The 47925-nt window shown below is 73.6% G+C and carries 42 protein-coding genes and 1 riboswitch (1 of these 43 running past the window's edge); of the genes, 19 read left to right on the top strand and 23 right to left on the bottom strand.

The annotated features are described in order from the left end of the window. Nucleotides 1-336: 336 nt before the first annotated feature. The 4 genes from ACIBST_RS41350 to ACIBST_RS41335 are packed head-to-tail and all read right to left on the bottom strand — an operon-like array spanning nucleotide 337 to nucleotide 3064. Nucleotides 337-1134 (bottom strand): ABC transporter permease, encoded by a 798-nt coding sequence (locus tag ACIBST_RS41350; RefSeq protein WP_397178965.1) that lies wholly within the window; start codon nucleotides 1132-1134, stop codon nucleotides 337-339. Further along, nucleotides 1131-2099 carry an ABC transporter ATP-binding protein gene (locus tag ACIBST_RS41345; RefSeq protein WP_397178964.1) on the bottom strand — a complete coding sequence of 323 codons (969 nt, stop codon included), beginning with the start codon at nucleotides 2097-2099 and terminating at the stop codon, nucleotides 1131-1133. Before ACIBST_RS41345 ends, ACIBST_RS41350 begins: the two co-directional genes overlap by 4 nt. Further along, on the bottom strand, nucleotides 2096-2518 hold the full coding sequence (locus tag ACIBST_RS41340; protein ID WP_397178963.1) for a hypothetical protein: 423 nt from the start codon (nucleotides 2516-2518) through the stop codon (nucleotides 2096-2098). Before ACIBST_RS41340 ends, ACIBST_RS41345 begins: the two co-directional genes overlap by 4 nt. 3 nt (nucleotides 2519-2521) lie before the next feature. Next, complete coding sequence (locus ACIBST_RS41335; protein ID WP_397178962.1) at nucleotides 2522-3064, bottom strand: helix-turn-helix domain-containing protein; 543 nt, start codon at nucleotides 3062-3064, stop codon at nucleotides 2522-2524. A gap of 103 nt (nucleotides 3065-3167) precedes the next feature. Here ACIBST_RS41335 and ACIBST_RS41330 point away from each other — a divergent pair, with 103 nt between their 5' ends. From ACIBST_RS41330 to ACIBST_RS41320, 3 genes are all read left to right on the top strand, one after another. Further along, nucleotides 3168-4301 carry a sensor histidine kinase gene (locus ACIBST_RS41330; protein ID WP_397178961.1) on the top strand — a complete coding sequence of 378 codons (1134 nt, stop codon included), beginning with the start codon at nucleotides 3168-3170 and terminating at the stop codon, nucleotides 4299-4301. A gap of 113 nt (nucleotides 4302-4414) precedes the next feature. Then, entirely contained in the window at nucleotides 4415-5602 is a 1188-nt protein-coding gene (locus ACIBST_RS41325; RefSeq protein WP_397178960.1) for an ROK family protein, read from the top strand. 290 nt (nucleotides 5603-5892) lie between these two features. Continuing rightward, nucleotides 5893-10290: a ThuA domain-containing protein gene (locus ACIBST_RS41320; protein ID WP_397178959.1), complete on the top strand. Its 4398-nt coding sequence runs from the start codon at nucleotides 5893-5895 to the stop codon at nucleotides 10288-10290. Nucleotides 10291-10339: 49 nt separating this feature from the next. Here ACIBST_RS41320 and ACIBST_RS41315 read toward each other — a convergent pair whose 3' ends face one another. Both ACIBST_RS41315 and ACIBST_RS41310 read right to left on the bottom strand, forming a co-directional pair. Continuing rightward, a complete protein-coding gene (locus tag ACIBST_RS41315) occupies nucleotides 10340-11899 on the bottom strand; it encodes a DUF5722 domain-containing protein (RefSeq protein ID WP_397178958.1) in 1560 nt (519 codons plus the stop codon). Nucleotides 11900-11988: 89 nt separating this feature from the next. Then, nucleotides 11989-13026: a LacI family DNA-binding transcriptional regulator gene (locus ACIBST_RS41310; RefSeq protein ID WP_397178957.1), complete on the bottom strand. Its 1038-nt coding sequence runs from the start codon at nucleotides 13024-13026 to the stop codon at nucleotides 11989-11991. Nucleotides 13027-13209: 183 nt separating this feature from the next. Between ACIBST_RS41310 and ACIBST_RS41305 the strand changes: the two genes are divergently transcribed. Genes ACIBST_RS41305 through ACIBST_RS41285 form a run of 5 tightly spaced genes read left to right on the top strand, consistent with a single transcriptional unit; the run spans nucleotide 13210 to nucleotide 22745 of the window. Further along, nucleotides 13210-16419: a family 78 glycoside hydrolase catalytic domain gene (locus tag ACIBST_RS41305; RefSeq protein ID WP_397178956.1), complete on the top strand. Its 3210-nt coding sequence runs from the start codon at nucleotides 13210-13212 to the stop codon at nucleotides 16417-16419. A 5-nt stretch (nucleotides 16420-16424) separates the two neighbouring features. Beyond that, nucleotides 16425-17315, top strand: coding sequence for a sugar ABC transporter permease (locus ACIBST_RS41300; protein WP_358300366.1), 891 nt, complete (start codon nucleotides 16425-16427; stop codon nucleotides 17313-17315). After that, a complete protein-coding gene (locus ACIBST_RS41295) occupies nucleotides 17312-18136 on the top strand; it encodes a carbohydrate ABC transporter permease (protein ID WP_397178955.1) in 825 nt (274 codons plus the stop codon). Before ACIBST_RS41300 ends, ACIBST_RS41295 begins: the two co-directional genes overlap by 4 nt. A 49-nt stretch (nucleotides 18137-18185) precedes the next feature. Beyond that, nucleotides 18186-19637: an ABC transporter substrate-binding protein gene (locus ACIBST_RS41290; protein WP_397178954.1), complete on the top strand. Its 1452-nt coding sequence runs from the start codon at nucleotides 18186-18188 to the stop codon at nucleotides 19635-19637. A 12-nt stretch (nucleotides 19638-19649) separates the two neighbouring features. Beyond that, on the top strand, nucleotides 19650-22745 hold the full coding sequence (locus ACIBST_RS41285; protein ID WP_397178953.1) for a DUF5722 domain-containing protein: 3096 nt from the start codon (nucleotides 19650-19652) through the stop codon (nucleotides 22743-22745). A gap of 88 nt (nucleotides 22746-22833) precedes the next feature. Here the strand turns inward: ACIBST_RS41285 and ACIBST_RS41280 are convergent, their stop codons facing one another. Both ACIBST_RS41280 and ACIBST_RS41275 read right to left on the bottom strand, forming a co-directional pair. Continuing rightward, the gene (locus ACIBST_RS41280; RefSeq protein ID WP_397178952.1) at nucleotides 22834-23436 is read right to left on the bottom strand and encodes a histidine phosphatase family protein; all 603 of its coding nucleotides are present in this window, start codon (nucleotides 23434-23436) and stop codon (nucleotides 22834-22836) included. Nucleotides 23437-23489: 53 nt separating this feature from the next. Further along, nucleotides 23490-24710: a PEP/pyruvate-binding domain-containing protein gene (locus tag ACIBST_RS41275; RefSeq protein WP_397178951.1), complete on the bottom strand. Its 1221-nt coding sequence runs from the start codon at nucleotides 24708-24710 to the stop codon at nucleotides 23490-23492. A 59-nt stretch (nucleotides 24711-24769) separates the two neighbouring features. Here ACIBST_RS41275 and ACIBST_RS41270 point away from each other — a divergent pair, with 59 nt between their 5' ends. Beyond that, nucleotides 24770-25165, top strand: a complete 396-nt coding sequence (locus ACIBST_RS41270) for a DNA-binding protein (RefSeq protein ID WP_397178950.1) — start codon at nucleotides 24770-24772, stop codon at nucleotides 25163-25165. After that, nucleotides 25162-25797, top strand: coding sequence for a transcriptional regulator (locus ACIBST_RS41265; protein ID WP_397178949.1), 636 nt, complete (start codon nucleotides 25162-25164; stop codon nucleotides 25795-25797). Before ACIBST_RS41270 ends, ACIBST_RS41265 begins: the two co-directional genes overlap by 4 nt. Before the next feature lie 23 nt (nucleotides 25798-25820). Here the strand turns inward: ACIBST_RS41265 and ACIBST_RS41260 are convergent, their stop codons facing one another. The 5 genes from ACIBST_RS41260 to ACIBST_RS41240 all read right to left on the bottom strand — a co-directional run bounded on the left by ACIBST_RS41260 (nucleotide 25821) and on the right by ACIBST_RS41240 (nucleotide 29430). Next, the gene (locus tag ACIBST_RS41260) at nucleotides 25821-26261 is read right to left on the bottom strand and encodes a rhodanese-like domain-containing protein (RefSeq protein WP_397178948.1); all 441 of its coding nucleotides are present in this window, start codon (nucleotides 26259-26261) and stop codon (nucleotides 25821-25823) included. A gap of 53 nt (nucleotides 26262-26314) precedes the next feature. Beyond that, nucleotides 26315-27706 carry a rhodanese-like domain-containing protein gene (locus ACIBST_RS41255; RefSeq protein WP_397178947.1) on the bottom strand — a complete coding sequence of 464 codons (1392 nt, stop codon included), beginning with the start codon at nucleotides 27704-27706 and terminating at the stop codon, nucleotides 26315-26317. Between the two features lie 145 nt (nucleotides 27707-27851). After that, a complete protein-coding gene (locus tag ACIBST_RS41250) occupies nucleotides 27852-28121 on the bottom strand; it encodes a metal-sensitive transcriptional regulator (RefSeq protein WP_352328991.1) in 270 nt (89 codons plus the stop codon). Nucleotides 28122-28202: 81 nt separating this feature from the next. Next, the gene (locus ACIBST_RS41245; RefSeq protein WP_397178946.1) at nucleotides 28203-28931 is read right to left on the bottom strand and encodes a hypothetical protein; all 729 of its coding nucleotides are present in this window, start codon (nucleotides 28929-28931) and stop codon (nucleotides 28203-28205) included. Further along, a complete protein-coding gene (locus tag ACIBST_RS41240; RefSeq protein WP_397178945.1) occupies nucleotides 28918-29430 on the bottom strand; it encodes a SigE family RNA polymerase sigma factor in 513 nt (170 codons plus the stop codon). Before ACIBST_RS41240 ends, ACIBST_RS41245 begins: the two co-directional genes overlap by 14 nt. Nucleotides 29431-29544: 114 nt before the next feature. Between ACIBST_RS41240 and ACIBST_RS41235 the strand changes: the two genes are divergently transcribed. Next, nucleotides 29545-30480 (top strand): hypothetical protein, encoded by a 936-nt coding sequence (locus ACIBST_RS41235; protein WP_397178944.1) that lies wholly within the window; start codon nucleotides 29545-29547, stop codon nucleotides 30478-30480. Nucleotides 30481-30563: 83 nt separating this feature from the next. On the opposite strand, the gene ACIBST_RS41230 is transcribed toward ACIBST_RS41235, so the two are convergent. The 3 genes from ACIBST_RS41230 to ACIBST_RS41220 all read right to left on the bottom strand — a co-directional run bounded on the left by ACIBST_RS41230 (nucleotide 30564) and on the right by ACIBST_RS41220 (nucleotide 33935). Beyond that, nucleotides 30564-32801, bottom strand: a complete 2238-nt coding sequence (locus tag ACIBST_RS41230; RefSeq protein WP_397178943.1) for an Orn/Lys/Arg decarboxylase N-terminal domain-containing protein — start codon at nucleotides 32799-32801, stop codon at nucleotides 30564-30566. Between the two features lie 94 nt (nucleotides 32802-32895). Next, nucleotides 32896-33432 (bottom strand): 2'-5' RNA ligase family protein, encoded by a 537-nt coding sequence (locus tag ACIBST_RS41225; protein ID WP_397178942.1) that lies wholly within the window; start codon nucleotides 33430-33432, stop codon nucleotides 32896-32898. A 41-nt stretch (nucleotides 33433-33473) separates the two neighbouring features. Further along, nucleotides 33474-33935, bottom strand: coding sequence for a winged helix-turn-helix transcriptional regulator (locus ACIBST_RS41220; protein WP_397178941.1), 462 nt, complete (start codon nucleotides 33933-33935; stop codon nucleotides 33474-33476). Nucleotides 33936-34029: 94 nt separating this feature from the next. Here ACIBST_RS41220 and ACIBST_RS41215 point away from each other — a divergent pair, with 94 nt between their 5' ends. Continuing rightward, nucleotides 34030-34410: a PPOX class F420-dependent oxidoreductase gene (locus ACIBST_RS41215; RefSeq protein ID WP_397178940.1), complete on the top strand. Its 381-nt coding sequence runs from the start codon at nucleotides 34030-34032 to the stop codon at nucleotides 34408-34410. Here the strand turns inward: ACIBST_RS41215 and ACIBST_RS41210 are convergent. Next, complete coding sequence (locus tag ACIBST_RS41210; RefSeq protein ID WP_397178939.1) at nucleotides 34379-35410, bottom strand: hypothetical protein; 1032 nt, start codon at nucleotides 35408-35410, stop codon at nucleotides 34379-34381. The two genes, ACIBST_RS41215 and ACIBST_RS41210, sit on opposite strands and share 32 nt — an antisense overlap. A gap of 120 nt (nucleotides 35411-35530) precedes the next feature. Between ACIBST_RS41210 and ACIBST_RS41205 the strand changes: the two genes are divergently transcribed. After that, on the top strand, nucleotides 35531-36586 hold the full coding sequence (locus ACIBST_RS41205; protein WP_397178938.1) for a sensor histidine kinase: 1056 nt from the start codon (nucleotides 35531-35533) through the stop codon (nucleotides 36584-36586). Next, the gene (locus ACIBST_RS41200; RefSeq protein ID WP_397178937.1) at nucleotides 36583-37212 is read left to right on the top strand and encodes a response regulator; all 630 of its coding nucleotides are present in this window, start codon (nucleotides 36583-36585) and stop codon (nucleotides 37210-37212) included. Before ACIBST_RS41205 ends, ACIBST_RS41200 begins: the two co-directional genes overlap by 4 nt. A 31-nt stretch (nucleotides 37213-37243) precedes the next feature. On the opposite strand, the gene ACIBST_RS41195 is transcribed toward ACIBST_RS41200, so the two are convergent. Further along, entirely contained in the window at nucleotides 37244-38020 is a 777-nt protein-coding gene (locus ACIBST_RS41195) for a class I SAM-dependent methyltransferase (protein ID WP_397178936.1), read from the bottom strand. Between the two features lie 106 nt (nucleotides 38021-38126). Here ACIBST_RS41195 and ACIBST_RS41190 point away from each other — a divergent pair, with 106 nt between their 5' ends. After that, nucleotides 38127-38669, top strand: coding sequence for an RICIN domain-containing protein (locus tag ACIBST_RS41190; RefSeq protein ID WP_397178935.1), 543 nt, complete (start codon nucleotides 38127-38129; stop codon nucleotides 38667-38669). A 28-nt stretch (nucleotides 38670-38697) separates the two neighbouring features. Here ACIBST_RS41190 and ACIBST_RS41185 read toward each other — a convergent pair whose 3' ends face one another. After that, nucleotides 38698-39303 carry a TetR/AcrR family transcriptional regulator gene (locus ACIBST_RS41185; protein ID WP_397178934.1) on the bottom strand — a complete coding sequence of 202 codons (606 nt, stop codon included), beginning with the start codon at nucleotides 39301-39303 and terminating at the stop codon, nucleotides 38698-38700. A gap of 69 nt (nucleotides 39304-39372) precedes the next feature. Between ACIBST_RS41185 and ACIBST_RS41180 the strand changes: the two genes are divergently transcribed. Next, the gene (locus ACIBST_RS41180) at nucleotides 39373-40932 is read left to right on the top strand and encodes an FAD-dependent monooxygenase (RefSeq protein ID WP_397178933.1); all 1560 of its coding nucleotides are present in this window, start codon (nucleotides 39373-39375) and stop codon (nucleotides 40930-40932) included. A 29-nt stretch (nucleotides 40933-40961) separates the two neighbouring features. Here ACIBST_RS41180 and ACIBST_RS41175 read toward each other — a convergent pair whose 3' ends face one another. Together ACIBST_RS41175 and ACIBST_RS41170 are read right to left on the bottom strand one after the other, a co-directional pair. Further along, nucleotides 40962-41282, bottom strand: coding sequence for a DMT family transporter (locus ACIBST_RS41175; protein ID WP_397178932.1), 321 nt, complete (start codon nucleotides 41280-41282; stop codon nucleotides 40962-40964). Between the two features lie 2 nt (nucleotides 41283-41284). Next, a complete protein-coding gene (locus tag ACIBST_RS41170) occupies nucleotides 41285-41932 on the bottom strand; it encodes an FMN-dependent NADH-azoreductase (RefSeq protein WP_397178931.1) in 648 nt (215 codons plus the stop codon). Nucleotides 41933-42043: 111 nt separating this feature from the next. On the opposite strand from ACIBST_RS41170, the gene ACIBST_RS41165 reads away from it, so the two are divergent. Next, nucleotides 42044-42664, top strand: a complete 621-nt coding sequence (locus ACIBST_RS41165) for a TetR/AcrR family transcriptional regulator (RefSeq protein WP_397178930.1) — start codon at nucleotides 42044-42046, stop codon at nucleotides 42662-42664. Nucleotides 42665-42680: 16 nt separating this feature from the next. Here ACIBST_RS41165 and ACIBST_RS41160 read toward each other — a convergent pair whose 3' ends face one another. Together ACIBST_RS41160 and ACIBST_RS41155 are read right to left on the bottom strand one after the other, a co-directional pair. Continuing rightward, nucleotides 42681-43655: a hypothetical protein gene (locus ACIBST_RS41160; RefSeq protein WP_397178929.1), complete on the bottom strand. Its 975-nt coding sequence runs from the start codon at nucleotides 43653-43655 to the stop codon at nucleotides 42681-42683. A 100-nt stretch (nucleotides 43656-43755) separates the two neighbouring features. Next, a complete protein-coding gene (locus ACIBST_RS41155; RefSeq protein ID WP_397178928.1) occupies nucleotides 43756-44703 on the bottom strand; it encodes an alpha/beta hydrolase in 948 nt (315 codons plus the stop codon). Between the two features lie 208 nt (nucleotides 44704-44911). Then, nucleotides 44912-45117, top strand: a riboswitch (cobalamin riboswitch). A 128-nt stretch (nucleotides 45118-45245) separates the two neighbouring features. Between ACIBST_RS41155 and ACIBST_RS41150 the strand changes: the two genes are divergently transcribed. Beyond that, nucleotides 45246-47657, top strand: coding sequence for a ribonucleoside-diphosphate reductase subunit alpha (locus ACIBST_RS41150; RefSeq protein WP_397178927.1), 2412 nt, complete (start codon nucleotides 45246-45248; stop codon nucleotides 47655-47657). 17 nt (nucleotides 47658-47674) lie between these two features. After that, nucleotides 47675-47925: the 5' portion of a ribonucleotide-diphosphate reductase subunit beta gene (locus ACIBST_RS41145; protein ID WP_397178926.1), read on the top strand. 745 nt of this gene lie beyond the right edge of the window; 251 of the gene's 996 nt are visible here — the first part of the coding sequence; it begins with the start codon at nucleotides 47675-47677; the stop codon falls past the right edge of the window.

The following is a 47925-nucleotide window of genomic DNA, read 5'->3' as shown; positions in this document are numbered from 1 at the left end:
AGCTGCTGGCCATCTGGAACATCGCCGACACGGAGAACGCCTTCTACAACTGCGTCGACCTCCAGGTGGGCCCCGGCGGCCCGACGCCGACCCCCCCCCCCCCCCCCCCGCCCCCCCCCCCCCCCCCCCCCCCCCCCCCCCGGGGCTCCACCGGTTCCCGCGCCCGGGGCTCCACCGGTCCCCGCGTCCGGGGCTCCATGTCCTCCAGCATGGGGGCGTGCCCGGTCCCGGGCAGTAGCCCGACGGTCGCGCCGGGGACCGTCCGGTAGCCGGTAGCCGGCGGCCGAGGACGAACGCCATCTCCGGTCGTCCTGGCCGAAGATCACCAGCAGCGGGTCAGGCGACGTCCCGGCGCAGCGGACGCAGGACGGCGGCCGCGCTCGCCAGCGCCGCGTACGCCAGCAGGACCAGCGCCCCGGCGGCCGGTGACAGCAGCCGGACCGGCTCGCTGGACAGCTGGGCGGCCAGCGCGTCGGCCACGGCGGTGAAGTCGGTCAGCGCCGAGGTCGCGCCGCCGGGCAGCCACGGGTACAGCTCCCGCACGCCGGGGATCATGATCAGTGCCAGCTCGCCGCCGTACAGGTAGCCGATCACCACGCACAGCGCCGCGACCTGGTTGCGGATCAGCGCGCCGACGCCCACGCCGAGCACCACGTAGACCGCCATCGCCACGCCCAGCCGGGCCAGCAGCGCCACGATCGTCCCGGCGGGCAGGCCCAGCTCGGCGCCGCGGGCCGCGGCCACGCCGAACAGCGCCGCCCCGGCCGCGCCGGCCAGCACCAGCCCGTACGCCAGACCCGCCACCGCGTAGGCGACGAGCTTGGCCACCAGCACCCGCCACCGGTCCGGCGCGAACAGGAAGGTGAAGTTCACCGTGCGGTGCCGGTACTCCGACGTGACGGCGAGCGTCCCGACGGCGGCCGGCACGAAGGCGGTGAACCCGAGGAACCCCAGGACGGCCCGCACCCCCGCCTCGGTGTCCAGCCCCGGCATCGGCGGCTCGAAGTTCTCCGGCCCGACCACGGCCAGCAGCCCGATCAGCCCGCCCCCGAGCAGGACGGCCGTCAGCGGCAGGCCCCACCACATCCTGGTGGCCAGCAGCCGCCGGAACTCCGCACGCACGAACCCGCTCACGCCGCCGCCTCCCCACCCGCGCCCGCCGACTCCCGCACGCCCGCCGCCTCCTCGCCCGCGCCCGCCCGTTCCTGCACGCCCGGCGCCTGGCCGGTGAGGCCGAGGAAGAGCCGTTCCAGGGGCGGGCGTTCGGTGGTCAGGCCGTGGACCGGCAGCCCGCGGGCCGCGGCCAAGGCGGCGACCCGGACCGGATCGAGGCCGCGGACCCGCAGGTCGTGCGGGCCGGTCACGTCCACCTGCGCGGCCTCGGCGGCCAGCGCCGCGCGCAGGGCGGCGGCGTCGGGGGTGCGCACCAGCACGTCCGGCTCGGCGCCGCACAGCTCGCGCAGGGGGCCGGCGGCCAGCAGCCGCCCCCGCCCGATGACCACCACGTCGTCGGCGACCTGCTCCACCTCGGCCAGCACGTGGCTGGAGACCAGCACCGTCCGCCCCTGCGCGGCCATCCCGCGCAGGAACGAGCGCAGCCACGCCGCCCCCTCGGGGTCCAGGCCGTTGCCCGGCTCGTCCAGCAGCAGCACCCGGGGGTCGCCGAGCAGGGCGGTGGCCAGGTTGAGCCGCTGCCGCATCCCGGTGGACAGGGCGCCGGTCGCCCGCCCGGCGGCTCCGGCCAGGCCCACCAGGCCCAGCAGGTCGCCGACCCGGCGATCGGGATGGCCGCCCATCGCGGCGTAGACGCGCAGATGGTCGCGGACCGAGTGCCGGGGGTGGAAGGAGGCTGCGTCGAAGGTCGCGCCCACCACGGTGGTCGGGCGCGGCAGGTCACGGTAGCGGCGGCCGCCGATCGTCACGCCGCCGCTGGTGGGGGTGACGTGGCCGACCATCATGCGCATCGTCGTGGTCTTCCCGGCGCCGTTGAGGCCGAGGAACGCGGTGACCGCCCCGGGCCGGACCGTGAAGCTGAGGTCGTCGACGGCGGTCAGCGCGCCGTACCGCTTGGTCAGGCCGGTGACCTCGACGCCGGTCACGCGGCCGCCGCCCGTACCGCTGCCTGGACCGCTGCCTGGACCGCCGCCTGGACCGCTGCCTGGACCGCTGCCTGGATCGCGGCGGCGGCCCGGCCGGCGTCGGGGACCGAGAGGACCACCTCGTCGAACTCGCCGCCGGAGGCGGCGCGGTCGAGCAGCAGGTGCACCGCAGGCGTGTCGCCGGTCACCGACACGAGCTGCCGCCGCCCGCCGAACAGGCCCCACACGCCGATCTTGACGTGGCCCGCCACGCTCAGCCCCTTGCGCGCCCCGCGCGGGACGCGCAGCGGATCGCCCGCGACCCGCACCTCCCGCACGGACGCGAGCGGGCACGCGTACCGGCCGTGACCGGTGAGCAACCGCTCCCAGCGGCCGAGTTCGATCGTGACCAGACCCTCGTCGACGTACATCGTTGCCATGGTTCAGCCTTCCTTCAGGGGGAGCAGGACAGTCGCCAGCAAGCGCGGCGTACGCCCCTGTCCCGGCTCGTTCGCCAGCAGGGGGCGCAGCAGCTCGGCGAACCCCGTGGCGAAGGCGACGAACTCCTCGTCGTCCAGGTGCAGGACCACCTGCTGGTATCCGGCGCCGTCGGCGGCCAGATCGACGCGCTCGCGGTCGAGGTAGCGCGCGAACTCCGACAGCAGGCTGCCGGCGAACGCGGTGAACCACCGCGCGTGGTCCTCCGCCGACGCCGTGGCCAGGGCCTCGGGGGACGGCGTCAGGCCGCCCCCGGGCACCGCGTAGACCCGTTCGGTCGCTCCGCCGACCTTGTGCTCCTCGACGACCTCCAGCATCCCGGCCTTGGCCAGCGTCGCGATCTGCCGGTAGAGCGTCGCCTGCGGCACGTCGGGCAGCAGGGCCGCCAGCTCCGAGGGCGTACGGCGGCCCCCGGCGGCGGCGCGCAGGATGCGGATGCGCACGGGATGCAGCGCCAGCTCGGCCCAGCGCTCTGTCGAGGTCGTCACGCTTCACACGTTATCACTATCGAGAATGAGAATGACAACAACATGGCATTTCCGCATGTCAGCGGCCTTACGGGGGTATGTGGCGCCTGAGGGGGACCCGGTGATGGGAGCGACGGTCGGATACCAGGCGGCGTTCGAGGCGCTGCCGTGTCCCTGCATGCTGCTCACCCGGGGCCAGGTCGTGCTCGCCGTCAACGACGCCTACCTGCGGATGACCGGCCAGGACCGGGCGGAGGTCGTCGGCCGCGCCCTGCTCGGCGCGGCCCCGGTGCTGGGCGGCCTGAGCGAGCCGGGCGCGGCGAAGGTGCGCGCCTCGCTGGAGCGGGTGGCCGCCACCGCCGCCGGCGACGTCGTGCCGCTGCTGCGCGACGACTGGGATCCGCCCGGCCGGCGCCACTGGCGCCTGGCGAACGCCCCGGTGCTCGACCCGTCGGGCGAGGTGACGGAGATCGTCGTCGTGTTCGAGGACGTCACCGGGTCGCTCGAACCCCGGCCCGCCGCCCGGGTCTCCGGCCCCCTGAAGGGCGACGCGCTGCTGCACCAGGCCTACCGCCAGGAGCAGCAGAAGGTCTCCATGCTGCACGAGACGATCGAGCACCAGCAGCGGTTCGTCTTCGACGCCGCCCACGACCTGCGCAACCCGATCACCGGCCTGCTGACCGAGCTGGAGGAGGCCCTGTCCGACCCCGGCGCCGACCTCCGCCGGACCCTGCGCAGCCTGCACCGGGACGCCGAGCGGCTCAACGACATCGTCGGCGACCTGCTCGCCCTGGCCCGCCTCTACACCGCCCCGCCGCCCGGCGCCGACCTCGTCGATCTGGCCCGCCTGGTGGTGGAGGAGCTGGACGCGCATCCGCCGAGCGCGTCCGTCCTGACCCGGCTGGAGGAGGGCGTGGTGGTCCGCGCCTCGCGGGTGCGGCTGGCCCGGCTGCTGTCCAACCTGGTCGCCAACGCCGAGCGCCACACCACCAGCAGGATCGAGTTCGTGGTCGCCGCCGCGCCGCCGTACGCCGTCCTGGAGGTCATCGACGACGGGCCCGGCATCCCGTCCGAGGAGCGCGAGCGCATCTTCCACCGGCTGTACCGGCAGGAGCAGGCGCGCTCGCTGGACGCCGGCGGCTCGGGCTTCGGCCTGCCGATCGCCCGCGAGATCGCCCACGCCTACGGAGGCGACCTCTTCGTGGCCGACCACCCGGGCGGCGCCCGCTTCGTCCTGAGGCTCCCGCTGGCGACGTGATCGGCTCCGGGATCGACGCCCTTATGTCGATGCTCAGCCATAAGTCGTGCGCCGGTCGGCGAAGATAGACTTGGGCTCCTCTGAAGTGGCTGCCGTCATCGGCGGAGAGGCTGGTGTTGACTCTGGACACGCTCAACGGCGCGACGGCGGGGGCCGGCGCGCTGCTCTCCCTGCTGCGGGACGGGCCTCCGCGCACCCGGACCGAGCTGGTGCAGCTCACCGGGCTGGCCCGGTCCACCGTGTCCCTGCGCCTCGACGCCCTGCTCCGCCACCGCTGGGTGCTGCCCGCCGACGACGTCGTCTCCTCGGGCGGGCGGCCCGCGGCCATGTTCGCCTTCAACCGCACCGCCCGGCTCGTCCTGGCCGCCGACCTGGGCGTCACGCACGAGCGGGTGGCGATCACCGACCTCGGCGGCGCGGTGCTGGCCGAGCGCACCGCCGACGCGCCGATCGACCAGGGCCCCGAGGCGACGCTCGGGCGGCTCGCGCGCACGTTCGCCGACCTGCTCGACGAGAGCGGCCGCGACCTGGCCGACGTGTGCGGGGCGGGCATCGGCCTGCCGGGCCCGGTCGAGTACCCGACGGGCCGCCCGGTCAACCCGCCCCTCATGCCGGGCTGGGACCGGTTCCCGGTGCCCGAGTGGCTGGGGGAGCGGCTGGGCGTGCCGGTCTTCGTGGACAACGACGTCAACATCATGGCGCTCGGCGAGCAGCGCGCCGGACGGCAGGCGACCGGCCAGCTCGTCTTCGTCAAGATCGGCACCGGCATCGGCTGCGGCGTGATCTCCGACGGCCGCCTCCACCGGGGCGCGCAGGGCGCGGCCGGCGACATCGGCCACATCCGGGTCGCCACCGCCGACGACGCCGTGCTGTGCCACTGCGGCAACGTGGGCTGCCTGGAGGCCCTGGCCGGCGGGGCCGCGCTGGCCGCCCGCATCTCGGCCACCGGCGTGCCCGCCGCGGGCGGCCGGGACGTCGTCGCGCTGCTGCGCGCCGGCAACCGCGACGCCGCCCAGCTCGTCCGCCAGGCCGGGCGCGAGATCGGCGACGTGCTGGCCACGATCGTCAACTTCTTCAACCCGGCCGCCATCGTGATCGGCGGCGACCTGGCCGACGCCGGTGAGCACCTGCTGGCGGGGGTGCGCGAGGCCATCTACAAGCGCTCGCTGCCGCTGGCCACCCAGCACCTGCGCATCCAGGTCAGCGAGCTGGGCGACCGGGCGGGCGTCATCGGGGCGGCCGTCATGGTGCTGGAGCACGTCCTGGCCCCGGAGGCGGTCGACAGCGCCCTGGCCGGCTGACCGCGTCCGCGAAAGCGCCCGCCTGCCCGCGGCAGGCGGGGCGCTTCGCCGTTCCGGCCACGGACCGAAACCGTTTCGTCTGGGACTTAACGGACTTTCGTTGACAATCATCAAAAGTCAGATCTACTGTCGCGATCTACGAAGGTTCTTCGATCGTCCGCCAATGGAACCCTCCCTCCCGGTCCACCCCCCACGGAAAGGGAACCTCCGCGATGCCTCCCAGGACGCCCCCCGGCAGACCCACCCGTGCCGCCCGATGGACGGCGCGGGTCAGCGCCGTCCTCCTGGCCATGTCGAGCGCCGTCGTGCTCACCGTGGCCGCCTCGCCCGCCCCGCCCGCCCGCGCCCACGCCGCCATCGACCCCGCCGACTACCAGCGCGTCGAGCTGGCCAAGGGCGTGGCCGAGATGGGCGAGCCGATGACCATGGCCGTGCTGCCCGACCTGTCGGTGCTGCACACGGCCCGCGACGGGACGCTGCGCCGCACCGACGCCCAGGGACAGACCACCGTGATCGGGACGCTGCCCGTCTACACCCACGACGAGGAGGGCCTCCAGGGCGTAGCCGTGGACCCCGGCTTCACCGCCAACCGGACCATCTACCTCTACTACGCCCCGCGCCTGAGCACGCCGTCCGGCGACGCCCCCGCGACCGGCGCCGACTGGTCGGCCTGGCAGGGCGTCAACCGCCTGGCCCGGTTCACCCTCAAGCCCGACTGGACGCTCGACACGGCCTCGCAGCGGACCGTCCTCGACGTGGCCGCCGACCGCGGCATGTGCTGCCACGTCGGCGGCGACATGGACTTCGACGCCCAGGGCAACCTCTACCTGTCCACCGGCGACGACTCCAACCCCTTCGACTCGGCCGGCTACGCCCCCATCGACGAGCGCCCCGACCGCAACCCCGTCTACGACGCCCAGCGCAGCGCCGGCAACACCAACGACCTGCGCGGCAAGATCCTGCGCATCAAGGTCAACCCCGCCGACGGCACCTACACGATCCCCGCGGGCAACCTCTTCCCGCCGGGCACCGCGCGGACCAGGCCCGAGATCTACGCCATGGGCTTCCGCAACCCGTTCAGGATGACCGTGGACAAGGCCACCGGCGTGGTCTACGTCGGCGACTACGGCCCCGACGCCGGCAGCACCGACCCGGCCCGCGGGCCCGCCGGGCAGGTCGAGTTCGACCGCGTCACCGGCCCCGGCAACTACGGCTGGCCGTACTGCACCGGGACCAACACGCTGGCCGAGACCTACAACGACTACACCTTCCCCTCGGGCCCGTCGGGCCAGAAGTACGACTGCGCCGCCGGCGGCCCGGCCAACGACTCGCCGCGCAACACCGGCCTGGCCAAGCTCCCGCCCGCCAAGCCCGCCTGGATCAGGTACGGCGGCGACGCCGGCTCGCCGCCCGAGTTCGGCAGCGGCTCGGAGTCGCCGATGGGCGGCCCGATCTACCGCTACGACGCCGCCCTGAACTCCGCCGTCAAGTTCCCCCAGGACCTCGACGGGCACTTCTTCGCCGGCGAGTTCGGCCGCAAGTGGATCAAGGCCGTCGACGTGGCCGCCGACGGCACGCGCGGCGAGATCGCCGCCTTCCCATGGACCGGCACGCAGGTGATGGACCTGGCCTTCGGGCCCGACGGCGCGCTCTACGTCCTGGACTACGGCTCGGGCTACTTCGGCGGCGACGCCAACTCCGCCCTCTACCGCGTCGAGTACATCAAGGACCGGAACCGCTCGCCGGTCGCGGTCGCCAAGGCCGACAAGACCTCCGGCAAGCTCCCGCTCACCGTGGCCTTCTCCAGCGCCGGCTCCGCCGACCCCGAGGGCGGCGCGCTCACCTACGCCTGGGACTTCGGCGACGGCACCACCTCCACCGCCCCGAACCCGACCAAGACCTACACCACCGAGGGCAGGTTCACCGCCACGCTCACCGTGCGCGACCCCCAGGGCAACGCCGGAACCGCCGGCGTGGTCATCACGGCCGGCAACACCGCCCCCGCCGTGACCATCGGCACGCCCGCCCCCGGGACGCTGTTCACCTGGGGCGACACCGTGCCCTTCACCATCGGGGTGACCGACCCCGAGGACGCGCAGATCGACTGCGCCAAGGTGCGGATGACGTACGTCCTCGGCCACGACAGCCACGGCCACCAGATCACCTCGAAGAACGGCTGCGCGGGCGAGCTGACCATCCCGGCCGACGGCGAGCACGACGACGCGGCCAACATCTTCGCCGTCTTCGACGCCGAGTACACCGACCAGGGCGGCCTGACCACCCACACCCAGCACGTCCTGCAACCACGCCACCGCCAGGCCGAGCACTACGCGACGATGTCCGGCGTCTCGCAGATCTCCAAGGCCGCCGCGCACGGCGGCAGGACGGTCGGCGACGTGCACAACGGCGACTGGATCGCCTTCACCCCCTACCGCCTCGACGACGCCAGGACCTTCCGGGCGCGGGTCTCCTCGGGCGGCGTCGGCGGCTCCATCGAGGTGCGCACGGGCTCGCCCACCGGGCCGCTGCTCGGCAAGGCCGCCGTCCCGGTGACGGGCGGCTGGGAGACATTCACCGACGTGCAGGCCCCGCTGTCCGGCGCGACCGCCGCGTCCACCACGCTCTACCTGGTCTTCACCGGAGGCGCCGGGGCGCTGTTCGACCTCGACGACTTCACCCTGGCCGAGGAGGCGATGGCGGTCGGCCCGATCCGCGCCGCCGACGGCAGGTGCGTGGACGTCGCCGGCGCCGGCACCGCCGACGGCACCAAGGTGCAGCTCTACACCTGCAACGGCACGAACGCCCAGAACTGGACCGTCGACGGCCAGACCGTCAAGGCGCTCGGCAAGTGCCTCGACGTGGCCGGCGCCAACAGCGCCGACGGCACCAAGGTGCAGATCTGGACCTGCAACGGCACGGGCGCGCAGAAGTGGACCGCCGAGGGCGGCGCGCTCAAGGCGCTCGGCAAGTGCCTCGACGCCACCGACCCGGCCCAGCTCGTCATCAGGACGTGCAACGGCGGCACGGCCCAGAGGTTCACCACGGCGACCCCCGCCGCCGGCGGCCCCGCCGTCCTGGTCTTCTCCCGTACGGCGGGGTTCCGGCACGACTCGATCGCGGCGGGCGTCCAGGCGATCAGGGATCTCGGGTTCGGCGTGACCGCCACCGAGGACCCGGCCGCCTTCACCGCGGCGAACCTGGCCGCGTACAAGGCGGTCGTCTTCCTCAACACCACCGGTGACGTGCTCGACGCCGCGCAGCAGACGGCGTTCGAGGCGTACGTCAGGGCGGGCGGCGGCTACGCCGGCATCCACGCGGCCGCCGACACCGAGTACGACTGGCCCTGGTACGGCGGCCTCGTCGGCGCCTGGTTCGCCGCCCACCCGGCGGTGCAGAAGGCGACGGTCAAGGTCGAGGACCGCGCCCACCCGGCGACCGCCCACCTGGACGCCACCTGGCCGCGGACGGACGAATGGTACGACTACCGGACCAACGCCAGGACCGGCGCCCACGTGCTGGCCACCCTGGACGAGTCGACGTACTCGGGCGGCACGATGGGCGCCGACCACCCGATCGCCTGGTGCAAGCCGTACGACGGGGGGCGGTCCTTCTACACCGGCGGCGGGCACACCGCGGAGTCCTTCGCCGAGCCCGCCTTCCGGCAGCACCTGCGCGGCGGCCTGGCCTACGCCACCGGCCAGGCCAAGGCCGACTGCCGCCCCGAGACCGGCTACACCACCCTCTACAACGGCTCGACCACCGGCTGGGAGCAGGCCGGGCCGGGCGGGTTCGCCAACGCCGGCGGCACGCTGACCTCGCAGGGCGGCATGGGCCTGCTCTGGTACAAGGCCAAGGAGTACACCACCTCCTACTCGCTCAAGCTGGACTGGAAGCTGGCCGGTGACGACAACTCCGGCGTCTTCGTCGGCTTCCCGCCCTCGTCCGACCCGTCCTCGGCGGTGAACAACGGCTACGAGATCCAGATCGACGCCACCGACTCCCCGGACCGGACCACCGGCTCGGTCTACGGCTTCAAGGCCGCCGACCTCGCCGCCCGCGACGCCGCGCTGAACCCGCCGGGGGAGTGGAACACCTACGAGATCCGGGTCGAGGGCGAGCGCCTGCGGGTCTTCCTCAACGGCGTGCAGATCAACGACTTCACCAACACCGACCCGGCCCGCTCGCTGAAGAACGGGCACATCGGCATCCAGAACCACAGCGACGCCGACCAGGCGTCCTTCCGCAACATCCGGATCAAGGAGCTCGGCCCGCCGGCCGGGGACTCCGTCGTCCAGGCCGAGACCTGGGCGCAGGCGTCCGGCGTGGCCACCTACCCGCACGCGCCCGCGCACGGCGGCACCGTGCTCGGCTACGTCAACCCGGGCGACTGGGCGGCCTACGACGTGGACCTCACCGGGGTCACCGGGTTCCGGGCGCGGGTGGCCTCGCCGGGGCCGTCCGGCGGCTTCGAGCTCCGTACCGGCTCGCCGACGGGGCCGGTGCTCGGCGCCGTCACCGTGCCGAACACCGGCGGCTGGGAGTCCTACGCCGACGTCTCCACGGCGCTGACCGGCGTGCCCTCCGGCACGACCCGGCTGTACCTGACGTTCACCGGCGCGAACTTCGACGTCGACGACTTCACCCTGGTCCGCGCCGCGGCCAGGACTCCGGCGAAGCGGACCCGGTAGCCGCCGGGCCGGTGGCCGTCACGCGGACGGCCACCGGCCCGGGACGGGGTCAGGACAGCGCGTAGCCGAGGACCTGCTCGTGGATCAGGCCCTCGCAGCCCGCCTGGTCGGTGACCAGGTGGTCGCCGCTCGCGGCCCGGCACCGGTGCAGCGCGACCGATCCGGGCACCTGGCTGGTGTAGACGTGCCCGACCGGGCCCATCGGGAACTGGCCCTCGCAGCCGGGGTCGCGGGTGAGCATGGTGTGCGCGCCGACCTTGCACTCGTACAGGGGCACGGTGCCGGCCGCCTGGTTGCGCAGCAGCTTCCACACGCGCTCCTGGGTGAAGCCGGGCGGCAGCAGCCGGGAGCTGGCCACGTGCCCCTTGCTCGCCTGGTAGCCGCGCCGGAGCTGGGTGTGGGGCAGCAGCTCGAAGCCGCACGACAACTGCGGGGGCGACAGGTCGTTCCGGTTGGCCAGCGCCCACGTCGACCACGCCGGCTTGGCCGAGCCGTCGGTACGGCGCAGCCCCACGCCGAGGCCGGCGGCCGTCTCGTCCGGATGGTCGCTCATGCGGTGCCAGACGTAGCTCTCGATGCCCGGCGTGCCGAGGACGTTGCGGAAGGAGTTGCACAACTGCGACGCCTGCGCGGCCTCCGACGAGGGCGACAACGAGTTCACGCCGCTCTCGGTGAGCTGCACCTGCCAGGCCGACGGCGTGTTCGGGAACTGCTGGCGCAGCCAGCCGACCAGCACGCCGATGTTGCCGTAGGTGACCTTCGGGAAGTCGTCGGCGGAGAACTGCGGCGCCAGCAGGTTCGGCGGGTAGGGGTGGTAGGCGACCCGCCAGGCCCGGTTGCCGGCCCGCGCGGCCAGGCCCTTGAGCACGGTCATGCCCGACAGCATCGCGTCGGAGGCGGCCGGCTGGTCGTAGGCGGTGCCGAAGTGGTGGTCGAGCGAGGTGAGCACCTTCGCCGTGGGCTGCTGGGCCATGACGGCGTCGTAGGCGGCGTTGTAGTTCGCGGCGATCGCGTCCAGCCAGGCGGTCGTGCCGCAGGCCGTGCCCTGGCCGCAGCCGATGTCGAACCAGGTGTTGCTGTTGACCTCGTTCATGACGACGAAGTCGGCGATGCGGCCGTTGCCGTGCTGCCCGTCGTAGCGCTGGGCCAGCATGCCGGCGAAGCGGCCGTAGTCGGCGGGGTCGTCGGGGACGCAGAACTTCTCGAACCCGGGGGCGGCGGGCGTGCAGGGACGGGCCCCGCGCGCCCAGGCCGGGGTGCCGTAGACGACGGCGGTGACGACGAGACCGCGGCCGGTCCAGTCCCTGATGGCGGCGTCGACGGCCGAGCCGACGGTGAAGCAGCGCCCGCCGAACTCCTGCGCGCCCGCCGCGCACGGCGGCGTCCGCACGCTGGGCTCCCAGTCGGCCCAGATGAGGTTCATGGCGACGCCGCCGGCGTTGTTGCCGGCGATCTCGTTCTTGTCGGGCCAGAAGTCCGGTTGCAGGCCCTTGATGCGGTAGTCGGACCTGACCGGGTACGGCAGAGCGGCGGCAGCGGTGGCGGCGGCGGCCGGAGCGGCCGGGAGGAGCAGTAAGAGGACGGCGGCGATACGGGCAACCCAACCCATGGGACCTCCTGGATTTAAACGTCTCAACAATGAGGCCCAGAAGGCGGCCAGGCAAGACCCGATTTCCTGCGGCGAACCGGCTTGAAACGTCACTGAGGAACGGTCGAGGCCCTGACCATGAGCTCCGGCTGGAAGACGATCTCCTGGTGCCAGTGGTTGGCGTCGCCCCGGGCGTCGGTGAGCAGCAGCTCCGCGGCCGCCTGGCCGAGCTGGTGCTTGGGCTGGCGGACCGAGGTCAGCGACGGCGACAGCAGCTCGGCGAACTCGACGTCGTCGTAGCCCAGGACCGCCATGTCGTGCGGGACGCGCACGCCGCGCCGCTCCAGCCCGCGCAGCGCGCCCAGCGCCACCGTGTCGTTGACGCAGAACAGCGCCGTCGGCCCCTTGCGCGCGGGCAGCCGCTCCAGCGCCGCCTCGCCCTCGCGCGGCGTCAGCGCGGGCAGCGTGACCTCGGTGATCACCTCGTCGGGGTCGAGCCCGGCGGCCCGCACCGCCCTGGCCAGCCCCTCGCGCCGGTCGGCGCACTGGCGCACGATCGGCGGCCCGTTGAGGAAGGCGATGCGCCGGTGGCCGAGCGCGAGCAGGTGGGCGCCGGCCAGCTCGCCGCCCCTGACGTTGTCGACCGCCACCGCGCAGAGCTGGGCGTCGGCGCCCGGCCGGTCGAGCAGCACCATGCCGATGCCGCGCCTGCGCAGCTCCACCAGGTGGGAGATGTCGGGCCCGGCGGGCGTGATGAGGATGCCGGGCACCCGGTGCTGCTCCAGGATCTGCAGGTAGTGGGCCTCCTTCTCGGCCGAGTCGCCGGAGCTGCACAGCACCAGCAGCAGCTGCTCCTGCGACAGCCGGGTCTCGATGCCCGGCAGCACCTCGCTGAAGAACGGGTTGCCGATGTCGCGCACCATCACGCCCACCGAGCGGCCGGAGCCGCCGCGCAGCTGCCGGGCCGGCGCGCTGGGCACGAAGCCGAGCGCCTTGATGGAGGCGCGCACCCGGCGCAAGGTGCGCTCGGCCACCAGCTCGGGCCGGTTGAGCACGTTGGAGACCGTTCCCACGGACACGCCGGCATGAGCCGCGACGTCGACCATGCTGAGCCGGCGGCGCTCGGCCGGCTTGTGGATGTCGGTCACCGGTGGGCAGCCCTTCTGGTCACCTGGCAGAGAGAGCCAGTCTACTGGTTGAAATGTTTCAGCCAAACGACCCTTCGCTGCACGTCTGGAACCGGGGCATTGACGGATGTACCTCACGGTGCCTACGGTGCGCATTGCTTGAAATGTTTCAACTAGCCGGGAGCTCTCTTGTCGCATCTCGCCGTGACCGACCTGCGTGTCGAAGGACTGGCCGAACCACTGGGCCTCGACGTGGACGCGCCGGAGTTCTCCTGGCGGGTCACCGGGGCCGGGCGTGGACGGGCGCAGAGCGCGTACCGGCTGGCCGTGGCCCGGGAGGGCGATCCGGCCGGCGAAGGGGCCGAAGTCGTCTGGGACAGCGGCGTGGTGACCTCGTCCGCGACCTTCGACGTCCCGTACGGCGGCGCCGCGCTGCGGCCGAGGACGCGCTACCAGTGGCGGGTCAAGGCGGCTGACGAGCACGGCGAATGGTCCGGGTGGAGCCCCGCGCACTGGTTCGAGACCGGGCTCGGCGAGGCCGGCGGCTGGATGGCCGGCTGGATCGGCACCCCCATGGTGCCCGGCTCCGAGCGGCTGCCGTCGCTGGAGAACGTGCCGCGCATCTGGGTCGCCGGCCCGCTCGGCCCGTCCGGGTCGCCGGCCGGGGCGTTCCGGACGCGGTTCTCGGTGCCGGGCGGGGCCAGGCCGCTGTCGGCATGGCTGGTGATCGGCGACGGCGGCGGGACCGCGGCGGCCGGGGCGGCCGGGACGGCTGGGGCTGCCGGGGCTGCCGGGGCGGTCGAGGCGGTCGAGGCGTACGTCAACGGGGTGCCGGTCGCGGGGGAGCGGCGGGCGGGCGCGTTCGTGGCCGACGCCGGCGACCTGGTGACCTCGGGCGAGAACGTGCTCGCGATCAAAGCCGCCGGGCCGGGGCTGTGCGTGCGGCTGGAGGTCGTGGTCGAAGGGAGGCCCGCGCTGCCGCAGCTCGTCCCGGTGGCGGGCGAGAGCACGGTGACCGTCACCTCCGGCGGCCGGTGGCGGGCCGAGGACCGGCCGGGCGAGGGCTTCGAGCAGCCCGGCTTCGACGACTCCGGCTGGCGGCTGGCCGAGGAGGTGGGGCTGCACGGCGACCCGCCGCTGGGCCGCGAGCCGGTCGGCGACCGGCCCAGCCCGTACCTGCGGCGCGAGTTCGGCGTGCCGTCGCCGGTGCGCCGGGCCAGGCTGTACGCCACCGCGCTCGGCGTCTACGAGATCCACCTCAACGGCGCCCGGGTCGGCGCCGACCACCTGGCCCCCGGCTGGACCGACTACCGCCACCGCGTCACGTACCAGACCTACGACGTGACGGCGCTGGTGTCGGAGGGACGCAACGCGATCGGCGCGGTCCTCGCCGACGGCTGGTACGCCGGCAACATCAGCTGGTTCGGCTCCTTCCAGTACGGCCGCCGCCTGGCCTTCCGCGCCGAGCTGGAGATCCTGCACGAGGACGGCACCCGCACCAGGCTGCGCACCGACACCGACTGGCGGGCCGGCTCCGGCGCGATCCGCTACGCCGACCTGCAGAACGGCGAGCGGCAGGACCTGGCGGCCGAGCCGCTCGGCTGGACGGCCGCCGGGTTCGACGACTCCGGCTGGGCGCCCGCGGTGCCGGTGAGCCCGCCGGCCGGCCGGGTGACCGCCTCCGTCGCGCCGCCGATCCGCGTGCACGAGGAGGTGGCGCCGGTGCGCGTGTGGGAGCACCGGCCCGGCGTGTGGATCGCCGACTTCGGCCAGAACCTGGTCGGCTGGGTCCGGCTCACCGGCCGCGCCGGCCGCGACCGCCCGGTGGTGCTGCGGCACGCCGAGGTCCTCGACCACGAGGGCGGCCTGCACCTGGCCAACCTGCGCTCGGCCCGCGCCACGGACGAGTTCCTGCCGCGCGGCGAGCAGGCCGAGACGTTCGAGCCGAGGTTCACCTTCCACGGCTTCCGGTACGCCGAGGTGTCGGGCCTGCGTGCGGCCCCCGAGTCGATCACCGCCAGGGTGGCCCACGCCGCGATGGAGCCGGCCGGCGAGTTCACCTGCTCCGACGAGCGGCTCGACCGGTTGCAGCGCAACATCGTGTGGGGGCAGCGCGGCAATTTCCTGGCCGTCCCCACCGACTGCCCGCAGCGGGACGAGCGGCTCGGCTGGACCGGCGACATCTGGGCCTTCGCCCCGACCGCCCTGTTCAACTACGACGCCGCCGCGTTCCTGCGGAGCTGGCTGACCGACGTCGTCGACGCCCAGGGCCAGGACGGCGCGGTCCCCCACGTGGTCCCCGACGTGCTGTCGGGCCGCGGCCTATCGCCGAACCCCAAGGAGGCCGGCTCGCCCGGCTGGGGCGACGCGCTGGTGATGCTGCCGTGGGCGCTGCACCGGCTGCGCGGCGACGCCCGTGTGGTCGCCGCCTGCTTCGAGCCGATGCTGCGCTGGCTGGCCTACCTGGACCGGCGCTCCGAGAACGGCATCTTCCCCGACGAGGGGTTCGGCGACTGGCTGTCGATCGGCGCCGAGACCCCCAAGCGGCTCGTAGGCACGGCGATCTTCGCGCTGTCGGCCCGGCAGCTCGCCGGGCTGGCCGCCGCGCTCGGCCGCGACGCCGACGAGCGGTTCTGCCTGGAGCTGTACGAACGGGTGCGCCGGGCCTTCCGCGCGGCCTTCGTCGAGGGCCCAGGCGTGGTGGCGAGCGGCACGCAGACCGCGTACGTGCTGGCCGTCACCGCCGGGCTGCTGGAGGAGCACGAGCTGCCCAGGGCCGCGGCCCGGCTGGCCGGCGACGTCGAGGCGCGCGGCGGCCACCTGTCGACCGGGTTCCTCGGCACGCCGTACCTGCTGGACGCGCTCACCTCGACCGGGCGGCTGGACGTGGCCTACCGGCTGCTGACGCAGGACACCTTCCCGTCCTGGCTCTACCCGGTCGTGCACGGCGACGCGACGACCATGTGGGAGCGCTGGGACTCCTGGAGCCACCACCGCGGGCTCCAGGACCCCGGCATGAACTCCTTCAACCACTACGCCTACGGCGCCGTCGGCGACTGGATGTACCGGACGGTCGGCGGCCTGGCCCCCGGCTCGCCCGGCTACGCCGACATCGTCGTGCGGCCCCGCCCCGGCGGCGGGATCGGCTGGGCGCGGACCGCCCACCGCACCCGGCACGGCCAGGTGGAGATCTCCTGGCGGCTGACGGACGGCCGCCTGGCCCTGGACGTCGTCGTGCCGCCCAACACCCGCGCCGAGGTGCACGTGCCCGCGCCGCCGGAACGGGTGACCGAGGGCGGCCGGCCGGCGGCCGAGGCGGAGGGCGTGACCTTCGACCGCCTCGACAAGGGGGCCGCGGTCTACCGGGTCGGCGCGGGCTCGTACGCGTTCCGCACCACCGCTGAGAGGCATTGACGATCGTGACCAGCACAAAAGCGCGCCGCCGGATCCCGTGGGGCGTCTACCTCGTCCTCCTTCCCACCTTCGCCCTGCTCGCGGCGTTCGCCTACTACCCGGCGCTCAACGGCATGCTGCACTCGCTGTACGAGTGGCGGCCGGGCTTCGGCTCGCCGTTCGTCGGCCTGGACAACTACCTCACGATGCTCGGCGACGACCTGTGGTGGGCCTCCTTCCGCAACGCCGGGATCATCTTCGTCTGGGCCGTCACGCTCATGTGGGTGTTCCCGCTGCTGGCCGCCGAACTGGTGATGTCGCTGTCCAGCGAGCGGCTGCGGTTCGTCTTCCGCACCCTGCTCATCCTGCCGCTGGCCTTCCCGGCCGTGGTCAACGTGCTGCTGTGGCAGTTCATGTACGACCCGCGCGACGGCGTCGTCAACAGCCTGCTGCGCGCGCTCGGCCTGGACGGGCTGGCGGGCAACTGGATCGGCGACCCGGCCACGGCGCTGGCCGCGCTGATGACGATCGGCTTCCCGTGGGTGGCCGGCCTGCCGTTCCTGGTCTTCCTGTCGGCATTGCAGAACGTGCCGGCCGAGATCTATCAGGCCGCCGAGGTGGACGGCGCCGGCCGGCTGCGCCGCTTCTGGAGCATCGACCTGCCGATGATGTTCCGCGACGTCAAGCTGCTGCTGGTGCTGGCGGTGATCTCGGTGCTCCAGTACGGCATGCAGGCCCACATCATGACCAAGGGCGGCCCCGACAACGCCACGCAGGTGCCCGTGCTGCGCATGCTCGACGCCGCGTTCGTGGACACGAGCTGGGGGTACGCGGCCGCGCTCGGCACGGTGCTGTTCGCGCTGACCCTCGGGGTGAGCCTGGTCGCGCTGGCGCTCGGCAGGAGGTCGGGATCGTGAGCCGGACCCGCAGGACCGACCTGGTGGCCGGCGGCCTGCTGGCGGTGCTGGCCTTCGCCGGGCTGTTCCCGTACCTGTTCATGCTCGCCGCGTCGGTCAAGGACAACGAGCAGTTCTTCGGCAGCTACTGGTCGCCGGCCTGGCCGGTGCACCTGGACAACTACGCGGCGGCCTGGGAGCAGGTCAGCCCGTACCTGTTCACGTCGTTCGTGGTGGCGGCGCTGGCCATCGCCGGCACGATGCTGCTGGCCCCGGCGGCGGCCTTCGTGTTCGCCCGCTACCGCTTCCCGGGGCGCAACGCGCTGTTCGGGCTGGTCGCGGCGCTGCTCATGGTGCCCTCGATCACCAGCCTGATCCCGCTGTTCGTGCTGATGCGCGACCTCGGCATCCTGGACAGCCGGCTGGTGCTGATCATCCCGCACGTCACCGCGAACACGGTCTTCGGGATCGTCGTCATGCGCACGTACATGGCGCAGATCCCCGAGGAGATCTTCGAGGCGGCGCGGGTGGACGGGGCGGGCGGCGTCCGGCTGTTCGTGGCCTTCATGCTGCCGCTGGCCCGGCCGGTCATCGGCACGGTGGCGCTGATGACGGTGCTGGGCGTGTGGAACGACTACTTCTGGCCGCTGCTCACCGTGCAGACCGACGCCTACCGGACGATCCCCGCGGGGCTGGCCTTCTTCGCCAACCAGAATGCGCAGCAGTGGGGGCCGCTGTTCGCCGGCTACGTCCTGGCCAGCCTGCCGCTGGTGGTGCTGTTCACATTCCTGTCCAAGTGGTTCCTGGCGGGCATCCAGGGCGGCATCGTGTCCGGCAAGTGAGCCGGTCCCGCGATTGAAACGTATCAATAAAGGAAGGACCCCTACCCCGATGAGAACACCCCCCAAGAGCGGGCTCGCGGCCCCGGCCGCGATGGCCGCGCTGCTCGCGCTGACAGGCTGCGGCCTGCTCGGCACCGGCGGCACGTCCGCCCAGGACGGCGGCGGCAAGGTGACGATCACACTGGCCGGCCCCAATCAGTGGAACGCCAGCGGCAGCAGCTTCGGACCGGCCTGGGAGGCGCTGGTCGACGCCTTCGAGAAGCGCGAGCCCGGCATCGAGGTCAGGACGCAGGTGCTGCCCCTCGACGGCTTCATGCAGACGATCACCACCCAGCTCGCCGCCGGCACCGCGCCCGAACTGGTCTTCAACCAGCCGCCGCACAAGGCCCACGAGGTGCACGCGCTCGACGCCGAGCTGCAGAAGCCCAACCCGTACGTGCCGGGCAACCAGCGCTGGATCGACGTGTTCAGGAAGGAGTACTACGGCCCCGCCGTCTCCAAGGCGCTGAGCAAGGAGAGCGGCAAGCTGGAGTACATCCCCTTCAACCTGGTCGCCATCGGCCTGTTCTACAACAAGGACGCCTTCGCCAAGGCGGGCGTCGACCAGCCCCCCGCCACCTGGGAGGACTTCAGGAGCGCCTGCGGGAAGCTCAAGGCGGCCGGCTTCGACCCCGTCGCCCTCGACAAGGGCGGCCTGGCCGCCGGCTGGACGTGGGAGGCCGTCAGCACCCAGCTCATCGACAAGTACCACGACGACTGGAACTTCTTCGACGCCACCGGCAAGCCGGGCAAGGCGCCGACCGTGACGGAGAAGTCGATGAGCAAAGCCATCAAGCAGGGCACGCTCACCACCAGGACGCCCGAGGTCGCCGAGTCCCTGAAGATCTACAAGGAGTTCTTCGACTGCGGCACGCCCAACTGGACGGGCGTCGCCGACGGCGGCGCGACCGTGGGTTACCGCGACTTCGTCTCGGGCAAGGCCGCCATGTCGTGGGGCACGGACTTCGCCGTCGAGGCGCTGAAGGCGGACGCCAAGTTCGCCCTCGGCACGATGCCGTTCCCGACCATCACCAGGGCCAGCACGCCGCTGTCGTCGGAGGCCCCGGCCCGCTACGGCGCCTCGATCGGCGGCACCAGCTACATGATCCCCTCCACCGTCAAGGGCGAGAAGTACGCGGCGGCGGTCAAGTTCCTGCAGTACATGAGCTCGCCGGCGATCAAGCCCTGGCTGGACGCGACCGGCGGCCTGCCCGCCGTCGAGGGCGTCGAGCCGTCGGCCGAGACCGCCGGGCTGCTGGAGGGCGAGTGGGGCAAGCCGTTCCGGGTGACGGCCCTGCCGGGCGGCCCGGAGGGGACCTCCTTCCGCGACGTCTTCGACGGCTACCTCCTCGGCCGGCGCTCCCTGGAGGAGGAGCTGGCCGACCTGGACAAGTGGTGGAAGCGCGGCATCGAGGCCGGCATCAAGAAGAACGCCTGGGGCGACGAGGACTGGGCCAGGTAGGAGGAGATGACCATGCGATTGTTGATCGCCCTGGCGCTGGCCGTCCCGATGCTGGCCGTCCCGGCGCAGGCCCTGCCCGCGCGCGCGGCGGCGGCCGGCGGGGTGAGCGGCGTCGAGGTCGGCGGGGACACGATCACCGTCACCGGCCTCGCCCCCGGCCCGGCCGAGCTGTACGCGCTGGACACCTGGCAGGACTCGCCCGCGGGCGAGCGGCCGGTCGCCTCCGTCGAGGCGGGCCCGTTCCGCGTCGAGGTGCCCCGGATGGACGGTGACCAGGACCGGCTCTACGACAAGTTCCTGGCGGTGGGCGCGGACGGCCCGCTGGGAGAGGTGCACTACGCCGACAAGCTGAGCTTCGCGTCGGCCAACCAAACCCCTTATCCCGAAATGTCGGGCAAAAAGGGGTTACAGGTGCAGATGACCGACGACGCCGAGGAGATCGGCGTCCAGCACGCCGGCATCAACCTGGCCCTCGACTCGGTCATGACGGCCGGGCCGGGCGCCCCGGGCAACACCATCGAGTTCGTCTCGCAAGGCAAGACGTACTACTTCGACCGCGGCGCCGTCGCCGGGCTCGACGCCCAGGTCAAGCCGCTGTCGGACAACGGCGTCCTGGTCAACATGATCGTGCTGGTCTACAACAGCGGCGCGGCCAACTCCGCCGCGCGCACGCTCATCCACCCCGACGCCGAGCTGGGCAAGGGCACGGTGTACGCGTTCAACACCAAGACGGCCGAGGGCGAGGCGCACTTCACCGCCGCGATGGAGTTCTTCGCCCAGCGCTACAGCCGGCCCGACGGCCGCTACGGCCGGGCGTGGGGCTGGATCGTCGGCAACGAGATCGACGCCCAGCAGTTCTGGTACAACATGGGCCGCCAGGACCGCGACGTCTTCCTCGACCAGTACGCCCGCGCCATGCGGCTGACCTGGCAGGCCGTGCGCAAGGCCGACGCCGCCGCCCGCGTCTACACCTCGCTGACGCACTTCTGGACGGGCGCGGCCAACGACGACCCGAAGTACACCTACAAGGGCCGCGACGTGGTGGACGGCCTCAACGCCCTCACCAAGCGCCAGGGCGACTTCGACTGGAACATCGCCTACCACCCCTACCCGGAGAACCTGTTCAACCCGGCGTTCTGGAACGACAAGACCGCCACGGACGGCTTCGACACCCTGCGGATCACGTTCAAGAACATCGAGCTGCTGCCGCGCTACCTCGCCCAGGACGACCTCACCTACAACGGGCAACGGCGGCGGGTGATCCTGTCCGAACAGGGCCTGAACTCCCAGGACTACTCCGCCAAGGAGCTGGAGCTGCAGGCCGCGGCCTACGCCTACGCCTACTACAAGATCGCCTTCGCCGACGGCATCGACTCCTTCATCCTGCACCGGCACGTCGACCACAAGCAGGAGGGCGGCCTGCGGCTCGGCCTGTGGACGTGGGACGAGGAGCACGGCGCGCCCTCCAACGCCGGGGAGCGCAAGCCCCTGCACGAGGTGTTCGCCGCCATCGACACCGACCGGTCGCTGGAGGCGACCGAGTTCGCCAAGAAGATCATCGGCATCTCCGACTGGAAGGACGTCATCCCCGGCTTCGACCCGGGCAAGCTGGCCGTCCGCAAGCCGCCCGCGGTGGCGGGCACGCAGCTCGACGCCCGGCCGGTGGCCGAGCGGGTGATCTCCGGCTTCGAGACCGGCGCCGACGGCTGGCGGCCCTCGGACAACGCCGCCGCCGTGGAGCGGGTGGCCGTGGACGGCGGGCACGCGCTGCGCGTGCGCTTCGACCGCGACCTGCCCGGCTGGTCGCGGTACGCCAAGTCGTACAAGGGCGCCGACGTGCTGTTCGGCAAGCCGCTCGACGCCTCGCGCACGCCGTCGCTGTCGCTGTCGGTCCGGGTGCCGCCCGAGGCCGACGACGGCTTCAAGCCGGGCAACGTCTTCACCGCCAAGGTCCGCGTCTACGGGCGCGGCGGCGCGGTCGCGGAGGGCGCCGGCACGATCGACCCCGAGCTCGGCTGGAACCGGCTCACGCTGGACCTGTCCCGCTGGGCCCCGCGCGCCGCGATCTCCCGGGTCAAGGTGTGGGTACGCGGCTCGGCCGGCTCCGACTGGGCGGGCTCGTACGACATCGACCGGCTGAGCGTGGCCGCGGCGGCGCTGCCCGGCCTGGCCCGGCGCAACGTCGAGGTGAGCGCGTCCACCGCCGAGCGCGGCCGGCTCGGCTCCAAGGTCACCTTCACCGTCACCAACCGGGACGTGCTGCCGATGGCCGGCCGGGTCACCCTGTCCGCCTGCGACGGCGTGGCCGTCGATCCGCCCGCGCTGCCGGTGACCGGCCTGCGCACGGGCGCGAGCCGCACGACGGAGACCACGCTGACGGCCTACGCGCCCGCGAACCAGGAGTACCCGGTCGTGTGCGCGTCCTACCTGGGGCACACGGACCGGGTGACGTTCCGGCTGCCGCCGCAGGCCGCGTACGTGCCGCCCGCCCCCGACGCCTTCGCCAACCAGGAGCTGGCCGACGGGTTCGACCGGGCCGGCGACTACCAGACCCACCGGGTCCTGCCGGAGGACAAGGAGGTGCCGCAGGTGACGTACGCGGGCGGCGCGCTGTCGGCCGGGCATCCGTCGGCGTCCTGGTTCGGGCTGATGTCGTCAGGCGTCTCGCCGCGCAACCCGGCGTTCGCCACCGCGATCACGATCAGGAAGTTCCAGGGCGACTCCACCGACATGGACACCGTCTACACGGGCCTGGTCAAGGACGGCAGGACGGACGTGGCGGCGTTCTACGTCAACAGCCACAGGTTCGCCGGGTTCGAGGTGCGCGGCCCGCAGGTGCCGGGCGGGCTCGCGGTCTTCGGCGTCAAGCAGGGCGTCACCATCCCCGACGGCGGCCGCTTCGCGCTGTCGCTGGTGGGCGAGCGGGCCGCCATGTACGCCGACACCGGCTCCGGCTGGGAGCTGGTGACCGCGGCCACGCTGGAACACCTGCCGGCGTTGTCGGAGCCGCAGGTCAGGGCCGGTTACCGCTACGGCTTCGGCGTGCGCGGCGACCCCGGCCCCAGCCCGCTGGTGCTCGACGCGGTGGAGGGACGCAGCATCTCCTGACGCAGCATCTCCTGACGCGGCATCTCCTGACGCGGCATCACCCGACGCCACCTCCCCGCGCCACCTCCTGACGCCTCCCGGCCCCCGCTCACGGCCACATGTCCCGTGGGAAGCCGGTCCAGCGCAGGCCGGCCGGGAGGTGGCTCAGGTCGTTGAACATCACCATCGTGGGCGGCAGGCCGGTGCGGTACTCGATGATCGTCAGCCCGGTGTTGGCGCTGTTCAGGCCGAGCCACCGGGGCGGCGGCGCGTCCAGCGCGTGCCGGACCAGCCAGGCGATCTGATCGGCGTGCGTCACCAGCACCTCGTGCACGTCGGACGCGGGGTCGTCGGGGACCCTCGCGAACCGGGCGACCAGGGCGTCGGCGAGCGCGCGCCCCGAGGCCGCCTCCGCCCGGTCGAAGCCGTCGAAGTAGCCGGCCCAGGAAGCGGGCGTCTCGGCGGGGGCGGGGACGTAGGGCACATGGTCCACCAGCTCGGCGGCCTCGGCCACCGGGACGTCCGGCAGGCGCCGGGCGAGCTCCCGTGCGCTCTCGGCGGCCCGCGGCAGCGGGGAGTGCCACACCGCGCCGATCGGCATCCGGGCCAGCCGTTCGCCCAGCAGGGCCGACTGCCGCCGCCCGTCGTCGGTGAGCTGCCCGAACGCGTCGGCCGCGCCGTGGCGGGCCAGGTAGAGGCGTCGTAGCGACATGGGTGCGCGGGGAGCGGCCGGTCGGAGACCGCTCCCCTCTCCTTTCCCAGGGTTCAGGTGGCGGTGACGGTACCGGCGGTGCCGTCGACGGTGACGAGCGCGCCGTCCCGGAGCCTGCTGGTCACGTCCGGGACGCCGAGGACGGCGGGGATGGCGTGCTCGCGGGCCACGATCGCGGCGTGGGAGAGCACGCCGCCGGTCTCGGTGACGACGCCGGCGGCGATGCGCAGCAGCGGCGTCCACGCCGGGTCGGTGAACGGGCAGACCAGCACGTCGCCCGGGCGCACGCGGGCGAAGTCGCCGGGCCCGCGCACGATCCGCGCGGTGCCGGTCACGGCTCCGCGGCTGCCCGGCGTCCCGGCGAGCACCCCGGCCGGCACGTCCGCCGCCGGGGCGGGCGGGCCGGCGGCCGGGGGAGCGGCGGTGACCGGGCGGGCCTGCAGGATCCAGACGCGGCCGCCCGCGACGGCCCACTCGACGTCCTGCGGCCCGCCGCGCAGGGCCGCGATCCGCGCGCCCAGCCCGGCGAGCTGCACGGCGGTCGCGTCGTCGATCGCCGCCCGCCCCCGGTCGCCGTCGGGCACGTCCCGCACGACGAGCCGCGCGCCGTCCCGGTCGAGCCGGGTGCGCTTGTCGGCCACGGCGCGCACGACCGATCCGTCCGCGCCGACCCGGTAGGAGTCGGGCGTGACCGTGCCGCCGACGACGCTGGGCCCGAGCCCCCACGACGCCTCGATCCCGGTGGGCTCGCCCGGCCCGCCGGGGGTGAACATGACCCCGGACGCCTCGGCGTCCAGGTGGCGCTGGACGATCACGGCCATCGCCGGGCCGTCGCCGGACCGGCCCTCGGCGGCGGCGCGCGGCGAGAACAGCGACGCCCAGCAGGCGCGCACGGCCTCGGCCACCCCGCCCGCGCCTCGCACGGCGAGGAAGCTCTCGTACCGGCCGGCCGCCGAGCTCAGGCCGGTGTCCTCGTCGGCCGCCGACGACCGCACGGCCACGGGCGGGTCGCCGAGCGCGCCGAGCCCCCGGGCCAGCGCCGCGGCGAGCCCGGCGTCGACCGCGAGCCCTTCGACCGTCCGCCGCGCCGCGGCCAGGCCGTCCGGTCCGGCCGTGCGCCGCCCGAGCTCCAGGCCCCTGACCGCGGCCTGGTAGGCGGCGAACGGCACCACGAAGCCGTCGGGAACCGGCAGCCCCGCCCGCAGCAGCTCGCCGAGCGCGCCGCCCTTGCCTCCGCAGGTGTCGGCCGCGGCCATGCCGAGGGGTACGATCATCCGCCCCGCCCTTCAACAAAATGTTGACGATGTCCCGGCGATTGTGAATCATGTCCCGCATGCAACGCAACCACGACCCCGCCCACCCCCCGAACGCGGACCAGCTCCAGGCGCAGCGCGAGAAGGAGGCCCGCCGGCGGCTCATGGCCATGGGCGCCGACCTGCTCGACCCGCGCCCGTGGCAACCTCCGCCCGTCCCGCCCTCGGCGGTCGACCTGACGCGCTTCGCCGTCTGGCGCAACGCCGGCCTGGAGCAGCAGGACGTCCTGGCCGCGCTGGCCCTGCTGCCCGCCGCGCGCGCCGAGGTCGAGGCGATCGAGTCCGCCCTGCTGTTCACCGCCCGCAGCACCGGGCTGACCTGGGCGCAGATGGCGGAGGCGATGGGGTTCAACTCGCCGCAGGCCTGCCAGCAGCACTACACCCGCCTGACCGCCCGTCAGGAGGCCGGCTCATGACCCGGCAGTCCGCGCCCGGCCTGCTGGCGCTGCACGCCGTACGGGTCACCGGGTTCGCCGACACCCCGGTGCTCGCCCGCCGGTACGCGCTCGGCGTGGCCGAGACGGAGGAGGAGCTGCTCGACGCCGAGGCGCGCGGCTGGGTGAGCCGGTCGGAGTTCGCCGGCACCGGCGGCTGGTCGCTCACCGAGACGGGCCGGGCCGAGGACGAGCGGCGCCTGGCCGCCGAGCTCGACCGGGCGGGCGGCGCCGAGGAGGTCCGCGACGTCTACCGCGAGTTCCTCCCGCTGAACGCCCTGCTGCTCAAGGCGTGCACCGACTGGCAGCTACGCCCGGACGGCCGCGACCGGCTCGCCGCCAACGACCACTCCGACCCCGCCTGGGACGCCCGGATCCTGCACGAGCTCACCGTCGTCGGCCGCGCCCTCCAGCCGCTGGCCGACCGGCTGACCGGCGTCCTGGCCCGGTTCGGCGGGTACGACGAGCGCTTCGCCGCGGCCCTGGCCCGCGCCCGCAACGGGGAGGGCGCCTGGGTCGACCGCACCGACGTCGACTCCTGCCACCGCGTCTGGTTCGAGCTGCACGAGGACCTGATCTCCACCCTCGGCCTCGACCGCCACGGCCACTCCTGACGCCCGGCGCGCGTCCCGTCAGGTCATCCCCGGCCGCCGGCCAGGGAGTCGAGGACGGCGGCCAGGTCGGTGCGCGGCCCCCGGTTGTAGGGCAGCCGGGACAGCAGCATGCCCATGGCGCAGGTGTCCGACACGGCGGCGAAGGTCAGCCCGGCGCCGATGCCGGCCGCGATCCACTTGGCCCGCGGAACGGCCGCGATCCACTTGGCCCGCGGGAGACGCGCGCCGGCCAGCACCGCGCCCTCGTCCAGGCGGGGGCGCAGGGTGGCGTGGTGCGCGCGCAGCAGGTCGAGCGGCACGTTGCGGGAGCCCGGGATGTGCACGGCGGCGAACTCGCCGGGGGTGCGCACGTCGATGATCTGGGGCGGGTCGCCGCCGTCCAGCAGCCGTCGCAGGGCGGCGGCGTCCACGGTGGCGTTCACGGTGGCGTTCACGGTGGCGGGCGGGGTGTCAGGGGTGGTCATGCGATGGTCCTTGCCGAGGGTGCGGGACCGGTCGGGTCAGGCGTCGGTGATGGTCAGGCGTCGGTGATGGTCAGGCCCGCTTCGGCGGCCGCCGCGTAGGCGTCGTCGATGTGCACCACGCGGCGTCCGGCGCGGGCGAGCAGGCTGGTGGCGGCGGCCGCCCGGTAGCCGGAGCCGCAGTGCGTCCACACCGTGCCGGCCGGGACGTCGGCCAGGCGGTGCGGCAGGTCGGGCAGCGGGATGTGAGTGGCGCCCGCGACGTGACCGGCCCGCCATTCGTTGGTCATGCGCACGTCCAGCACGACGTCCGGGGCGGGCAGGTGCGCGGGCGCGCGCCCGGCGTGGACGGCGGCCAGGTCGGCGAACGTGGCCACCGCCAGCTCGCCCAGCCGCTCGTCGTCGCCGCCGGCCCACTGGCCGGGGTCGCCGGTCGCGGCGGCGGCCGGACGGTCGACGCCGATGCGGGCCAGTTCGCGCTGGGCGGCGGCGACCTGCCCGGCGTCCTCGCCCAGCAGGGTGATCGGCGCGCCCCACGGAGCCATCCAGGCGAGCCAGGTGGACATGGGGCCGTCGAGGCCGAAGCTGAGCGTGCCGGTCAGGTGGCGGCTGGCGAACGCCTTGCGGGAGCGCAGGTCCACCACCCATTCACCGGCCGCGATCCGCCTGCTGAGCTCCGCGGGGTCGGCGGCCCGTACGGGGGTGAGGTCGATCGGGCCGCCGCCCTCGGAGTTGCGCGGGCCCATGTGGGCGTAGTACGCGGGGTAGGCGTCGAGCCCGGCGAGGGTCTGGGCGACGAAGTCGTCGGCCTCCAGGCGCAGCGCCGGGTTGGCCTGCCGCTCGCGGCCGATCGTGGAGGCCGGGGCGTCGGCCTGCGTGGCCGAGCAGAAGCTGCCGAACCCGTGGGTGGGCCACACGTGGGCGCCGTCGGGCAGCAGGTCGGCCAGGTGGTGCGCCGAGGTGTGCTGGCGGTGGGCCAGGTCGTGGGCGTGCTCGGCGCCGAGCAGGTCGGTGCGGCCGGTGGTGCCGAAGAGCAGGGAGCCGCCGGTGAAGACGCCTTCGGGGCCGTCCGGGCCGGTCAGGATGTACGACAGGTGATGGAAGGTGTGGCCGGGCGTGGCCACCGCCTGGACGCTCATGTCGCCGGACAGCGCGACCTCGTCGCCGTCGGCGATCGGCCGGCGGTCGAACTCCACGGTCTCGTCGGCGGCGACCAGGTAGGCGGCGCCGGTCACCCGGGCCAGGGCCAGGCCGCCCGAGACGTAGTCGTTGTGCAGGTGGGTCTCGGCCACGTGAGTGATGCGGACGCCGAGACGTCCGGCCAGGGCGAGGATCCGGTCGATGTCCCGCTGCGGGTCGACGACCAGGGCCACCTGTCCGTCGTGGGCGAGGTAGCTGCGGTCGCCCAGGGAAGAGGTCTCCACCACCTCGATGTGGATCGTGCTCATCTTCTTCGCCGCCTTCGTGTCGTCGCAGGTCGTGGTCCGGTCACGGACCGTCCTACCCATTGATACCCCGGGGGGTATAGGGCAGGCAAAAAAACGGGCATGCTCCGGCGTACGGTTCGTTCGTCGCCTTCGGATGCCCGTGGGGTCAGGACAGGGCCAGGAAGAGCTTCTCCAGCCGCTCCGGCGTGATGGCCGGCTCCTCGCCGCGCTCGCGCGCCGCCTGGCACTGTTGCAGGCCGGTGGAGATGATCTTGAATCCGGCCCGGTCCAGGGCCTTGGACACCGCCGCGAGCTGGGTCAGCACCCGCTCGCAGTCGTCACCGTTCTCGATCATGGCGATCACCCCGCCGAGCTGGCCGTGGGCCCGCTTGAGCCGGGTGAGCGCCTCGGCCAGGACGGCCGCGTTCATGTCCATTCGCTCCACCTCCACCGCCAATATACCCCCCGAGGTATGGTGCCGCGCACGTTCGCGCGGGCGCGGTGGAGGCGGAGGCGGTCACGGGTTGGGGGTGAGCCCTTCGGCGATCCTCTTCAGCTCGGCGGACACGGCCCCGGCGTCGCGGAACTCCTTGGCGTACGTCGGGCTGAACATGATCTCGGCCCACTGGCGGTCGCCCATGCGGAGGAAGAGGGTGGGCGTGCCCTTCATGCCGTCCTCACCGACGTTCTGGACGACCAGGTAGCCGCCGCGGTCGCCGATGGTCACCTCCTCGCCGTCCTCCTCGTCGCGGTAGGCCGCGATCCGGTCGCCGATCTCCTGGACGGCCCCCTCCTCGTACATGTAGATCTGCACCCGGTAGGAGCCCGGGTCGTCGCCCTCGTAGAAGTAGGCGGTGGTGTACTTGTCGCCGAAGTCCACCGACCAGCCGGACCACTTCAGCCGCTCGGGCAGGTATCCCACCCTGACGTGCCCGAACGTCTTCCCGTCGCCCAGGTCGCCGAGGCTCGGCGGTTCCGGCCGCGGGGGCGGGGTGTCGTCGATGGCGGGCGGCTCCGGCGTCACGGAGATCGTGACCTGGCCGCCCGTCGCGGTCGTCGTGCTCATGCCCAGGTACGCCACGGGCGCGGCCACGACCGCCACCGACGCCGACAACGCCGCGATCCGGCCTCTCACCCGCCTGCGCCTGGACCCGCGCACCACCCGGTCCACCAGGTCGGGCGCGGCGTGCAGCCGGGCCGTCTCCTCCGTCATGAGCCGGAGGAGCTCCTCCTCAAGCGTGGGCATTCCTGATCACTCCTTCCACTGTCTCCCGTCCGAGGGCCGAACGGAGTTTGGCCGCCGCCTTCGACGCCTGGCTCTTGACCGTGCCGACCGAGCAGCCGAGCACTTCGGCGGTCTGCGCCTCGCTGAGGTCCTCCCAGTACCGCAGGACGATCACCGCCCGCTGCCGGGGCGGCAGGGCGCGCAGCGCGTCCATGAGCACGCGGCGCAGGTCGGTGTCCGTCGCCCGGTCCGGCAGGTCCGGCGGGCTGTGCATCGGGATGATCCGCAGGATCGCCCGGCGGCGGGCCCGGTTGATGGCGGCGTTGACGATGACGCGGCGCACGTACGGCTCGGGGCTGTCGTGGCGGACCCGGTCCCAGTTCCGATAGGTGCGCTCCAGCGCGGTCTGCAGCAGGTCCTCGGCCTCCGCCTCGTCGCCGCAGGCGAGGTAGGCGACCCGTAGCAGGCTCGTGGCGCGTGCGGCCACGAATGCGCCGAAGTCGTGTTCCGTGGCGCTCACGGCTGTCTGTCCGATTTCACGCTTCCTAATACGCCTGGGCGCCGAGGGGGGTTGCCCGCGAGAGCGGAGAAGGCGCCGGGCAACCCTCCGGGGGGCTCAGGCGTATGGAGGGTCATGACTTCGTATTCATGGACCGCGGCGGCGACGTCCCGCCGCCTGATCGCCCGCCTGATCGCCGCGGGCGCCGGGCTGGCGGCGGGCGCCGCCCTGGGCGCGCCGGCGCCCGCCGCGGCGGCCCCGCCGGAGGGCGCGTACTGGCACGTCAAGGAGCTGCTCACCATGCCGCAGCTGGGGCGGTTCGGCACCAGGGCGCATCCGTACTCGCTGGTCAACAGGCAGATCACGGAACGGTGGACCACCCCCGACGGCAGGGCCTGGTACGCCTACCGCGAGCTCGGGGCGACGCCGCCGACCCCGGCCGACAAGAAGGCCTGGCAGCGTGACGGCTCACCCGCCAAGTGGAGCGAGTCGATCGACGGGAAGACCGTGCGGCTGTCCACCGAGCCGTCCAAGGGCCACGTGGGGAGCGTGCGGGAATCGGTCACGTTCGAGCTGGCCGGGCAGTCGCTGACCTACGACGAGGTCCAGCGCCTGCCCGCCGACCCGGCCCGGCTCAAGGACTGGATCACCCGGGCCGGCCGGGTCAGCCGCGTCCCCGAGAGCGCCCTGCCCGGCTGGGTGGCCGGGACGCTGCCCCGGATCCTGCACGTGCTGCCCGCGCCGAGAGAGGTCCGCGACGCCGCCTACCGGGCGCTGCTCACCATGCCGGGCGTGCGCGCGGACGGCACCGCCAAGGACGAGCTGGGCAGGCCGGGCGCCGTCGTCCTGATCGACACGATGATCGACACGGTGAACGGGACGGGGAACGGGACGGACAAGGCGGCGGTGCGCACGACGGACCGGCTGATCGTCGACACCGGCAGGATGGCGCTGCTGGCGGAGGAGCACACGGCCGGGCGTTCCGGGAAGGGGCCCGGGAAGTCCTACGTCACGACGCTGGCCGAGGTGGGCTGGACCGACGCCCAGCCCGCCGTACCGGCCCTGCCCTGAACCGGCCCCGGCCCTCAGAGCAGGGCCCTGCTCTGAGGGCCCTGCTCTGAGGGCCCTGCTCTGACGGCCTGCGGGGGCGGGCGTCAGTCGCGGAGGACCTCAACCCAGTAGCGGCCCTCGCCGTCGCGGTGGGCGCCGTGGATGTCGGTGGCCAGGTCGGGGAAGGCCCGGTCGAAGTCCTCCAGGGCCCGCAGGTAGCTCATCAGCGGGCCGTCGGCCGCGCCGGTCGCCTCGCCGGGCATCAGCATGGGGATGCCGGGCGGGGTGACCACCACGGTCGCCGCCACCACCCGCCCGGCCAGCCGGGCCAGCGGGACCCGCTCGGTACGGGAGCGGATCATGGCCTGGTAGACGTCGGCGGGCGTGGAGACCGGCTCGGGCAGCGCGGTGAAGACCTGGTCGAGCAGCGCGCCCACGCCCGAGTCGCGCAGCTTGGCGTGCACCTCGCCGCAGAACGCCCGCAACGACACGCCGGACGGCCCGAACCCGGGCAGCACGTCCGCCAGCGCCCTGTCGTCGTCGTAGGCGTTCTTGAAGTCGGTGAGCGCGTCGATCAGCGTGCCCCACTTGCCCTTGGTGATGCCCATCGAGAACAGCACCAGCAGGGTGTGGTCGCCGGTCTTCTCCACCACGATGCCGCGCCGCTGCAGGTAGGCGGCCACCACCTTGGCCGGGATGCCCCACTCCAGCGTGCCCTCGGCCGCGTCCGCGCCGGGGCAGGTGATCGTCACCTTGACCGGGTCGAGCAGGGCGTAGTCGTCGCGCATGCCGTCGAAGCCGTGCCAGGCGGCGCCGGGCTCCAGCGCCCAGCAGCGCGGCTCCGAGCACAGCAGCGCCGGGTCGGCGTCGGCGAAGGGCACGGCCCGGCCGGTGTGCGGGTCGGGCACCGAGGGCGGCTGCCAGAGGCCGAAGAACCAGGCGGGCCGGTGGCCGTCGTCGCGGATGCGGGCGGCCAGGCGGGTCATCGCCTGCCGGAACCGGACCGCCTCGACGATCGCCTCGCCGGTCAGGAACGCCCCTGAGGGGCCGTCCATCATCGCCGCGGCCACGTCGAGGGAGGCGATCATCGGGTACAGCGGCGAGGTCGAGGCGTGCATCAGGTACGTCTCGTTGAAGGCGTCGTAGTCGACCGGCGCCCGCGGAGAGGGACGGACGTGCAACATGGCGGCCTGCGACAACGCGGCCAGCAACTTGTGCGTGGACTGCGTGGCGAACACCGTGGGACGCCCCGGGCCGGGCAGCGTGCGCTCGTCGACCGACATGGCGTACCGGCGGGAGTAGAGCGGGTGGAACCGGCCGTAGGCGAACCACGCCTCGTCGAAGTGCAGCCGCGGCACGGTGGCGCCCAGCAGCTCGGCGACCCGGACCGCGTCGTAGCAGACGCCGTCGTAGGTGGAGTTGGTGACGACCGCGTACGCGGGGTCGCCCGCCGCGAGCGGATGACCGGCCACCCGCGCCCGGACGGCGGACGCCTCCAGCGCGGCGGCCGGGATCGGCCCGGCCAGCCCCAGCCCGTTGCGCTCGGGAACCAGGTAGACCGGCCGCGCGCCGCTGATCGCCAGCGCGTGCTGGATCGACTTGTGGCAGTTGCGGTCGACCAGCACGGTGTCGCCGCGGGCGATCGCGTGGTGCCCGACGATGCGGTTGGCGGTGGAGTTGCCGTTGACCACGAAGAACGTGCGCTCGGCGCCGAAGACGCGGGCCGCGTTGTGCTCGGCCTCGCCGATCGGGCCGGTGTGGTCGAGCGGCGAGCCCAGCTCCCCGACGGAGATCGACAGGTCGGTGCGCAGCAGCCGCTCGCCGTAGAAGTCGAAGAACGCCCGGCCCACGGGCGACTTCAGGAACGCCACGCCGCCCGCGTGCGCCGGGGTGTGCCAGGAGTAGGGGTGGTGGTCCTCCAGGTGCAGCAGCGCGCGGAAGAACGGCGGCAGGATCTGGTCGGCGTACTGGTCGGCGGCGTGCGCGATGCGCCCGGCGATGAACTGCGGGGTGTCCTCCAGCGGGAAGACGTAGCCCTGGATGACCTCGTACACCCACAGCGGCAGCTCCTGGTCCTGGGTGATCAGGAAGACCGGCAGGCCGCGGAAGCGCTTGGCCACCGCGGCCAGCAGGTCTTCGGCGCCGGGCGCGTCCCAGGCCGCCAGGATCGCCGTGAGCGAGGCGTCGGACCCGACCACCGCCAGGGCGTCGGCCGTGCGGCGGGTCCAGCGCACCTGGAGGCCGAGTTCGCCCATCTCGGCGCACACCCGGCGGATCTGCTCGGCGAGCGCCGAGTCGGCGTCGGGGTGTTCGGTGACGGCGGCCAGAACCGTTCGCTCCATACGGCACTCCATGATCGATCAGGGACGGGGGTCTCCCGATCGTAACGCCAAGGAATGACAAAGACACGGTAAGTGACGAAAGCGTGCCGGGCGCTCAGCGGCGCCGCCCGAGCTCGAAGGTCCGGTCCGGGTGCCAGCGGCGGCCGTCGCTGACCAGCAGGCGCACCTCGCGGACCCGGGCGGCCAGCGGCAGCCCCGCGGCCAGCTCGGCCTCCACGTGGTCGAGGAGCTCCGGTTCCTGCTGGTCGGCGACCGTGAGATGGGGGACGATCGAGGCGAACCGCCCCCCGTAGGGCGGGGCCTCGGGCCACCGGGCGGCGACCGCCTCCGTCAGCTCACGGAACGGCCGTTCGGGGGCGGGGGAGAGGTAGAGCACCCCCGGGAACCTGCCGCATCGGGTGAACCGCACGTCGAAGGCCGGATGCGCGCCGATCAGCCGGTCGAGCGCCTCCTCGTCGAGACGGTCGCGATCGAGGAACGGGTAGAGGATCGTCACGTGCGCGGGGACGCCGTCGGCGGCGACGGCGTCCAGCCGGGAGCGCCAGGTGCCGACCAGCGGCTCGGCTTCGGGGATCGCGACCACCAGGGCCGTTGCGCGGGCTCGGTACGGGCCCGGTTCCGTGGGAGGCATGGCTCAGGCTCCCAGACCGCCCGTGGCGCCGGCCACCGATTTCATCCGGGCCGGCCGGTCGCGCCGGGGCCGGGCAGCAGGTCGACGTCGCCGGCGTGCATCGGCGCGCCGCAGTGGGCGCAGCCCAGCTCCACGGCGCTGATCTCGCCGCAGGCGTGGTGGCGGTAGAGCACGGGCGGCCCGGCCTCGCCCGCCAGCCACCTGTCACCCCATCCGGCCATGACCATGAGCAGGTCGACCAGCTCGGCGCCCTTGGCCGTCAGGTGGTATTCGTGGCGCGGCCGCTGGTCGTAGGGGCGGCGTTCGAGGACGCCGTGATCGACGAGGTGGGCCAGCCGTTCGGTCAGCACCTTGCGGGAGATGCCGAGATCGGCCTGGAGTTGGTCGAACCGCCGTATCCCGGCCCACACGTCGCGCAGGATCAGCGGCGACCACGGCTCGCCGATCACGTCGAGGGTGCGGGCGATGGAGCAGGCCATCTCCGCGAAGTTCGTGCGCTGCATGGCCCCACTCTACCTTTCGGGGTTCCCTGAAGGAACTCGCAGTGCTACGGTTACAGAGTCTCCTCAAGGAACTCCAGAAGCCCGGAGAGAATCCATGAAACTCGACCCCGACGTGCGCGGCGTGCTCGACGGCACCCCGATCGCCCACCTCGCCACCCTCCTGCCCGACGGCGCTCCCCATTCCGTCCCGGTCTGGATCGGCACGCACGGCGACCACGTCGCCGTCCTCACCGGCCCGCGCTCCCGCAAGGCGCTCAACCTGCGGCGCGACCCGCGGGTCGCGCTCTCCCTGACGCCGCCCGGCGAGCCGTTCCGGCCGGTGCTCGTCCGGGGCCGGGTCGTGGAGTGGGTCGAGGGCGAGGCGGGCTGGGAGATCGTCGACCGGATCGCCGCGAAGTACATCGGTGGCCCGTACTCGCGCGCCGAGGAACGGGTCGTCCTGCTCATCGAGCCCGAGCGGCAGAGCGTGGGCTGACCGCCGCCGTCGGCCGCGGGCTCTCCCGGCGGCGCCGGTGGTAGCAGACGGCGGCGGTGGCCAGCGCGGCCCCCCACACCGGCCAGAAGCACTCCGGCAGCCAGGCTCCCCACTCCTCCAGGGCGAACCGGCCGGCCACGGTCCAGCGGATGTAGGTGAGCCCGGCCACCGTGATGATGATCGAGACGAACCCGGCCGGGACGACCGCCAGCAGCGGCGGCACCCGCCGGCCGCGCAGCCCCGGGATCCACCGCGGGAACACCTCGCCCCACCGCTGCACCAGCCCGAGCGTCAGCACGCCGCCCAGCGCCCCGAACGTCGCCAGGTACGCCCCCGCCAGCCACAGCCCGTCCTCGCCCTCGGCCAGGAACCGCGCGCTCACGCCGAGCGGGACGCCCAGCGCCCAGGCCCACCGGGTGGCGCAGTAGACCAGCGGCACCGCGACCGCCACGTACACCGCGATCCGCCCGCGCGCCGGGGTGAACCAGTTCCCGCGTCCGCGCCCGTGGTCCCGCGCGGCGGCGGCCAGCAGCAGGCCGCCCAGCACGCACACGAGCTGGTTGAGCACCGGCCACGGCCAGGCGTCGGCGAACGTCGCGCCGCCCAGCCCCCAGCCGAAGAGGGGCGCGGCCAGCAGCAACGGCGTGTAGGCGACGCCCATCATCAGCCGCGAGTCCGGAACCACCAGCACCAGCAGCGCGGTGATCGGCCAGGCCAGAAGGACCGGCACCCGCCCCCACGCCCCTTTCGCCGGGCGGACGCCGTTGCGGCGGGTCAGGGCCAGGGCGGTCGCGGCCGTCAGGGCCGAGAAGGCCGCAATCCACCAGCCGAACGGCGGCGCCGTGCCGGCCAGGATCGACAGCGCGCCGTCGGGGTCGGGATCGTCGGCCCCCCAGGGGTAGCCGGGCGCCCCGAGCGCCCACGCCGCGCCGAGCAGGCCGTAGGCGACCGCCCACAGCGCCGCCGCGTACCCGTACCGGCCGGAAGTGAAGATCGTCATGCCGACGAGCCTTCCAGCGCGGGCGCACGGCGGGCAGATGCCGTTCGGCACCTTCCGCAGGCCGCGGCAGTGCCGTTCGGCACGTGGGGGCGCGCGGCGCGGGCGCATATCGTGTCCCGGGTGAACGTGCTGTGGATGGCCGCCGCCTGGCTGCCGGCGGCGGTCGCCGTCGCCGTGGCGGCGACCGGGTTGTTCCTGACCGGGAGCAGGGCCGGGTGGCTGGCGTGGCTGCTCCTGCCGGCCGCGGGCGCGTCCCTGGCGGTCACCGCCCTGTGGCGGGCGGCCGGGGGGCCGTCCACGCCGGGCGTCGGCGCGCTGGGCATGGCCGAGAGCGCGGCGCTGACGGTCGCGGCCGGCCTGGTCGTCCGGTACGCGCCGGTCCGCCGGGCGGTGCCCGCGGCGCTGCTGGCGGGGCTCGCCGCGGCCACCTGGCTGCCGCGGGTCTTCACGCCGGCCTCCGCGCTGGAGGCGGTGGGGGCGTGCGCGTTCTGGGGGGCGGGCGTGCTGGCGGGCTCCGCCGTGGGCGCCTACCTGCGCCTGCTCGACGCGCGGCAGCGGCGGGCGGTGGCCGACGGCCGCACCGTCCTGCGGCTGCGGCTGGCCGGCGACCTGCACGACTTCCTCGCCCACGACATCAGCGAGATGGTCGCCCACGCCCAGGCGGGCGCCGTCGCGGGCGATCCGCTGCGGGCGCTGGAGCGCGTCGAGGCGGCCGGTCAGCGGGCCCTGTCCACGCTCGACCGCACGCTCGACATGCTCCATCACGACCGGCCGCTCGGCCCGTCCGGCGACCTGGACGGCATCGTCGAGGCCGCCGCGCGCTTCTCCGCCGCCGGATCGGCGCACGTCGGCGTGCGGATCGACCGCGCGGCGGCCGTCCCGGCGCAGACGGCGGCGCTGGCCTACCGGATCGTGATCGAGGGGCTGACCAACATCCGGCGGCACGCGCCGCGGGCCGGCCGCGTCGAGCTGTCCGTCACGACGCCGGGCGACGTCCTGGAGATCACGCTGACCAACGACGGGACGTCCGGCGCGGCCGGCCGCCGCCGCGGCGGCTCGGGCCTGCCCGGCCTGGCCGCGCTCGTCGCCGGACAGGGGGGCGAGCTGGTCGCGGGGGCCGTGCCGGACGGGTGGTCGCTGACGGCGCGGCTGCCGCTGCGACAATCTCCCGGGTGAGCATCCGCATCCTCGTCGCCGACGACCAGGAGGGCATCCGCGACGCCTTCCGCCTGATCCTCGACGCCCAGCCCGACCTGAGCGTGGTGGCCGAGGCGGCCGACGGCCGCACCGCGATCGACACCGCCCTCGCCGTCCGGCCGGACGTCGTGCTCGCCGACATCCGCATGCCCGGCGCCGACGGCATCGAGGTGACCCGCGCCCTGTCCGGCACCGGCATCCACGTGGTGGTCGTCACCACGTTCGGGCTGGAGGAGTACGTCCAGGCGGCGCTCAGGCACGGCGCGGCCGGGTTCGTGCTGAAACGCTCGGGCCCCGCGCTGCTCGTGGAGGCCGTCCGGGCGGCCGTGAACGGCGACATGCTCATCAGCCCCCAGCTCACCGTCCGGCTGCTGCGCGGCGGCGGCCCGCGCCGGGAGGTCTCGGACGTGGTGCTGACCGAGCGGGAGGACGAGATCGTCGCCCTGGTGGCGCAGGGGCGGACCAACGCGGAGATCGCCGCCGAGCTCTTCCTGTCCCCGGGGACGGTGAAGAACCATGTCGCCGCGGTCCAGCGCAAGATCGGCGCGAGGAACCGCGTGATGATCGCGGGATGGGCGTGGGCGACCGGCCGGGCCCAGCCGTGACGGGGTGCGCCCGTCCGTGCCGCGCCGCCGGTCAGGGGAGGTGGCGGGCCAGGTAGAGGACGGTCTCGACGTTCAGGACGACCTGGTCGCCGAGCGTGTCGAGGAGCGTGCCGAACAGGTTCTCGCGCACGTCCTCGGCCAGGAGGCGGTAGGACGACTGGGTGGACAGCAGGGCGACGTAGTCGGCGGCCGAGACCGTGCGTCCCGACCGGTAGAGCCGGGTGCCGAGGTCGCCGAACTCGGACGGCAGCCCCACCTCCGCGGCCCACTCGCGGGCCCCGGCCTCCTCGCCGACCGGCCTGCCGATCGGGCCGGTGTTGGGCCTGATGTGCGGGGCGAACCGCTCGTGCGCGGCCAGCAGCCGCGCGGTCACCCCCTCGTCGGCGGGCCAGTCGGCGTTCCAGAACAGGGCGAGCCCGCCGCCCGGGGCCAGCGCCGCGGCGGCGCGCTGCCAGCGCACCTCCTTGTCGACCCAGTGCCAGGCCTGGGCGCAGTACAGCAGGCCGAACGCCCGCTCCGGGACGTACTCCTCGAACGTCGAGACGGTGACCGTCACGTTCGGGCGGTCGGCGGTCCGCCGGGCCAGCACGGCCGCCATGGCCGGATCCGGCTCGGTGGCCACGACGTCGATTCCGGTCGCCGCGAACAGCTCCGTCGCCTTCCCCGTGCCCGCGCCCACCTCCAGCGCGGGTCCTCCGGCGTAGGCCAGCACGTCCGCGGCCAGCTCCGCCGGGTAGCCCGGCCGGACCCTGTCGTACTCGTCGGCGACCTCGCCGAAGACCCTTCCCTGAATTCGTTGTGTTGTCATGCGGACGATCCTCTTTCGTGATCGTCCAGGCGCACAACCCCGCCGGCGCACATTGAGTACGCGCTACTCAGGCCGTACGGGCCCGCGCGGTCGCACGCTTGGTCGCATGAAGACACACCTCCTTCGCCCGGCGGCCGTCGCCGCCCCGCTGCTCGTCCTCGCTCTCACCTGCGCCCCGGCGCCCGCCTCGGCCTCGTCCGTCTGGGCGGCGTCGAACGTCCAGCTCGTCAACCGGCAGACCGGCAAGTGCCTGACCATCGCCGGGGGCGTCAGCACGGAGAACAACGTGCACGCCGTCCAGTACGACTGCGACAGCCACCCCTCCCGCCGCTGGGACGTCTGGGGCTACTCCAGCGCGGCCCTGCAGGTCAGGAACCGGCAGACCGGCAAGTGCCTGACCATCGCCGGCGGCGTCAGCACGGAGAACAACGTCGTCGCCCTCCAGTACACCTGCGACACCCACCCCTCGCGCTACTGGGCGCTCGGCACCCGCGTCGGCCAGTACGTCGAGTTCCGCAACGTGCAGACCGCCAAGTGCCTGACCATCGCCGGCGGCGTCAGCACCGCCAACAACCTGGAGGCCGTCCAGTACACCTGCGACGGGCACCCGTCCAGGTTCTGGGAGATCCGCGACTACTACGGGAGCTGACCGGCTCGCCGCCGCGGAGACCGGCCGGTCAACCCGTGGGCGCGCCCAGCAGGGGCAGCCACACCTCGTCCACGATCTCGGCGATCGACTCCTCCGGCACCCGGCTCATCGTGACGAGCATGTCGTGCCGGAGCAGGTCGAGCGGCAGGTTCACCACCCTGGACGAGCGCGGCACGTCGGGCAGCTCGCCGCGCTCGACCGCCCGTCCCACGATCGTCTCGAACGCGGTCGCCTGGCCGGGCGGCAGCAGGGTGTCGCGCAGCTCGGTGAGGCTGCTGCCGGTCTCCCGGAAGTAGCCGGCGAGCTGCACGCTCATCAGCGTCAGCATGCCCGCGCGGTCGTCGCCGGCGTTGCGCAGGAACCCCACGGCGTCCTCGCGCAGGCTGCCGGTGTCGGGTACGTCGATCAGCCGCCAGAACTTGGCGAGGGTGGCCAGCAGCAGGTCGTCGCGCCGGGGCCAGCGCCGGTAGAGCACCGGGCGGCTGGTGCCGGCGCGGGCGGCGACGGCCTCGAAGGTGAAGCCGTGGTAGCCGTGCTCGACCAGCACGTGCCAGGCGGCGTCGAGGATCGCGTCCTCCAGCGCGGGGCCGCGGCGGCGGGACGCGCCGCCGGGGGCACGGTGCTTGAGATTCACTTGCGTATCTTAACGCGGCACCCTACGGTTGCCGGAATTAGATACAGCCCTGTACCCAAAGGACCGTCCATGATGTTCGACGTCATCGTCGTCGGCGCCGGGCCCGCCGGCCTCTTCCTCGCCTGCGAGCTGCGCCTGGCCGGCGTCCGGCCGCTGGTGCTGGAACGACGGCCGGAGCCCGACCTGTCGGACAAGGCCCACGGCCTGGCCGGCCAGGTCGTCCGGCTCCTGGACCACCGCGGCCTGTTCGAACGGTGCGGCGGACGAGGCGTCCCGGCGCCCGCGCCGGGCCACTTCTTCGGCGGGATGCCGCTGCCGCTGCACACGCTCGGCGCGGCGAACCCGATGTACCTCCTGCCCTGCGACCAGCGCGACCTCGAACGGGTGCTCGCGGCGCGCGCGGCCGAACTCGGCGCGCAGGTGCGGCGCGGTCAGGAGGTGATCTCCTTCGGCCAGGACGACGACCGGGTCGAGGTGGTGACCCGCGGCCCCGGCGGCGCCGAGACCACCCTCACCGCCCGCTACCTGGTCGGCTGCGACGGCGGCCACAGCATGGTCAGGAAGGCGGCGGGCATCGGCTTCCCCGGCGTCAGCGACGACCACGTCGTGGACCGCTCGGCCCTCGTCGGCCCGAGCGAGCACTTCCGGATCCTGCCCGGCGGGCGCGTCCTGATCGAGGGGCTCGGCGAGATCCCCGCCCACTTCCACCGCACCGACCGCGGCGTCTTCACCCTCCTGGCCCACGACCCGCGGCGGCCGCTGATCAACACGGCCGAGTGGGAGGACCGCCCGGCGGGCGGCTTCCCGGGGCCGGGCGCGCCGATGACGCTGGCCGAGATGGAGAAGAGCGTCGAACGCGTTCTCGGGGTGCGCCTGCCGCTCAGCCCGCCGCCCGAGGGCGCGCCGGTCATGCTGCGCCGGCTGTGCGGGCGCAACACCCGGCTCGCCGACCGCTACCGCGCCGGACGGGTCTTCATTGCCGGCGACGCCGCCCAGGTGAGCCACGGGCCCACCCTGAACCTGGCGCTTCACGACGCCGCCAACCTGGCCTGGAAACTCGCCGCCACGCTGCGCGGGCAGGCATCGGAAGGGCTCCTGGACAGCTACGAGACCGAGCGCCGCGCGTGCGCGGAACGCGTGGTCACCCAGACCCTGGCCGCGACCGCGCTGCTCGCGCCCGGCGCCGAGGTCACCGCGCTGCGACGGCTGTTCGCCGAGCTCCTGGGCCGTACGGAGAACCTGCGCATGATCGCCGAGCTGATGGCGGGCGGCGACGTCCGCCACGACATGGGGGAGGAGCGGCCCGCCGGGCCCACCGGCTGGTTCGCGCCGTCCCTGACGGTGACCACGGGCGACGGGCGGCCGCGGCGCCTGGCCGAGCTCATGCGCGACGCCCGCCCCCTGCTCCTGGACCTGACCGGCGGCGACGCCCTGGCCGCCGCCGCCGCGCCCTGGTTCGACCGGGTGCGGCACGTGGCCGCCACCGCCGCCGCCGACCCCGTCACCGGCACCGCCGCCGACGCCCCCGTCCCTGCGCTGCTCGTCCGGCCGGACGGCTACGTCGCCTGGTCGGGCGCGGACCCCGGCGGCCTCGGGACCGCCCTCGCCCGCTGGTTCGGCCCGAGCTGAGCCCGGCCGCCCGTCCGCGCGGGGCGGGGTCACTCCGGGCTGGTGACGCGGGCCAGCACGATGCCGCCGACGATGAGCGCCAGCGCCGCCATCCGGCCGATCGACAGCGGGTCCTTGTGCACGACGACGCCCAGGGCGATGGCGCCGACCGCCCCGATGCCGGTGAAGACGGCGTACGCGGTGCCGACCGGGAGCGTCTTCATCGAGTACGACAGCAGCCAGACCGCGGCCACCATGAGGACGAAGCACAGCAGGGTGGGCAGCGGCCTGGTGAAGCCCTGGGTGGGCTTGATGCTCTGCGCCCAGGCGATCTCCACCAGCCCCGCCAGCCCGAGGATGAGCCAGTTCATCGTCAGAACTCCTTCCCCAGGTCGCGGGCGCCGCGCAGTGCGGAGGCGTACAGCTCGTCGTGCTGGGCGCGCAGGTGGAAGAGGCCGGGGTCGACGCGGGAGTTGGCCAGCTCGGCGGCGACGACGGTGGTGTCCTCGACGGCGAAGTGGCCGGCGAAGAAGTCACGCAGGTAGCGCTCCTGGTAGTCGAACCTGGCCTTGGGGGCGCCGGGCGAGTAGGCCCCGCCGCGGGCGGTGGTGATCACGAAACGCCGCCCGGCCAGGGACATCTTGGGGAAGGTCACCTGGTCGAGCCAGGCCTTGAGCGCCGAGGGGATCGAGTAGTTGTACATCGGGGTGGCGATCAGCACCACGTCCGCGGCCACCAGCTGCGACAGCAGCGGCTCGACGATCGCCCACGCGGCCGCCTGCTCCGGGGTGCGGGCGGCCTCGTGGTAGCGGGAGATGTCGGTGATCTGGTTGGCCATGACGTAGTCGCACAGTTCGGTCCACGCCTCCCCGATGTGCGGCACCGGCTCGGCGGCCAGGTCGCGGTGGACGTAGGTGCCCTCGGGGTGGGCGGACCGCCACGCCTCGGCGAAGGCGTCGCCGAGCTCGCGGCTGATCGAACGGCGTCGGGCGCTGGCGTCCAGGTGCAGCAGAACGGCCATGAGGGGCTCCTCGAAATAAGTGGACATGACGTCCGTTTTGCGGTCGAGGTGACCGTAGCAACTAAGCGGGCACGTTGTCCACTTATCTCGGAGTGGGTTAGAGTCGCCGCCATGGAGTCCCGTACCGAGTTGCTGACCGGACGTCCCGTGGCGGAGGCGGGCCGCCCGCGCGAGCGCGCCGACGCCGCCCGCAACCGCGCCAAGGTGCTCGCCGCGGCGGCCGAGCTGTTCGCCACCCGCGACCCGCGCGGCGTGACCATGGACGACATCGCCAAGGCCGCGGGCGTCGGGCGGGGCACGCTCTACCGCCGCTACCCCGACACCGTCTCGATCGCGCAGGCCCTGCTCGACGAGCACGAGCGCGAGCTGCAGGAACGCCTGCTGCGCGGCGACCCGCCGCTCGGCCCCGGCGCGCCCCCCGCCGACCGGCTCGCCGCCTTCTACGCCGCGATGACCGGCCTGCTGGACGAGCACATCTCGCTGGTCCTGGGCGCCGAGCAGGGCGCGCTGCGCTACGCCACCGGCGCCTACGGATTCTGGCGGGCGCACGTGCGGGTGCTGCTGACCGAGGCGGGCGTCCCGGAGACCGAGGCGCTGGCCGACATCCTGCTCGCCCCGCTGGGCCCCGACGTCTACGCCGAGCAGCGCAGGCGCGGGCTCACCCCCGGGCAGATCACCGCCGCCCTGACCCGGCTGGCGCACGGCGTCGTCGCCCGGGACGCCGGGCGCTGACCGCACCGGCGGCGGCTCACCCCCAGGCCGCCGCCTTGTCGTACGGGTCGACGTTCCTGAAGGCCATCCCGACGATCTCCTCGACGTCGTCGTCGCCGTAGGCGCCGGGCAGGGCCAGGCCGAGGCGTTCGAACAGCGCCCGGACCTCCTCGACCGTGGGCGAGAACGACAGCGTCACGTCCTCGGCGCCCCTGAGGTTCAGCGGGCGGGCCTGGCGGAGGCTGGCGTGCAGCTCGGTGGCCCAGCAGTCGAGGGCCAGGGCGTTCCCGGTGATGACGGTGGCGGGGAAGCCGGGCCCCCGCTGCGTGATGAACATGTGGCGGGAGGACAGCTCGTAGCGGAACGTCGAGGCGATCGAGGAGAACCCGATCTCGATGTCCAGGAGCTCGTAACGCTGGTGATGCCAGCAGGCCGACAGCACGGTCGCGTAGAGCTCCCTGCGGGTGCCGTCGGCGGTCCAGGTCAGCTCCGGGCTGTCGTCGTCCAGCGCCAGGCTGCGGTGCAGGCGGACGAACCGCTCGCACAGCACGAGGTCGTCGGGGTCCAGGATCTCCAGCCGGACCAGCAGCGCCCGCCGTCCCTGCCGGGCCTTGGCCAGGCATTCGGGCAGCGTCACCGCCCGCACGTACGCGCCGGTCGAGCCCTTGAAGATCCACCGGTCGGTGTCCCCGCGCGCCTGCGCCAGCATCCGGTTGAACTCCTCGCCGCGCACCAGCCGGACCGCCGACTGCTCCTGGAGCAGGGACGGCAGCAGGTCGAGCTTGCGATCGGCGGCGAGCACGGCCCGCTCCACGGCGTTCTCCGCCGACTGCGCCCGCATCCGGCTGCGCAGCATGACGAACGCGAGCACCGCCAGCGTGGCCACGGTGGCGTTGCTGACGGCCTCCGCGGTGGCGATGCCCGCGACGTCGAGGACGCTCACGACGACCGCCACCGCCAGGGCGATGAGGATGTCGACGTTGACGCCGACCCAGGCGAGGATGCGCTTCACTGACCGTCCCATCGCGAGGGGCCACGGGGTGACACTTCGAATCATGAAGCAGAACCCGGCGGCACGCGAGGGGCGGCCCGTCCCCGCTCCGGTCGCGGGGTTACGCGGCGAGGGCGTCGCGGAGGAAGCGCAGGATTTCGGCCCGCGCGTCCTCGGCCTGGGGGGCCAGCGCCGGCATGCTGAGGAAGGCGTGCCCGGCCTCGGGGTACTCGGCCAGGCGGACCTGGGTGCCGGCGGCCCGCAGCGCCTCGGCGTAGCGGCGGCCGTGGTCGGCGATCGGGTCGTGGGTCGGCACCGCCACGAGCGCCGGGGCCAGGCCGCCCAGGTCGGCGGCGTGCAGCGGGGAGAGCGCGCGGGCGTCCGTCCCCGTGGGCACGGCGAGCCGGTGGAACAGCCGCAGCACCGGCACGCTGAGCGTCGGGGTGTCGGCGTACCGGGCGATCGAGGGGTGGTCGAACATCGTCCCGGTCACGTCCACGGCCGGGTTGACCAGCACCTGCGCCTTCAGGGGCAGGCCGGCGTCGCGTGCCCTGATCGCCGCCAGGGCGCAGATCAGGCCGCCGCAGCTCTCGCCGAACAGGACGGTCCGCGCCGGGTCGACACCCCATTGCGCGGCGTGCTCCAGCACGTGGCGGAGCACGTCCCAGCCGTCGTCGGCGGCGTCGGCCAGCGGCGTGCGCCGGTCGAGGAGGCGGTGGTCCACCGAGGCGACGACGGCGGGCAGGCGGGCGGCGAGGTGGCTGTTGACCCAGTCGCTCTGCGGCGCCGTGCCGACGAAGCCGCCGCCGTGCACGTGCAGCACGAGCGGCAGGACGTCCCCCGGCTCTGCCGCGGCGCGCGGCCGGTGGACCCGGACGCGGATGTCGCGGCCGGGCAGCGCCACCGTCCGCCAGTCGATGGTGGCGCCGGGGTCCGGCCGGCCGGTGATCGCCTGGGCCTCGGCGGAGGCGCGCAGCCGGTTCTCCGCCTCGGCGTAGGCGGCCAGCTCGGCGGGGGTGACGGTGTCCCAGTCCGGCGTGACCGGACGGCCGGTGGAGGTCTGGCTCATGGTCGTCTCCTCAGCTTTTCGCTACTTGAAGTATCGATACCTAAGGTAGCGAAAATCGGGCGCGGCCGGTCTGTGGCGTCGATCACACGCCCCGCCCGCGCGGCACGCGGAGAGGCGGCCCGGCCGGCCTCGCGGCGGGCGGACGGATCGGAGCGCGGGTTCTTCGCAACACGAGATGTTGGGTGTGACTTTTTGATCCACCCTATATATGGTGTTCCCCGCAGCCGGTTCGGTCGCCCCGCCAGGGCGGCCGAGGCAAGAGGGAACCCGGTGGGAATCCGGGACTGCCCCGCAGCGGTGAGTGGGAACGAACGCCGTCACACGCACTGGGCCGACGGCCCGGGAAGCGACGGCCAGTAGGCAGCGACAGCATGCCCACGAGTCCGAAGACCTGCCGGCGCGCCGCGCGCGATCATGCGCGCGCGGCTGCTCCGAGACCGCGTGGGACGGTGGACGGCGCTGGCGAGAGGGCTGTGGCGCCTCGCCGTCCGCCTCCTGCGCGCGTTCTCGGCAGCTGACCGAGTTCACGAGGGGAGAGCGCAGTGACGGTCACAGGGGACCCGATGACGGACCTGGCCGAGCCGGCGCGGGCGGACGCCGACAGGTCCGCGCCGCGGCGCGTGCAGATGCAGGTGCGCAAGCGCAACGGCACCGCGGAGCCGGTCGACGTCAACAAGATCGTACGTGCGGTGGAGCACTGGGCGACCGATCTGACGGACATCGACCCGATGCGGGTGGCCACCAAGACGATCAGCGGCCTCTACGACGGGGCCACCACCGCCGAGCTGGACCGGCTGTCCATCCAGACGGCCGCCGAGATGATCGGCGAGGAGCCGCAGTACTCGCGCCTGGCCGCGCGGCTGCTGTCGGGCTACATCGACAAGGAGGTCCGCGGGCAGGGCGTGGCCTCCTTCAGCCAGGCGATCCGGCTGGGCCACGCCGAGGGGCTCATCGGCGACGAGACCGCCGAGTTCGTCAACGCCAACGCCCGCAAGCTGGACGACGCCATCGACGTCACCGCCGACCTGCGGTTCGAGTACTTCGGGCTGCGCACGGTCTACGACCGTTACCTGCTGCGCCACCCGTCCACCCGGCTGGTGGTGGAGACGCCGCAGTACTGGCTGCTGCGCGTGGCCTGCGGGCTGTCCGAGACGCCCGCCGAGGCCGTCGGCTTCTACCGGCTCATGTCGTCGCTGGCCTATCTGCCCAGCTCGCCGACGCTGTTCAACTCCGGCACCCGGCACACCCAGATGTCCTCCTGCTACCTGGTCGACTCGCCGCGTGACGAGATCGGCTCCATCTACGACCGTTACGCCCAGGTGGCGCAGCTGTCGAAGTTCGCCGGCGGGATCGGCATCTCCTGGTCGCGGGTGCGCTCACGGGGCGCGCTGATCCGCGGCACCAACGGGCACTCCAACGGCATCGTCCCGTGGCTGCGCACGCTCGACGCGTCCGTGGCCGCCGTCAACCAGGGCGGCCGCCGCAAGGGCGCCGCCTGCGTCTACCTGGAGCCCTGGCACCCGGACGTCGAGGAGTTCCTGGAGCTGCGCGACAACACCGGCGAGGACGCCCGGCGCACCCACAACCTCAACCTGGCCAACTGGATCCCCGACGAGTTCATGCGCCGGGTCGAGGCCGACGGCACCTGGTCGCTGTTCGACCCCGACGAGGTCCCGGAGCTGCCCGACCTGTGGGGCGAGGCGTTCGAGGAGGCCTACCGCGCCGCCGAGCGCGACGGCCGGTACGTCCGGCAGATCAAGGCCCGCGACCTGTACGCCAAGATGATGCGCACCCTGGCCCAGACCGGCAACGGCTGGATGACCTTCAAGGACGCCGCCAACCGCCTGTGCAACCAGGCGGCCGAGCCCGGCAACGTCGTGCACCTGTCCAACCTGTGCACCGAGATCGTCGAGGTGTCCAGCGACGCCGAGACCGCGGTCTGCAACCTCGGGTCGGTCAACCTCGCCGCCCACCTGACCGGCGGCGACATCGACTGGGAGCGGCTGCGCGCCACCGTCCGCACCGCGGTCACCTTCCTCGACCGGGTGATCGACATCAACTACTACCCGAGCGAGCAGGCCGCGGCCAGCAACCCGCGCTGGCGTCCGGTCGGCCTCGGCGTGATGGGCCTGCAGGACGTCTTCTTCGCCCTGCGCCTGCCGTTCGACTCGGCCGAGGCCAAGGAGCTGTCCACCCGGATCGCCGAGGAGATCTACCTGTCGGCGCTGGAGACCTCCGCGGGCCTGGCCGAGCGCTTCGGCGCCCACCCCGCCTACGACCAGACGTGGGCGGCCCGCGGCCGGCTCCAGCACGACCTGTGGGGCCGGAACGGCACCCAGTCCGCGCGCTGGGACGCGGTGCGCGAGCGCATCGCCGCCCACGGCCTGCGCAACTCGCTGCTGATCGCGATCGCGCCGACCGCCACCATCGCCTCGATCGTCGGCTGCTACGAGTGCATCGAGCCGCAGGTGTCCAACCTGTTCAAGCGCGAGACGCTGAGCGGGGAGTTCCTGCAGATCAACAACGCGCTGGTGGCCGAGCTGAAGTCGCGCGGCCTGTGGAACGACCGCGTCCGGGCGGCCATCAAGCAGGCCGAGGGCTCGGTGCAGGGCATCGCCGAGCTGCCGGAGGACGTGCGCCGGCTGTTCCGCACCGCCTGGGAGCTGCCGCAGCGCGCCCTGATCGACATGGCCGCCGCGCGTTCGCCGTTCATCGACCAGAGCCAGTCGCTCAACCTGTTCATGAGCGCGCCGACGATCGACAAGCTCTCCTCGATGTACCTGTACGCCTGGAAGTCCGGCCTGAAGACCACCTACTACCTGCGCTCGCGACCGGCCACCCGCATCCAGCAGGCCACCGTGCCCCTCGCGCCCCCCGCGCCCCTCGCGAACAAGTCCGAGGAGGCCCTGGTGTGCTCCCTGGAGAACCCCGAGTCGTGCGAGGCCTGCCAGTGACCCCCGAGGAGAATCCGATGTTGCTCGACCCGGGCATGAGCCTGACCCTGCGGCCCATGCGCTACCCCCTGTTCTTCGACCGCTACCGCGACGCGATCAAGAACACCTGGACGGTCGAGGAGGTGGACCTGCACTCCGACCTGAAGGACCTGCCCAAGCTGTCGGCGGCCGAGCGCCACCTGGTCAGCCGCCTGGTCGCCTTCTTCGCCACCGGCGACACGATCGTGGCCAACAACCTGGTGCTCAACCTCTACCAGCACGTCAACGC

Source organism: Nonomuraea sp. NPDC049684 (assembly GCF_044465345.1).
GTDB lineage: Bacteria > Actinomycetota > Actinomycetes > Streptosporangiales > Streptosporangiaceae > Nonomuraea.
The sequence above is the reverse complement of the archived record's forward strand: the minus strand, read 5'-3'. Positions and strand labels throughout refer to the sequence as shown.

Excerpts from the sequence above, each read along its gene's own strand:
- ACIBST_RS41260 (WP_397178948.1), bottom strand. The coding sequence starts at position 26,261 with ATGACCACCCCTGACACCCCGCCCGCCACCGTGAACGCCACCGTGAAC.
- ACIBST_RS41195 (WP_397178936.1), bottom strand. The coding sequence starts at position 38,020 with ATGACAACACAACGAATTCAGGGAAGGGTCTTCGGCGAGGTCGCCGAC.
- ACIBST_RS41220 (WP_397178941.1), bottom strand. The coding sequence starts at position 33,935 with ATGCAGCGCACGAACTTCGCGGAGATGGCCTGCTCCATCGCCCGCACC.
- ACIBST_RS41215 (WP_397178940.1), top strand. The coding sequence starts at position 34,030 with ATGAAACTCGACCCCGACGTGCGCGGCGTGCTCGACGGCACCCCGATC.
- ACIBST_RS41245 (WP_397178946.1), bottom strand. The coding sequence starts at position 28,931 with ATGCCCACGCTTGAGGAGGAGCTCCTCCGGCTCATGACGGAGGAGACG.
- ACIBST_RS41190 (WP_397178935.1), top strand. The coding sequence starts at position 38,127 with ATGAAGACACACCTCCTTCGCCCGGCGGCCGTCGCCGCCCCGCTGCTC.
- ACIBST_RS41275 (WP_397178951.1), bottom strand. The coding sequence starts at position 24,710 with ATGATCGTACCCCTCGGCATGGCCGCGGCCGACACCTGCGGAGGCAAG.
- ACIBST_RS41210 (WP_397178939.1), bottom strand. The coding sequence starts at position 35,410 with ATGACGATCTTCACTTCCGGCCGGTACGGGTACGCGGCGGCGCTGTGG.
- ACIBST_RS41230 (WP_397178943.1), bottom strand. The coding sequence starts at position 32,801 with ATGGAGCGAACGGTTCTGGCCGCCGTCACCGAACACCCCGACGCCGAC.
- ACIBST_RS41315 (WP_397178958.1), bottom strand. The coding sequence starts at position 11,899 with ATGGGTTGGGTTGCCCGTATCGCCGCCGTCCTCTTACTGCTCCTCCCG.
- ACIBST_RS41255 (WP_397178947.1), bottom strand. The coding sequence starts at position 27,706 with ATGAGCACGATCCACATCGAGGTGGTGGAGACCTCTTCCCTGGGCGAC.
- ACIBST_RS41285 (WP_397178953.1), top strand. The coding sequence starts at position 19,650 with ATGCGATTGTTGATCGCCCTGGCGCTGGCCGTCCCGATGCTGGCCGTC.
- ACIBST_RS41265 (WP_397178949.1), top strand. The coding sequence starts at position 25,162 with ATGACCCGGCAGTCCGCGCCCGGCCTGCTGGCGCTGCACGCCGTACGG.
- ACIBST_RS41225 (WP_397178942.1), bottom strand. The coding sequence starts at position 33,432 with ATGCCTCCCACGGAACCGGGCCCGTACCGAGCCCGCGCAACGGCCCTG.
- ACIBST_RS41235 (WP_397178944.1), top strand. The coding sequence starts at position 29,545 with ATGACTTCGTATTCATGGACCGCGGCGGCGACGTCCCGCCGCCTGATC.
- ACIBST_RS41180 (WP_397178933.1), top strand. The coding sequence starts at position 39,373 with ATGATGTTCGACGTCATCGTCGTCGGCGCCGGGCCCGCCGGCCTCTTC.
- ACIBST_RS41270 (WP_397178950.1), top strand. The coding sequence starts at position 24,770 with ATGCAACGCAACCACGACCCCGCCCACCCCCCGAACGCGGACCAGCTC.
- ACIBST_RS41290 (WP_397178954.1), top strand. The coding sequence starts at position 18,186 with ATGAGAACACCCCCCAAGAGCGGGCTCGCGGCCCCGGCCGCGATGGCC.
- ACIBST_RS41175 (WP_397178932.1), bottom strand. The coding sequence starts at position 41,282 with ATGAACTGGCTCATCCTCGGGCTGGCGGGGCTGGTGGAGATCGCCTGG.
- ACIBST_RS41330 (WP_397178961.1), top strand. The coding sequence starts at position 3,168 with ATGGGAGCGACGGTCGGATACCAGGCGGCGTTCGAGGCGCTGCCGTGT.
- ACIBST_RS41340 (WP_397178963.1), bottom strand. The coding sequence starts at position 2,518 with ATGGCAACGATGTACGTCGACGAGGGTCTGGTCACGATCGAACTCGGC.
- ACIBST_RS41155 (WP_397178928.1), bottom strand. The coding sequence starts at position 44,703 with ATGAGCCAGACCTCCACCGGCCGTCCGGTCACGCCGGACTGGGACACC.
- ACIBST_RS41320 (WP_397178959.1), top strand. The coding sequence starts at position 5,893 with ATGTCGAGCGCCGTCGTGCTCACCGTGGCCGCCTCGCCCGCCCCGCCC.
- ACIBST_RS41170 (WP_397178931.1), bottom strand. The coding sequence starts at position 41,932 with ATGGCCGTTCTGCTGCACCTGGACGCCAGCGCCCGACGCCGTTCGATC.
- ACIBST_RS41250 (WP_352328991.1), bottom strand. The coding sequence starts at position 28,121 with ATGGACATGAACGCGGCCGTCCTGGCCGAGGCGCTCACCCGGCTCAAG.
- ACIBST_RS41165 (WP_397178930.1), top strand. The coding sequence starts at position 42,044 with ATGGAGTCCCGTACCGAGTTGCTGACCGGACGTCCCGTGGCGGAGGCG.
- ACIBST_RS41280 (WP_397178952.1), bottom strand. The coding sequence starts at position 23,436 with ATGTCGCTACGACGCCTCTACCTGGCCCGCCACGGCGCGGCCGACGCG.